Genomic DNA, 57,671 nt, shown 5'->3' with positions numbered 1-57,671 from the left:
GCATGCCGGTGAGGGCCAGGCCCCCGGCGACGCCGATCATCGCCTGTTCGCGGATGCCGAGGTCGATCACCCGGCCCGGGTGTCGGGCGGCGGCGCGGCGGAACATGCCCGCGGAGATGGCGGCGAGAACCAGCGCGGTCCGGGGGTCGCGGTCGAGTGCCTCGTGGGTGGCGGCGGCGAAGGTGTCACGCATGACCGGGCTCGCTTTCAGTTTCCGTTGCGGACGCGGGCGACGACGGCCAGCGGCCGTCCGGAGGTCGGGCGGGTGAAGGCGTCCTGGAGGGCGTCGTGGTCGCGGCCGCCGACCTCGCGGGGCTCCCAGCCCTCCACCTCGAACCGGCGTCCGACACCGCCGGGCCAGCCGTGGGTGGCGGAGGCGTTGTCGATCACCACGACGGTGAGGTTGTCGGCGCCCAGGCGCGCGGCGGCCGCGATGGCCTCGTGGTTGCTGCCCTCGTCGAGTTCGCCGTCTCCGACCAGCACCACCACGCGGGGTGCGGTGCCGTCCGCGCGGCGTGTCCCCTGGGCCCGCAGCCCGAGGGCGGTGCCCAGACCCAGCGGCAGGCCGTGGCCGAGAGAACCGCTGCCGATCTCCGCTCCGGGCACCAGGACGCGGTCGGGGTGGTGGCCGAGCGGAGAGTCGAAGGCGGTCCAACCGCGCAGGGTGGGCACGTCGAGGAAGCCCTTGGCAGCGAGGACGGCGTAGAAGGCGGCCGGACCGTGGCCCTTGGAGAGGAGGAAGCGGTCCCGCGCCGGGTCCTCGGCGGTCTCCGGGGAGACGGCGAGGACCCGGTCGTAGAGGACCCAGAGAACGTCGAGGGTGGAGTGAGCGGCGGCGTTGTGCTTCTCGTCACCCTCCATGAGCCCGATCAGCGCGGGGAGGTCGGCGTACCTGGAGAAGGTGGCTGGCGTCGTCATGTCACCAGTGTTCTTCCTCAACCATGGTTGAGGTCAACGGCGAGGACGCCCAGAATCCGGACACAAAATGACGTGATATACGTCACACGATGGTGGTTCCCGGGACGTCGCCGTCGGCCGCGATGACCTGCTCGCACAGGCCGGTGGCGCGCAGCGCGGCCACCACTCCGGCCTCCCGCTCCGCGACCGCGCCCGGGTCCTCTGCCCCGCCCCCGACCAGGAACGCGCACGTGGGCCCGGATCCGGACACCAGGGCACCGAGCGCCCCGGCACCGCGGCCCGCGTCCAGGGTGCGCCGCAGCTCGGGCAGCAGCGAGAGCGCCGCTGGCTGGAGGTCGTTGCTGAGGGAGGCGCCCAGGGACACCGCGTCGCCGCTGGCCAGTGCCTTCTCCAGGGCGGTGTCCAGACGCGGTTCCGGGGCGTCGGGGCGCAGCCGGTCGTACTCACCGAACACGTCGGCGGTGGACAGGCCGCGCGGGGAGAGGGCGAACACCCACCGGTACCGCCCGGGGCTGACCATCGGTTCGAGGAGCTCACCGCGACCGGTCCCCACCGCCGTGTCACCCACCAGCCCGAAGGCCACGTCGCTGCCGAGCCGGGCGGCGAGGTCGAGGAGCCGCTCCCGAGACAGGTCACAGCCCCACAGGCGGTCGCAGGCCACCAGCGCGGCGGCGGCGTCCGCGCTGCCCCCGGCCATGCCGCCCGCCACCGGGATGCGCTTGTCGAGGTGGATGTCCACGGGGAAGCCCGCGCCCGTCTCCTCGGCCAGCAGGAGGGCGGCGCGCGCCGCGAGGTTGCCCTCGTCCAGCGGCACCCTGGCCAGGTGGGACTCGGACCGCCCGGTGGCGGTCAAAGCGGTGAGGGCACGCGGCCGACGCGGCGACGCCGCCTTGACGGTAACCTCATCGAACAGCGAGACGGCGTGGAACACGTTCACGAGGGCGTGGAAACCGTCCTCGCGTCTGGGCCCCACCGCCAACTGGAGGTTCACCTTCGCGGGGACCCGCACGGTTACGGTGGTATCAACGGTCACGAGTCCCCAATCGTAAAGGAACCCCCACCTTGCGTGAACACAGACCCCTCCACGGGGCGCGCCGTGTTCACCGCCTCCCACCGGCGCGGACCTCCGCGCCCGGGAGGGCGGGTCCCCTTGATCCAGGGTTCGTCACCACTGTCATGTCAGTTACCGCCCGACCCCCGAACGACCCGATCCGGTCCGTGAGTGGGAATCAGGGCACAAACCCCGCTACCTTGGGGCAAGGCGGGGTTTGGACACCGTCGGGGAGGGTCGCTTGCCGTCGGATGGGCTCCCGAAGAACCTGGAACCGCTGGCCGCCGGAGATCCGGCCACCATCGGTCCCTACGTGCTGTCCGGGAAGCTGGGCAGTGGCGGCATGGGCACCGTCTACCTGGGCAGTACGCCGGAGAAGAACAACCAGGTAGCCATCAAGGTCATCCGTCCGGAGCTCGCCTTCGACGAGCAGACCCGGGCGCGCTTCCGCGACGAGATGGAGAACGCCCGCAAGGTCGCCTCCTTCTGCACCGCCAAGGTGCTCGACCACGGGACGTTCGAGAACCGTCCCTACATGGTGACCGAGTACATCGCGGGCACGGCCCTGGCCGAGCACATCGCCGAGCACGGGCCGCTGGACTCCTCCACGCTGCACGGCTTCGCCCTCGGCGTGGCCGCCGCGCTCGCCGCGATCCACCGCACCGGGCTGGTCCACCGTGACCTCAAGCCCGCCAACGTCCTGCTGTCGCTCTCCGGTCCCCGGGTGATCGACTTCGGCATCGCGCGGGCGATGAACACCGCGACCAACCACACCCAGACCGGCATCGTCATGGGCAGCCCCGGCTGGATGGCGCCCGAGCAGTTGCTGGAGGAGAAGGTCACCACCTCGGCGGACATCTTCGCCTGGGGCTGTCTGGTGGCGTTCGCGGGCAACGGCACGCACCCCTTCGGCAACGGCGACGCCATGACGCTGGGCAAGCGGGTGCTCTTCGCCGAGCCGCAGATCGGCAACCTGGACAGTCCGCTGGACCGCCTGGTGACCCGCGCCCTGGCCAAGGAGCCCGGCCGCCGCCCCACCGCCCAGGACCTGCTTCTGGAGCTCGCGGGCGGCGAGGACACCAGCAACCCCAACGACATGGTCTCGCACGCCCTGCACCAGTCGTGGCGGCCCAACCTGCCCCCGATGCCGCCGGGGATGCCGCACCCCGCGCACCAGACCATGACGGGCATGCGCCATCCTGCGCCCGGCCACTACCAGCAGCCGCCGCCGCAGATGCCGCCGCCCGCGCACCAGACCGGCAACTACACCCGGTCGCAGCACGTCCCGCCGCCGGGCCACCCCGTCGCCGGTCACCCGGCGGGGCCGCACCCGGTCACCCACGGCCAGCAGCAGCGCCCCGCCCCGGCGGGACCGCCCCCGGCGCAGCACCCGGCCGCCACCGGGCCCATCCCGATGGTTCCGCCCCCGGCCGAGCAGCAGCAGCGGGGCCCCCAGCCGTACGTGCCGCCGGTGCCGCCGCCCCCGCACCGGCCCGCCACCCCCAGCAGGAGGGGCGGCCTGTTCTGGGGCCTGCTCGCGGGCGGTATCGCGCTGGCCGTGCTGCTGGTGGTCGTGACCGTCCTCGTCCTCAACCGGCCCGGGTCCGGCGGAAGCGACCAGAGCACCCCGCCCGCCAACCAGGGACGGGAGGACCCCGCCCCGGACCCGAACGTGCCCGACGACGGCCTCGGCAACATGGACCCGGAGATGCCCGAGCCCACCAACACCGACGGGAACGCGGTGTCCGATGACGGCAGGGTCCGGTACAGCGTCGAGGTGCGCTGCCTGGACGCCATCCCGGGACGGTCGAGCATCGAGGGCGGGGTGTACTGCGTGGCCGACCTGGCGTTGGAGAACCTCGGCGGCGACGAGATCGTGTTCAGCTCGGCCGAGCAGCGACTGGTCACCGACAGCAACCGTTGGATCACCGCCGACACCCCCACGTCCGAGGAGAAGAAGGGCACCCTCTGGGAACCGGTCGCCCCGGGCGAGGAGGCCAGCGGTGACCTGGTGTTCAGCGTGAGGTCGGGCGAGGAGCCCTCCATGCTGGTCCTCACCCACTCCGAGGACGCCGACGACACGGCGATCAACGTGTTCGTCACCCAGGACTGACGCGGAGCCCCCGGACCACGGGGCCGCGGAGACGGGTCGGGCCCGGCACACACCGTGTGCCGGGCCCGATCACGTCAGGGGGAGCGCCGCGCGGCTACTCCCACTCGATGGTGCCCGGAGGCTTGCTGGTCACGTCCAGCGTCACCCGGTTGATCTCGCGCACCTCGTTGGTGATGCGGTTGGAGATGCGGGCGAGTACGTCGTAGGGCACGCGCGACCAGTCGGCGGTCATCGCGTCCTCGCTGCTCACCGGGCGCAGGACCACGGGGTGGCCGTAGGTGCGGCCGTCACCCTGGACGCCCACCGAGCGGACGTCGGCCAGCAGCACGACGGGGCACTGCCAGATGTCGCGGTCCAGCCCGGCGCGGGAGAGCTCCTCGCGGGCGATCGCGTCGGCCTCGCGCAGGATCTCCAGGCGCTCGCGGTTCACCTCACCGATGATCCGGATGCCCAGTCCGGGGCCGGGGAAGGGCTGGCGCCACACCATCTCGGGCGGCAGGCCCAGCTCCTCACCGACCTTGCGGACCTCGTCCTTGAACAGCTCGCGCAGCGGCTCCACCAGCGTGAACTGGAGGTCGTCGGGCAGGCCGCCCACGTTGTGGTGCGACTTGATGTTCGCGGTGCCGGTACCGCCGCCGGACTCCACGACGTCCGGGTACAGGGTGCCCTGGACCAGGAACTCGACCTCGGCGCCGTCCTCACCGCTCTCCGCGACGACCTCGCGGGCCGCCTGCTCGAAGACGCGGATGAACTCGCGGCCGATGATCTTGCGCTTCTCCTCGGGGTCGGTCACCCCGGCCAGCTCCGACAGGAACTGCTCCTCGGCGTCGACCACCTTGAGCTTGGCGCCCGTGATCGCGACGAAGTCCTTCTCGACCTGGTCGGCCTCACCCTTGCGGAGGAGGCCGTGGTCCACGAACACGCAGGTGAGCTGGTCGCCCACGGCGCGCTGCACCAGGGCTCCGGCCACGGCGGAGTCGACCCCGCCGCTGAGCGCGCAGATCACGCGCTTGTCGCCGATCTGCTCGCGGATGCGCTCCAGCTGCTCCTCGACGATGTTCACCATCGTCCAGGTGGGGCGGCAGCCCGCACCCTCGTAGAGGAAGCGGCGCATCAGGTCCTGGCCGTGCTCGGTGTGCATGACCTCGGGGTGGAACTGGACGCCGAACAGGCGGCGCTCGGTGTCCTCGAAGGCGGCCACCGGGGCACCGGCGGTGCTGGCGGTGCTCTTGAACCCGGCCGGGGCCTGGACCACGGAGTCGCCGTGCGACATCCACACGCTCAGGTCCTCGGGCAGGCCCTCGAACAGCACGGAGTCGGCGCTGGCGGTCAGCGCGGTGCGGCCGAACTCGCTCAGGTCGGTGCGGTCCACGACCCCGCCCAGGGCGCGGGTCATGGCCTGGAAGCCGTAGCAGATACCGAAGGTCGGGACCCCGGTCTCGAACAGCTCGGCCCCCACGCTCGGGGCGCCCTCGGCGTACACCGAGGAGGGGCCACCCGAGAGGATGATGGCCTTGGGTTTCTTGGCGAGCATCTCCTCGACCGGCATGGTCGAGGGCACGATCTCGCTGTGCACGTGGCATTCCCGGACCCGTCGGGCGATCAGCTGCGCGTACTGCGCACCGAAGTCGACGACGAGGACGGTGTCGAACGTGCTGTCAGCACCAACGGACACGACGGAGGACCTTCCGCAGAAAAATGTGGATGTCCGTCCAGTCTAGGCCGTTCACCACGGTCGGGACGCAACGAAAGGTGTGCCTCCCCGCACGCGGACCGGGTGTCCGGACCAGGTGTCCGGCGCGGCTCAGCCCGCGAACCCTCCGGGGTTGGCGGACTGCCAGCGCCAGGTGTCGCGGCAGGCGTCGTCCACGGTCAGCTCCGCCTTCCAGCCCAGGTCACGGGAGGCGGCCGAGGGGTCGGCGTAGCAGACGGCGATGTCGCCGGGGCGCCGCGCGGTGACCGCGTACGGGACCGGCGACCCGGTGGCGCGCTCGAAGGCGCGCAGGCTCTCCATGACCGAGGTGCCCTGGCCGGTGCCGAGGTTGTAGACGCGGTGGCCCGGTGCGTCGGCGAGGTGGTCCACGGCGGCCAGGTGGCCCCCGGCCAGGTCCACCACGTGCAGGTAGTCGCGCACTCCGGTGCCGTCCGGGGTGTCGTAGTCGTCCCCGTACACGTGGAGCCGCTCGCGGCGACCGGCGGCGACCTGGGCGATGTACGGGAAGAGGTTGTTCGGGACGCCCTGGGGGTCCTCACCGATCAGGCCGCTGGGGTGGGCGCCGATCGGGTTGAAGTAGCGCAGGGAGATGATCCGCCACCGCCGGTCCGCGGTGGCGAGGTCGTCGAGGACGCGCTCCGCGAACAGCTTGGTGTTGCCGTAGGGGTTGGTGGTCGACAGCTCGGCGTCCTCCGGGATGGGTACGCGCCGGGGGTCGCCGTAGACCGTGGCGGAGGAGCTGAGGACGAGGTCGCGCACCCCGGCCTCGTCCATGACCTCGCAGAGGGTCAGCAGGGCGTCGAGGTTGTTGCGGTAGTAGCGCAGGGGCTGCTCGACGGACTCGCCCACCGCCTTGAACCCGGCCAGGTGGATGACGGCGTCGATCTCGTGCTCCGCGAACACCGCGCGCATGGCCCCGGGGTCGGTGCAGTCCACCCGGTGGAAGGCGACCGTGCGGCCCGTGATCCGCTCGACCCGGCGGACGGCCTCCTCGTGGCTGTTCACGAGGGAGTCGACGACCACGACACCGTGCCCGGCTTCGAGGAGTGCGACCGCGGTGTGGGTGCCGATGTACCCGGCGCCACCGGTGAGCAGTACGTTCATCATCGCTTCCCTGGGGTGGGCGGTGCGGACCCTCCCAGGATAGGGGCGCGGTGCGACCGGGCGGGAGGACCCTCGCGACGTGTCGGACCACCCCGGGTGCACGGGGGCGGGCACCGTCTCCGGTGCCCGCCCCGTCGTGTCAGGGGGTGGTCACCTCCGGCCCGGAGAGGTGCTGCGCCGGGTGTCGATCCGCAGGACCTGCGGGTCGTGGTCGCTGACCTGGTCGTGGAACTCGGAGTTGATCCGGGCGATCTCGTAGTCGACCCGTCCGGCCAGGGCACCGTTGACCAGGATGTGGTCGAGGGCCTGGGAGTTGCCGTCGAAGACGTAGTTGTAGCCCTCGCCCTCGCCCAGCAGGTCCACCATGGGGTTGGTGAGCGTGCCGTCGCCGGTGAGGATGTCCAGGGTGGTCGAGAACTGGAAGTCGTTCAGGTCGCCCATCACCACGAGGTTGGCGTCGGGGTCGGCGGCGAGGAGGTCGTCGGCGAACTCGCGGACCAGGGTGGCCTGCCGGTGGCGCTGGGTCTCGCTGGTCCGGCGGGGCGGCTGGTTGACGCCGTGCAGGGATTCGTCGCCGCCCTTGGCGTTGAAGTGGTTGGTGACCACGTACACGTCGCGGTTGAGCGCGCGGAAGTGGCCGACCAGGGGCTTGCGGCTGGAGTTCCAGGCCTCGTCCGTCGGCGCGATCCGGCCCGGGGAGACGGACAGGCCGACGCCGCGCTCGCCCTCCACCACCTCCACGGGGGTGGTGGCGTCGCCGCCCTCGACGTCCACGAACTGGACCCTGGCGGGGTCGAAGAGGAAGGCGTTGCGGATGTTCCCGCCGGGCACTCCGCCGTCCTTCTTGTCCTCGGGGCTGATCTCCCGCCACTCATAGGCGGGGCCGCCCGCCGCCGCGATGGCGTCGACCAGGCGGTCCAGGGTGACGTCGGCGGCCACGACGCCGTCGTCGGTCTCACTGCTGTTGTCCTGGATCTCCTCCAGTCCGACGATGTCCGGCGAGCCCAGGTAGCTCACGAACCCCTCCGCGAGGGCGTCGAAGTCGGCCTGGTCGTCCGCGCCGCCGAGGTTCTCGACGTTGTAGGTGGCCACGCCGATCTCGTGCCGCGCGGTGTCGCGGACCGGGACGCGCTCAAGGTCGCCGGGGACGTGCTCGCCCAGGCTGGTGGCGCGGATCAGGTAGCCACCGAACCGGCTGTAGGAGACGGGACCCTCGGTGACGCCCGCGAGGGTGTCACCGACGTCGGCCTTCGGGAAGGGGCGCACGTCGCGGTCGAGCAGCGACTCGATCTTCACGCGGCCGGTGTTGGGGTCGTCGTAGGAGCCGTAGTGCACACCGCCGTTGGGGGTGGGGTTCCGGTCGGGCCGGGTGGTCACCCACAGGGCGTGGTAGCCGTCGGTGGCCCCGACGACGGGGGCGTCCTCCACCCGGACGGTCATGTGCTCGTGGGCGGCCCAGAAGTCCAGGGCGTACTCGTCGGGCCGGAGTTCGAGCTCGGTGACGTCGCCGCCGTGGTCGGGGGCGAGGGCCTCGGGGATCGTGTCGGCGTCGAGCAGGACCGCCTCGGGCAGGTCGTTGCCCCGGGAGAGCGTGGTCCAGCGGGCCTTCTCCAGCTGGGTCGTGGTCTGTGCGCCCGCCTGGGGGCGGTACTCGCCCACCTGTCCGGCGGCCAGGACCTCGTCACCGACCGCGACGTCGGGGGTGGTGGATCCGGTGAGGACGAAGAGGGCCTCACTGGTGCGCGGGTCGCCGTCGCCCTCGGTGTCCTGGAACCAGAAGCCGCGGGCGCTGCCGAAGGCGTTGACGGCGGTGACCACGCCGGGCAGGCCGGTCACCTGCTCCCCGGCGTACGGGGAGGTGCGGGTGGTGCCCTGGACGTCGTGGATGCGCAGGTCACCCGGCTCGACCGGCTCCTCGGGCTCTCCCCCGCCGGGGCCCTCGACCGTCTCGCCCGCGCTGTTGGTGGGGGTCGGCTCGCCCACGGTGAAGTCGGCGGAGTTGTTCCCGGAGTGGGTGAACGCCCCGTCCCGGGAGGCGGAGGTGGTGTTGCCGGTCCCGGGCGCGGGTGCCCCGGCGTGGACCACGGCGTCGCCGTACCCGACGACGTCGACGATCGTGCCGTCCTCGGCGCAGGTGACGGCGGTGCGGCACTCGACGGGGTCGGTGCCCTCCACCAGGAGCACGGCCCCGGCGGAGGCCGACATGTTGGTGTTGCCGGTGTCGTCGGGGGTGGGGAGGTCGGTGGTGCCGCCCGTGCCCGCCGCCTGGCGGATGAGGTGGTGCTCACCTGCGGCGACGGCGCCGCTGAGCGGGGTCACCTGGACCCGGGTGTTCGGGCCGGGGCGCGCGGGCAGGTACTGCACGCTCCACCCGGTGAGGTCGACGTCGGCGGCGGTGGGGTTGCCCAGCTCGACGAAGTCGTGGCGCAGCTGCGCGCCGCTGTTGCCGCCACCACCGTAGACCTCGCTGATCACGGGGGTGTCGGCGGCGGCGAGGGCGGGCAGCGGGGCCACGAGGCTGGCGCCCAGGGCGGCGGCCGCGAGCGCGGCGGCGGAGGCGAGGGTTCTCCGGCGGACCGGGACCGTGGCTCTGGAGGGGGTTGGGGACACGCCTGCTCCGGTTTCTGCGGGGATCGGGGGATCTGTGCGGCCACATCATCGCCGTCACGGGTGTCCGCTTGAAGGAGTGCGCGTGAAATGAAGGCGTCCCGGTGTCCGATTGTTGTGATCCCACCATGATCGGCGGCCCGGACCCCGGTGTGATCCTCCAAGGTCCGGGCCGCCCTCGCCCCACTGGTCCGGTCCACGGCCGTGGGCGACGCGGTCTACCCGCCGGTCCCGGCGCGGCCCGCGTTGTTCAGGTGCACCAGGTACGCGTCGGGGTCCAGCGGGTTGCCGTCGGTGCGGTTCCGGCGCGGGGGCCGCCCCCGGACCGGCCGGTCACCCGCCGGTCGGCTCACCCAGGCGCCCTCGCCCCGGGTGGCCCCCGCGAGCGCCGCGCCGACGGTGTGGGCCTCGCCCGCCCCGACCTCGCCGGTCACCCGCCAGGTGTCCCCCTCGGCCTCGGTCTCCCGGACCCGGGCCCCGTGCCCGCCGAGCAGGGAGAGCACGGCGCTGAGCTCGGTGGCGGGCACCGACAGCTCGAACGCGTGCACCGGAGCGAACACGCGGCTCCCCGCGCGTTCCAGGGCCCGCAGGGTCACCATCGGCACCAGGTGACGGAAGTGGGCCGCCTCCGTGAGCGGGGCGACGTAGCCGCTCCGCACCAGCGTCACCACGCAGTCGGTCACCGGCCACCCGTGGAGCCCCTGCCCGAGGGCGCCGCGCACGGCGTCCTCCACCGCCCGGTCGTAGGCGGGCAGCAGCGCCCCCAGTTCCGTCTCACGCCGGAACACCACACCGCAGCCGTCCTCGCCCGGTTCCACACGCAGCCCGACGGTGACCGGGCCACCGATCTCCCGGGCGAGGTCGACCGGTTCGACCGCGGTGCCGGAGCCGCACGGGCGTTCGGTGTGCACCACGTCGCTGGGCGCGAAGACCGCCTCGACCCGGAAGTCCTCGGACAGGGTGGCGGCCACGACCTCCTTCTGCACCTCGCCGTGGAGCAGGACGGACAGCCCCTCCCCCGGCACCGTGCGCAGCCGGATCAGGGGGTCCTGGTCCGAGAGCGCGGCCAGGGCCGAGTGGAGTCGGTTCGCGTCCTCCGGACGGACCGGCCGGACCACCGACTCCAGCGCCGGCCGGGCCAGGGGCGGGGCGGGGGTGGGCCGACCGATCCGGTCACCGACCCGCAACCCGGGCAGGCCCCGGATCCGGCCGATTCCACCGGCGGTGAGGGGCCGGTCCCGCTCGCCCTCGGACCCGACCACCTCCAGCCGTGTGAGGCGTCCCTCGTGCGGTGCCCCGTCGGCGGGATCGGCGCGCTCGAACCTCACCCGGTCCCGAGCGCGCAGGGCTCCTTCGTACAGCCGCAGGTAGCCGGTCTTCTCGCCGGTCGGTGAGCGCTCGATCGCGAACACGGTGCCCCTGGGCTCCTCGGCGGCGTCCTCCCGCGCGGTGCCGTGGCAGTCACCGCCGACGAGGTCGGGCCCGGGGTGGGCGGGCAGCAGGTCCGTGAGGGCCGACGTGAGCTCGGGGACCCCCTCCCCGGTGATCGCGGAACCCGACAGCACCGGGTGCGCGAGGCCGCGCAGGACCTGGGAGCGCAGGGTGGCGCGCAGGGCGGCGGGGCCCGGGAGCGGCCGGTCCTCGACCACGGCGGCCAGGAGCGCGTCGTCGTGTTCGGCGAGGAACTCCGCCGTGCGGGCGGCGTGTCCGGGGTCGTCCGGGTCGTGGGCGCGCACCCGCGCGCGGGCGGATCCCGCGTCCGTGACGGAGTCCAGGGCGAGGGCGCGGTCGGTGAGGCGGTGCCGGATCTCCTCGAACACGCGCCCGGGCGCGGCGGCGCCCCGGTCGATCTTGTTGACGAACAGCAGCACCGGCAGGCGCATCTGGCGCAGCACCCGCATGAGCATGCGGGTGTGGGGTTGCACGCCCTCCACGGCGGACAACACCAGGACGGCGCCGTCGAGCACGGCGAGGGCGCGTTCGACCTCCGCGACGAAGTCGGTGTGGCCGGGGGTGTCGATCAGGTTGACCTGGACGGGGCCGGCCCGGAAGGACGCCACGGCGGTGCGCACGGTGATGCCGCGTTCACGTTCGATCCGGCCGGTGTCGGTCTGGGTGTCGCCGGTGTCGACGCCGCCGAGCCGGTCGGTGGCACCGGCGTCGAAGAGCAGGCGCTCGGTGAGGCTGGTCTTACCCGCGTCGACGTGCGCGAGGATGCCGATGTTCAGGGTGGTCACGTGCGGTTCCCAGGAGTGGTTCGATCCGGATGGTGGTCTCGGAGCTTCCGTGGGATCGCCGCATGCCGCCGGCCTCTCTGTCGTCGGTTCTGATCAGGGAAAGCATGCGGACACGGACGCGGGGCGCGCAAGGGGTTTTCCCGCGCGCCCCGCGTCCTCGACCGGCTCGGCCCGGCTGCCGCCCCGGCTAGAGCCGAGGGTCGACCGGCTCGGTCTCCAGGGCCAGCACCGCGAAGACCGGTTGGTGCACCCGCCACAGCGGTTCGCCTGCGGCCAGGCGGGTCAGGGCCTCCAGCCCGAGCTTGTGCTCGCGCATGGCCAGCCCGTTCTTGCGGCCGAGCCCGCGGTCCTTCAGCACCGCGATCCGCCCCGGGTCGGTGTAGTCGGCCCCGTAGACGATCCGCAGGTACTCGGGGCCACGCACCTTCAGGCCCGGCTGAGCGAGCCCCTTGCGGCCCTTCGCGCGGGGGCCGAGCAGGGGCTTGACCACCATGCCCTCGCCACCGTGGTCGACCATCTCGCGCCACCAGGCGGCGGCCGCCGCGCGGGAGGCCGGGTCGGTGGTGTCCACGACCCGGTAGCGGGTGGCCCGGACCATCCCTCCGTCCCCGGCGAGCTGCTCGGCCACGCCCATGTGCCAGAGGTGGTCGGCGTCGCCGTACTCCTTCCCCTCAGTGGCCAGGAGCGCGAAGGGGGCGTAGCGCAGCCCGTCCGCGCCCTCGGTGTCCCAGGTGTGGCGGCGGTAGACCTCGCTGAACGCCTCGGTCTGCTCGGTGCGGCGGTCGATGGTCGCGGCGAGCCCGGCAACGTCCACGCCCCGGGCCGTCGCCGCCGTGAGGGCGGCGGAGGCGGCGGGCAGGGAGGCCCGAGCGGCGGCCCCTACAGATGCGTACTGCTCCCGGATGAGGGTGTGCGCCTTGGCGGACCAGGGCAGCATCTCGCCGTCCAGGGCCAGCCAGTCGGTACCGAGCCGGTCCCAGAGCCCGGCCTCGGTCACCGCCCGACGCAGTCGGTCCACCACCTCGCCCTGGACCTCGGGGTCCCGGAAGAAGGGGCGCCCGGTGCGGGTGTACACGGTACCGAGTTCACCCGGGACGAAGCGGCGCGCGGCTGCGGCCTGGTCGCGGCACAGCACCGCCACCGCCCGCGAGCCCATGTGCTTCTCCTGGCAGACCACCTCACCGATACCGGAGCCCAGATAGGCGGTGAAGGCCTCGTCCGGGTGCTCCAGCAGCTCGGGGTCGGCGGCGGTCGGCACCGGGGCCATGGTCGGCGGCAGGTACACCAGCCAGCGGGGGTCCACCGAGAACCGGCTCATGACCTCCAGTGCGGCCATGGTGCTCTCGGGTGAGGCGCGCACGGTGCCGAACCCGGTCTCGACGGAGAGCCCGGCGTGGGAGTCGCTCGCGCCGACGTCCCCGATGTCGATGACCTGGCCGCTGCCGCGCTCGACGGGCTCGGGCGGGGACTCCACCAGGGGCCGCACGGGTGCGTACCAGGTGCGCTCGGCGTCCACGTCAACGATCTCCCGCTCGGGGTAGCGCAGCGCGGTGAGCCTGCCGCCGAACACGCAGCCGGTGTCCAGGCAGAGGGTGCGGTTGACCCACTCGGCCCTGTGCGTGGGCACGTGACCGTAGACCACGGTGGCCCGGCCCCGGTAGTCGCGGGCCCAGGGCAGGCGGATCGGCAGGCCGAACTCGTCGGTCTCGCCGGTGGTCTCGCCGTACAGCGCGAAGGAGCGCACCCGGCCCGAGGCGCGGTTGTGGTACTCCTCCTTGAGTCCGGCGTGCGCGACCACCAGGTCGCCGCCGTCCAGCACCAGGTGGCTGACCAGGCCGCCGCAGAACTCCAGGACCTCCTTGCGGAACTCCTCGCTCTCGCGGCCCAGCTGCTCCACGGTCTCGGCCAGGCCGTGGGTGAGGCGGCCCTTGCCCGTCCTGAGGTAGCGGACCAGCTTGTTCTCGTGGTTGCCGGGCACGCAGAGGGCGTCGCCGTCGGCGACCATTCCCATGACCAGGCGCAGGACGCCGGGGCTGTCGGGACCCCGGTCCACGAGGTCACCGACGAACACCGCCGTGCGGCCGTCGGGGTGCCGGGCGCCGACCGGTCGGCCCCGGTCGTCGCGGCGCAGCGCGTAGCCGAGCTCCGCCAGCAGACTCTCCAGTTCGGAGCGGCAGCCGTGGACGTCACCGACGATGTCGAAGGGGCCGGTGAGCTCGGTCCGCTCCGGCCAGGGGCGCTCCAGCTCGATCCGGACGGCGTCGATCTCCTCCTGCCCCTTGAGCACGTACGTCCGCCGGATCCCCTCACGGGACATCCGCTTGAGGCCCTCCCTGAGGTCGCGGCGCTGGCGGCGGATCACGTGGTCCCCGAAGTCGCGGTCGGGGCGCGCGCGGTTGCGTTCGCGGGCCACCGACTCCGGCACGTCGAGGACGATCGCCGTGGTGAGGACGTCGTTGTCCTTCGCGATACGGACGAGCTGGTCACGGGCCCGGCGCTGGACGTTGGTGGCGTCCACCACGGTGAGCAGACCGCGCCGCAGCCGGATGCCCACGATCGTGCCCAACAGGGCGAAGGCGTCGGCGGTGGCGCTCTGGTCGTTCTCGTCGTCGCTGACCACGCCCCGGCAGAAGTCGGAGCCGATCACCTGCGTGGGCTCGAAGTGCCGGGCGGCGAAGGTGGACTTGCCCGAGCCGGAGACCCCGACCAGCAGGACGAGCCCCATCCGGGGCACGCCGAGCACGCGGGGCTCGCGGCCCTCGTCGTTCGGCTCGTTCACTTGGTGAAGACTCCCATCTGGGTCGGTGCGCCGGTCTCGGGGTGTTCGGGACCCACCGGGAGGCGGCGGACGGCGTAGCCGTGCGCGGCGGCGACCCGGTCGGTCCAGGCGGCGAACTCGGCGCGGGTCCACTCGAAGCGGTGGTCGGCGTGCCGGAACTCCCCCTCGGCCAGTCCCTCGTAGTGGCGGTTGTACTCGGCGTTGGGCGTGGTGACCACGACGACCCGGGGTGCGGCGTCACCGAAGACGACCTGTTCCATGGCGGGCAGCCGGGAGGGGTCGAGGTGCTCGACGACCTCCATGAGCACCGCCGCGTCGTGGCCCCGGAAGCGCCGGTCCCGGTAGACGACGGAGCCCAGCAGCAGTTCGGGGCGGGCCCCGGGCGCCGAGCGGTCCTCGTGGGCGTCGGCGAGGAGCGGCCGGTGGCGCCCGCCGCCGCCCGGGTGGCAGCCCCCGCAGAGCCTGCGGTGGGCGGCCTCCAGGCTGCCGAGGTGGACGTCCACACCGGTGACGCGCTCCAGGGAGCGGTCGCGGACCAGACGCTCCAGCAGCCTGCCCCCGCCGCAGCCGAGGTCGATGACGCTGGTGGCCCGTTCGGCGCCCAGGGCCGCCGTGACCGCGCCCGCGCGCTGGTCGGCCAGGGAGGGCTCGCGCTCCTCGACGGCCGGGTCGCGCGGGACCGTGGCGGCGCCGGGCGCCTCGGCGGTGGCGTCCTCGTCGTCCGGTCCTGGTTCGAGGTCTCCGGCCTCCTCCAGGCGCGCCAGGGCGGTACGCGCGTACCTCTCCCTGCGGGCGAGGAAGCGACGGGAGATCCAGGCGCGCTCGGGGTGTCCGGCCAGCCAGCCCGGGCCGTCCTCTCCGACGACCCCGTCGACCGGTGCGCCGCCCGCCCGCAGGAGCTTGTCGATCTCGGTGGAGTCGACCCAGTAGTGCTTGTGGCCCCCCTCCATCGCGGGCAGCAGCACGTACAGGTGGCTCAGCGCCTCGGACAGCCGCAGGGTGCCGGTCAGGGTGAGCGACAGGTAGTGCGAGTCTCCCCACCCGGGCAGTCCGGGGTCGAGCGGGACCGGAACGGCCTCCACCGTCCAGCCCAGGGGCTCGAAGAGTGCCCGCGCCCTCTCGGGGCCGGGGCGGCAGGGCACGGCGGGCAGGTGCAGGACCAGCGGGAGGGGTGTGCGGGCCAGTTCGGGGCGCCGCTCGCTCGTCCCCCGGATCGCGGACCGCAGCACCCGGCCCAGCGCCACCGTGAACAGCGAGGAGGAGGCGTAGGGGCGGTCGTTCACGTACTGGGCGAGGGCGAAGTCCGGGGTGCTCACCGACGTCCGCGAGCGCAGCAGCGCCCGCGGGTCCACCTCCAGGAGGAGCGCGGCCGTGCAGCGTTCGTCGGTGGCCTCGGGGTAGAAGACGTGCGCCGTCCCGAAGGACTGCTCGAAGCTCTGCGCCTTGTCGGGGTGCTTGTGCAGCAGGTGTCCGAGGTCCGTCGCCGGCTGGGCCGTGGTGGTGATCGTCAGTAGCACCCGTGCATTGTTTCCGACCGGGCCGGTACCGACCAGTGCTTTTCGGTCCGGTCGGGTACGGGGTCAGACCCCGGCGGTGTCCCGGGTGCCCCGGGAACGGGTGGTCAGCAGCGCGGCGAGGGCGACCGGCAGGGGGAGGGAGACCAGGGTCAGGAGGTACCAGGGCACCCACGGGCTGGTGAGGTCGGCGAGGTCCGGGAACCGGTCCCACAGCCAGGTCTCCAGGACGATGGCCCCGCTGGAGGCGGCCACGCTCAGGACGAGGTAGAGGGGCAGGGAGTACAGGACGACGGCGAGGGGGCGGGGCACGCGCGTCAGTCTCAGCAGGAGCAGGGCCAGGGCGGGGGCGATGAGCAGGGTCACGGCCCCGGCGGCGAGCCCGGCGCCGATGTTGGCCCCGACCACCTCGTCGGACTGGACCGCGACGAGGAGGGTGCTGACCAGGAAGCCGAGGCCCTCGGCCAGGAGTGCCGCGCCCGCGCCCGCGGCGAGGCCGAGGAGTGCGGCGCGGAGCGGGGAGATCGCTTCGGGGGTCGTCTTCGTCATGTCACCAGTCTGTGCCGCCGCCACCCGCACCGCATGAGTACTCCTACTCACCCCGTGCGACGCCCGTTCCGTGCTCCCGTGGGGCGGGACGCCCGACCCGGTCCCGGCCCGCCCGGGTCACCGGGTGACGTCGTCCCCGGGCGTGGGGCGCGGGTCCACCCCGAGCTCGGACATGGCCAGGGCGGCCTCGGTGCGCGGGGAGCCGAAGAAGGCCCAGGGCACATCGCAGACGTACCGGCCGACCATGCCCAGGTGCCAGCGGGCCAGGTCCGCCTCTCCCGCCCGGTGGAAGGCCCAGCCGAACAGGTGGTGGGCCTGGACGTCCCGCACGTGCGGCACGGCCGCCGACGCCCACCCCTGGGCGAGCTCGAACAGCTCGCGGACGGCGTCTCCGTGCAGGCGCCCCATCGCCATGGAGCTGATGTACGCGCTGTTGCCCTCCCGGACGAGGCGGCGCTGCTCGCCCCGCAGGTACTCGGCGTGGGCCAGGGCGAGGACGGACGGCAGCGGGCTGCCCTCGGGCGCGGTGTCCGCGGCCGCCCCCGCGGCGGCGAACATCTCCTCCGCCGACCCTCCTCGGGAGGGGGCCAGCGAGCGGACCCGAGTCACGTGCGCCGGGTACAGGTGCGGCGCCCGGGAGACCGACTCGGTCCAGGCCTCCTCCCGCTCCGGGTGCTCCCCCAGCCCCATCGCGACGGTCTGGAGCGCGGCCCAGGGGGCGGCGTCGTCGGGGTTGAGCCGGGCGGACTCCCGGAGGGGGTCGCGAGCCTCGTGCAGGGCGGCCTCGAAGGCCTTGCGGTCGGCCTGACCGGCACCGGCCCCGCCGGAGGGCAGGGTCACGGCGCGGGCGAGCAGGGCGTGGCCGAGCCAGAGCAGGGCGTCGGCGGGGTCGGCGCCCTCACCGACCAGCCCCGCGATCTCGTCGGGGCGGTCCACGGCGGCCCGGCCCAGGGCCTCCGCCTGGTAGGTACGGGCCTCGGGGTCCTCCCTGGTCTCCACGAGCAGGGTCGCGCCCGCCTCCGCGTCGCCCTCGCGTACCGCCTCACAGGCGGCGCGCACCAGGGGGTCCGTTCCGTAGGAGGCCGACACCAGCACCGCCTCCAGGTCGGTGCCCTGGAGGCCCCGCCCCGGTTTCCATCCGAATCGCCACATGCCAGCGAGGTTAGGACATGCGGAGGGGAACACGGACGGGGCGCGGTGGCGGGTGCCACCGCGCCCCGTCAGGGGAACCGGAGTACGCCGACCGCTAGGCCTTCGTGGACTCCGTGGTCTCCGCGGCCTCGGCGTCCTTCGAGGACTCGACGTCCTTCGAGGACTCCTCGGGCGCGGTCCCGACGGTCTGCCCGGCCTTCGGCTGCTCCTGTCCGAGCGGGGCGACCAGGCCCTTCGCCTTGTCACGGCGGTGGTTGACCACCTGGAGGGTGATGAGCACGATGCCCGCGACGGTACCGGCGCCGATGAACCAGTCCGGCGAGACCTGGACGGACAGCAGCGACTCGGTCCACCCGCTCCACTCGGGGGCGATCAGGACCAGGGCGGCGGAGAGTCCCAGCGCGATGCGCTCACCCAGCAGGGTGCGGCGCAGGAAGAAGCCCTCGATCGCCATGGCACCGGCCGCCAACGCGACCGATCCGGTGGCGATCGCCATCACCAGGTCGATGACCGGACCGTCCACCTCCATGAGCGCCGAGTAGGCCATGAGCAGCGGGATCAGGTACAGACCCTTGGCGAACTTCCACGAGGACACGCCCGAGCGCATCGGACTGGAGTTCGCGATGCCCGCCGCCGCGAAGGCCGCGAAGGCCACCGGCGGGGTGACGTTGGAGTCCTGGCTGAGCCAGTACACGATCATGTGCGCGACGATCAGCGCCAGGCCGAGCTGCTCCAGCGCCGGACCGGCCAGGATCACCAGCACCACGTAGGACGCGGTCACCGGCAGGCCGATGCCCAGGATCAGGGAGGCCAGGGCCACCATCACCAGGGTCATGAAGAGGTTGCCCGCGAAGGCGTTGACCAGGACGTCGGAGAAGACCAGGCCCAGGCCGGTGAGGCCGACCATGCCGACGATGATGCCCGCCACGGCGCACGCCACGGAGACCGGCAGGGTGCTGCGGGCCGCCATCACGAACACCTCCAGGAAGTCCTTGAGGCTGAGGCGGCTGCTCGCGCGCAGCATGGCCACCACGAGCAGGGCGCCGCAGGCGGCCAGGCCGGCCTGCGTCGGCGGCACGTAGTTGAGCAGCAGGACGATCAGCAGGACCAGCGGGGCCATGAAGTGCCAGCCCGCCCGCATCACGATGGCGAAGGTGGGGATCTCGTCCCCCTCCATCGGCCGGATGTTGTTCTTGCGGGCGAGGATGTCCACGAACAGGAACATCAGGGCGAAGTACATGATCGCGGGGATGATCGCGACCTTGACGATGTCGGCGTAGGGGATGCCCAGCCGCTCCGCCATGAGGAACGCGCCCGCGCCCATGATGGGCGGCAGGACCTGGCCGCCGGTGGAGGCGGCGGCCTCCACACCGGCCGCGTCGTGCTTCTTGTAGCCGACCTTCTTCATCAGCGGGATGGTGAAGGGGCCGGTGGTGACCACGTTGGCGATGGCGCTGCCGGAGACCGAACCCATCAGGGCGCTGCCGAGCACCGCGCCCTTGGCCGGGCCGCCCACCATGCGTCCGGTGAGGACGTAGGCCAGGCCGACGAAGAAGTTGCCGCCGCCGGTCTTGGACAGCAGCGCGCCGAAGAGGATGAAGACGAACACGAACGTGACGACGACCCCGAGTGTGAGCCCGTAGATGCCGTCGTTGCCCAGGTAGGCGTGGGTGGAGATGCGCTGGATCGTGACGCCGGAGTGGCCGAAGTCGCCGGGGATCAGCGGGCCGACCCAGGCGTAGTAGATGAACGCCGCCACCAGCAGGACCATGATCAGGCCGACGGAGCGCCGGGTGGCCTCCAACAGGACCACGATGGCGACCAGACCCATGATCCAGTCCAGGTCGGTGTAGGCGCCCGCGCGGCGGGCGAGCTCCGCCTGGTACACGATCGGGTAGAAGCTGACCACGACGGTCGCGACGACCATGACGAGGTCGAGGACGGCCCCCGCCACGTACGCGACCGGGTTTCCCTCCACCGTGGACTTCTTGAACGGCGGCATGATGATGAAGACCATCAGCATGACCAGCATGAGGTGCATGAGCCGCTGCTGACGGGCGTCCAGACCGGAACGCAGGGCGATCCAGAGCTGGAAGGCGGTCAGGGCGATGCCCAGGAGCAGGATGATCCCGCCCATGGCGAGCCCGAACCGGCCCTCACCCCAGCGCTCGGCGGCGATCCGGCGCCAGAACGGCGGGGCGTCGTCCCCGAGCCCGTCGACGTCCGGCAGGGCGTCGGCGGAGGTCCCGGTCCTGCGGCCGCCCTTGCCGAAGCCGACCTCGGACGACTCCTCGGCGGCGGAGGTGGCGGTGTCGTCACGACCGTCCCGCTCGGTTTCCTCCGGCGTCGGGGGCGCGTCACCCCGCACCTGTGGTTTCTCAGCCATGTTCTTCCTCGGGTTCGACGGATGGACCGCGCGGTGCGTGAGAACACGGTGACCACGCGGCGGAGGGTGCTTCAGGCGGGGGGAGGACCTGAGGGACTGCTACTCGTCACAGACCGGCTGCGGTGAGCCGCCGATCAGCAGGACGAGGGTGGAGATCCGGGCGGGCTCGACGGCCACCCTGCGGGAGGTGAGGCACGGGGAGAGCCGTACCTCGGTGTCGGGAGTGCGCAGCCGGTGGTCCACGGAGGCCGTGCCCACACGGATCGCGAGCTCCGGACCGACGTGGCGGTTCATGTCCTCGATGACCCACCACTCGCCGTCGGCGCGGCCGGTTCCCTGACCGGGGATCTGGCCCATGCCCGCGCCGAACTGGCGCAGGCGGGTCGAGTCGGCGACCAGTTCGCCGTCACGGACCTCGATGTTCTCCTCGATCGGCAGGTGGTCGATCGAGTGCACGTAGGAGACGGTGAACTGCTCGCCCTCGGCCAGCGGCAGGTGGCCGAGGCGGTCGCCGTCCACGCTCAGGCGCAGCGCGGGCCACACGGGGAGGAGCGCGCCGACGAGCAGGGCCGCGCCGAGTCCGGCGCCGAGCCACAGGCCGGCGCGGCGGAGCGCGGAGATCCGCGGACGCCGGGGTTCGGCGTCCGCGGATCGTCCCACCGCGGTCGGTTCCATCGGTGTGTGCGACCTACTCTTCGTCGGTGTCCTCGGCGGCGCTGTCGCCCGCCTCGGTGCCCTCGGGGCGCAGGTCCTCGGGGATCTCGACGCCCTGCTCCTCGTAGAAGCGGATGGCGCCCGGGTGGACGGGGACCGGGCTGTTCTCGATCGTCTCCGGGACCAGGTACTCCTCGCCCGGGGCGTACACGCCGATCACCTGGTCGATGTTGTCGAACATCGCCTTGGTGATCTCGTAGGCCTGGTCCTCGTTGAAGGTGCCGGGCACGACCAGCGCGTTCCAGACGGCGATCGTCGACACGTCGTCGTCGATCCCCGGGTAGGTGCCGCCCTTGACGACGTGCTCGGTGTAGCCGCCGTAGCCGCTGACGATGGCGTCGCGCTCGTCGTCGCACATCTCGATGAGCGCGATGTCCTCGGTGGTGCCGAGCTCGGTGATGCCGGAGTGGCCCTCACCGACGACCCAGGAACCGGCGTCGAGCTGGTTGTTGGTCAGGGCGTTCGCGGTCTCCGCGTAGCCCAGCTGCTGGATCTCGACCTCGCTCGGGCCGATCTCCAGCGAGTCGAAGACCTGGTTGGTGGTGGCCTCGTTGCCGCTGCCGATGTCACCGACGGAGTAGCGGTTGCCGATGATGTCGTAGAAGCAGTCGAAGCCCTCGCGCTCCTTGATGCTCTGGAGCGTCACCGCGTGGAAGACGTTCGGGTACAGGACCGCGAGCGAGTACGTCTCGACGGGGTCGCCCTCGAAGTCACCGGTGCCGGTGAAGCCCTGGTCGGCGGCGTCACCCTGGACGATGGCCAGGTGGCTCTCGCCGGAGCCGAGGAGGCGGATGTTCTCGACGGAGGCGCCGGTGGCCTCGACGGAGGCGGACTGGCCCTCGAGGTTGTCACCGATGATGCCGCGCAGGGCGCCGCCGATGGGGTAGTACACACCGGTCGTGCCGCCGGTGACGATGCTGAGGTTGTTCTGGACTTCACCGCCACCGAGCTCGATGTCCTCGGCGGCCTGCTCGGCGGGCTGCGAGCAGGCGGCCAGCATGAGCACGCTGGCGGGGATGGCGACCAAAGACAGTGTGGAGCGTCGCATGGTTGTGGGGGTCCTCTCGAGGTGCTTCGTGCGTCAGGGGGCGCGGGAGAGTCGGGGGATACCCGCCTGCCGTGCCCGGAACCCGGGTCCGGCTCCGGCACGCGGGCCGCGGGACGCAGTCGTGGCCCCCGCCCCGCCGCCGCTGGCAACGTAACCGCCATCACGTCGAAACCCGCAGGACCCGAGAAGGTATTTGAGCCTCTTCTGAGGTTTCACACTCGTTGGTATCGTTCGCCCATGGCGTCGTCCGTCCCCCAGCCCCTCTGGAGCGTCACCCGGTTCACGGCCGCGTGCGCGGTCGTGGCGACGGTGCTCACCTGCGCGTCTCCCCTGCACCCGGCCCCGCTGCGGCTCTCCGTCGGAACCGGCGGCGCGGGCGGGGTCTACCACGTGTACGGCAGCGGACTGGCTGAGGTCACCGCCTCCCGGCAGGACACCTGGATCACCGCGTTGACGACCGCCGCGAGCGTGGAGAACAACCTGCTCGTCGCGGACGGCTCGCTGGACGTGGCGTTCACCCTCTCCGACGTGGCCGCGCTGGCCGTGGACGGCGAGGAGCCCTTCGAGGAGCCGCTGCCGATCTCCGCCATCGCCCGCCTGTATGACAACCACACGCACGTGGTGGTTCGCGCGGATTCCCCGGTGAACGCGATCGCTGATCTGGCCGGGGGGACGGTGTCGGTGGGTTCGGCCGGTTCGGGCACCGAGATGATGGCGGACCGGCTCCTGGACCTGTCCGGTCTGACAGCGGTGGCCGAGGGGAAGCGCCCCGGCGCGGCCGGTGAGGTGGAGCGGCTCCAGCTGTCCATAGGTGACTCGGCGCGGGCGCTGGAGGAGGGCCGGGTGGACGCGTTCTTCTGGTCCGGCGGGATACCGACCCAGGCGGTCGGGGACCTCGCGGAGCGGGTTCCGGTGCGCCTGCTGGACCTGGCCGACCAGGTCCCGGCCCTGACCGAGCGGTACGGGGAGTACTTCACGGAGCTGCCGGTCCCCGCCGGGACCTACGCGGACGTTCCGGCGGTGCGGACGATCGGGGTGCCGAGCCTGCTGGTGGTGAACTCCGCGATGCCCGACCACCAGGCCGAGGAGTTCACGCGGTTGCTCTTCGAGTTCCAGGCGGACCTGGTCGAGATCCACCCGGTGGCGCTGCACCTGCACCCGCGCTCGGCGATCTCGACCCTGCCGGTGCCCCTGCACTCGGGCGCGGTCGACTACTACCGGTCGGTCAAGTACGCCAACGACCGCCCGCCGCCCGAGGCCGCGGTGCCGTCCGAGGCCTCGACCCCGGTCCTCGGCCCCTGAGGCTCCGTCCCGGCCCTCGGACGTCCCACACGGAGACCACGCCGCCACCGCGTGCGCCCGGTCCGGGCGCCGCGGCGGGCCGTCGGGTTCACTTGCTGGTGATGTCCCACGTGCCGTCGCCTTCGGCCGCGTCGTTGAGCGCGGTCCAAGCGGCGTCGTCGAGCCTGAGGGCGTGGTGGAGGTAGGCCGAGACGACGTCGGCGACGAGGGCGACGCGGTCGGGGTCCTCGTCGGTGGTCTCCGCGACCGCCTCACCGGCGAGACCACCCAGGGTGTGCTCGCCCTCGGGGATGTCGAGCAGGCTCTTCGGGGCGGGGCTGAGGTGGTAGGCGTCCGTGAACCACTCCGGCCCCCGGGTGGAGAGCGGGGAATCGTCCCGGCCGCCCGCCACGACCAGGGTCGGAGCGGTCATCGTGGAGTAGTCCGGCCTCATGAACGGAAGGTGTTCGAGGGCGAACGGGGTGAGGGTGTCTCCCGTCCCTGTCGCGGCGATGAGCGCGCCGGCCGAGACTGCGGCATGGGAGAAGTCCTCCCCGGGGGTGCCGTCGACGTCGAGCACCCGCGCGCCGAGGAGCGCACCGGCGCTCTGGGCACCCCAGGAGTGGCCGACGACGGCGACGCGGTCCCGGTCGGCGCGGTCCTCCAGATCACCCGCCTGGCGAAGGAGGTCACCGAGACCGTCGACGACCGCGTGCAGGTCCGCGATCCGCACGCGCCAGATCGTGGGGAAGCGCGGGTCCTCCCAAGTGAGCTCGTTGCGGCGGGAGTCCGGGTGGGTGGGCTGCACGACGACGAATCCGGCGGCCGCCCACCGGTCGACGAGGGGCCCGTATCCGTCCATGGACCACGCGTTGCCGTGGGAGAACACGATGACGGGAAGGTCCCGGCCCGACACGGGAGCGGTGACCTTCACCCGGAGTTCGACGTCGCGGCCGGGCGCGGGGACGACGACGGGCTTGACCGCGACGACGCGCTGGTCGGAGTGGCGAGAGGGCATGGGTCACCTGTGCTTTCTTCCCGGGGCCGCTCTGCCATACTTTGGCGGAGCACCGTTCCGCCAATTTAGCGGAACACTGTTCCGCGAACAAGGGAGGGCCCGTGTCGGAACCCGTCGGAGTACGCCAGGCACAGGCGCGACGCACGCGCGACGCCGTGCTGGACGCCGCGGCGGCGGCCTTCGTGGACCAGGGCGTCCAGGCCCCCATCCGCGACATCGCCGCGCGCGCGGGCGTCGGCGTCGGCACGATCTACCGGAACTTCCCGACCCGGGCGGACCTGGTCACCGCCGTCTACCGGCACCAGATCGACACCTGCGCCGCGCTCGCGCCCCGACTCCTGGCGGAATCCGCCTCTCCGTTCACCGCCCTGACGCACTGGGTGGACGCGTTCGTGGATTTCCTGGTGACCAAGCACGGCCTCGGCGCCGCGCTGGGGTCCGGTGACCCGGGGATGGAGAACCTCCACGCCCTCATGCTCGACACCCTCCTCCCGGCCTGCGCCACGCTGCTCGACGCCTGCGTCGCCCACGACGAACTCGGCCCCGACATCGGCGCCTACACGCTCATGCGCGCCATCGGAAACCTCTGCATCACCGGCCCCGACTACGACCAGGCCGACGCCAAGCGCATGGTCGCGATCCTCCTCCGGGGGTGCCGTCGCGAGGAGTGACGGAGTGCGACGCGCCGATCCCCGGCCACCGCGCCGCCCCGGGTCGTCACCGCCGGAGACCAACGGCGCCGACGGCGCCAGGCGCTCGCCGGCCGGATCCCCCGGCGGACCGCGCCCGTCCGTCGCCCCGGATCCCTCTCGGAACACCGCTCAGGCGCTCTCCGGGGCCCCCACGGACTCGGACTCGGCGTCGGCCCCGTCCTCGGCGTGTGCGGCCAGGCGGAACCGCAGGCGGGCGTCGATCCCGTGCGGCTCCCGGGAGGACAGGGACAGGCTCGCCCCCTGAAGCTCCAGGAGCGTGACCACGATGGACAGCCCCAGCCCGGATCCCCCTCCCCCACCGCCGTCACGCCAGAACGCCCGTGTGGCCTGGTCGAGCTGGTCGTCGGGGAGCCCCGGACCGTCGTCCACCACGTGCACGTCCAGGTGCCCGCCGTCGCCCTCCCCCACCGGCGCGCCCACGTGGACGGTGATCCACACCCCCGCGCCGCCGAACTTGAGCGCGTTGTCGATGAGGGCGTCGAGGGCCTGGTCCAGTGTCCCCTCCACGCACCGCACCAGGGCGGACTCCTCACCCGAGCACGTCAGCACGGCACCCGCGCGGTCGGCGATGGGGCCCCACGCGGCCACCCTCAGCTCCGCCACCTCCCTGGCGTCCTCCCACACCATGGAGTGCTCGGCGTCCTCGGCCTGCGCCAGGGTGAGCAGGCTGTCGCAGATCCGGGTGAGCCGGTCCACCTCGTCCAGTGCCAGCCCGTGCTCCCGCAGCCCCTCGTCGCCCAGGTGCCGGGCCAGTCCCCCCACCCGCAGGCGCAACGCCGCCAAAGGATTGCGCACCTGGTGTCCCGCGTAGGCCACGAAGGTGCGCTGGCTCTCCAGCATGGAGGTGATGGTGTCGGCCATCTGGTTGAAGGACTCCCCCAGCCTGCGGAGCTCCTCGGGCCCGGCCGCCGTCCGCACCCGCGTGTCCAGGCTGCCCCCGCTCACGGCCCGGGTGGCCTGGGCCAGGTCGTCGATGGGCCGCAGGATCCACCGGGTGAGCGGACCGGCCACGGCGATGCCCGCCACCATCAGGGCGGTCACCACCAGCCACGCCACGACCCACTGTCCGAGGGTGGCGCGGCGCAGCGCTCCGGTCGGTGAGGCGGTGACGGCCGCCCCGACCACCTCACCCGAGCTGCCGATGGGCTCCGCGACCACCAGTGGCCCGTCCTGCCACGGCCAGACCACGCTGTCCGCCGCCCTGCGGTTGCCCGCCAGCGCGCCGCGCACCGGCCCCGTCAGCGGCTCCTCGCTGTCGGACCGGCCCTGGGGATCCAGGTCCTCCAGGGTGAGGCCGGGCCGTGAGGCGGCCACCACCCGACCGTCCCGGTCCACCACGACGGCGGTGATCCCGTACACCTGCTCGTAGACCGTGAGCTCGCTGACCAGACCGGACAGGGCCCCCTCCGACCCCGACAGCACCCCGGGCTCGGCCAGTCCGGCGAACCGGGCGGTGTCGTTGATCCGGTCGAGGACCATGTCGGAGGTGCCCCGGGCGGCGATGTTCCCGCACAGGGGGAAGGCCAGCGCCAGGCAGGCGACCACCAGCAGGGAGACGTAGACGGTGACCACACGCCGGTGCATCAACGTGCCCCTCTCGCGCGCGGGACCCCCGTGACGCGAGGCCCCGACCCGCGCCAGAGCCGCCCCCTCACCGGGAGGCCGGGGCCGCGGTGGCCCCGGCGGCCGTGTACTCGCTGGTCACGAGCTGGTAGCCGACCCCGCGCACCGTCCGGATCAACCCGGGCGAACCCAGCTTCGACCGGAGCGTGCCGATGTGCACTTCGAGGGTGCGCAGGGTGCCCGGCCAGGCGGTCTGCCAGACCCGGAGCAGGAGGTGCTCCCGGGAGACCACCCCGCCCGACTCCCTCAACAGGACGACGAGGAGGTCGAACTCCTTCCGGGTCAGCTCCACGGGGCGGCCGGAACACTCGACGGTGCGGGTGGACAGGTCCACCCGCAGCGGCCCGGTCTCCAGGACCGTGCCGACCCGACCGCCGGTACGGCGCAGGACCGCCTCCATCCGGGCGCACAGCTCCTCTATGGCCAACGGCTTCACCACGTAGTCGTCCGCGCCGGAGCGCAGTCCGAGGATCCGTTCGCGCTGCTGTCGGCGGGCGGTGACCATGATGATCGCGGTGTCCCCGAAGTCCGGCCGCTCACGGATGCGCTGGCACAGTTCCACTCCGTCCATGTCGGGCAGGCCGAGGTCGAGCAGGACGATGTCCGCGGGGGGCGCGCTCAGGGCGCCCCCCGCGGTCCTCACCTGGTCGACCTCGTAGCCGTACGTCTCCAGCGCGCCGGCGAGGGCGTCGGCGAGGCGCACGTCGTCCTCTACTAGCAGCACCTTGATCATGGGGCGGGGGTCCTTCGGCGGGTGAACGCGACAGGGGGTGACTCCACGCACCCTAACCCCACGATGTGCCACAAACCACAACGGCCGGATCAGTGATCAGCAACAATACGAACCCGACCGAGGGGCTCCGCACCCCGGGGACACCCCTCAGGAACGCCCTCCGGGCCTGCCCACGTGGATGTCCGGCACGATCTCCGGAGCACCGTGCTGGACCGCGTCGGCCTCCTGGTCCGTGTCCTGTTCCTGTGCGGCGCGCTCGGCCTCGATGCCCTTGCGGTAGTACTCCACCTCGCGCTCGACCTGTTCCCTGGTCCAGCCGAGCGGCTCCGCCATGAGCGCGGCGGCGGACTCGGCGGCAGCGATGCCCCGGTCCCAGGTCTCGAAGGTGATCCGGGTGCGCCGGGACAGGACGTCCTCCAGGTGGCGGGCGCCCTCGGCCTCCACCGCGTAGACGACCTCGGCCCGCAGGTAGTCCTCACCGCCCTTCAGCGGCTCCCGCAGGTCCGGCCGCTCCCGGATCAGGTCGAGGACGTCGTGCACCCCGGAACCGTACCGGCGCAACAGGTGCGAGATCCGGGAGACGTGCAGTCCGGAGTCGCGGGCCAGCCGGTGCCGCTGGTTGTACAGGGCCGCGTAACCGTCCGCGCCCACCAGCGGCAGCTTGTCGGTGACCGAGGCGGGGACCGCGCCACCCAGCCCGTGCGCGACCGCGTCCACCGCGTCCTTGGCCATGACCCGGTAGGTGGTGTACTTGCCGCCCGCGATGAGGACGAGCCCCGGCACGGGGTGCGCGACCGTGTGTTCACGGGAGAGCTTCGAGGTCTCCTCGGACTCCCCCGACAGCAGCGGCCGCAGCCCCGCGTAGACGCCCTCGACGTCGTCGCGGCCCAGGGGCGTGCGCAGCACCTGGTTGACGTGGTCCAGGACGTAGTCGATGTCGGCCCGCGACGCCGCCGGGTTCTCCTTGTCCAGGTCCCAGGGGGTGTCGGTGGTCCCGATGATCCAGTGGCGGCCCCAGGGGATCACGAAGAGCACGCTCTTCTCCGTCTGGAGGATCATCCCGGACGAGGCCTGGATGCGGTCCCGGGGCACCACGAGGTGCACGCCCTTGGACGCGCTCACGTGGATCTGGCCGCGACCGCCCACCATCTCCTGGATGTCGTCGGTCCACACACCGGCGGCGTTCACCACCTGTCGCGCGCGGATCTGCTTCTTCTCGCCGGTCTCCAGGTCGGCGGCGGTCGCACCGACCACGTGCTCGCCCTCGCGCAGGAACTCGACGGCCTGGACCCGCGAGGCGATCCGCGCCCCGAGTCCGGCGGCGGTGCGCAGGACGGTGGTGACGAACCGGGCGTCGTCCACCTGGCAGTCCCAGTACTGGACCGCCCCGGCCAGGGCGCCGCGCTTGAGCGCGGGGAAGACCCGGAGCGCGCCGGACCTGGTCAGGTGCCGGTGCGAGGGCAGCCCCCGGTTGTTGCGCGAGGTCATCGCCAGGGTGTCGTACAGGGTGACGCCCGCGCCGATGTAGAACCGCTCCCAGTGGTGCTGGAACGGGAAGAGGAACGGCACCGGGCGGACCAGGTGCGGTGCGATGGTCGTGAGCAGGAGACCGCGCTCGTGCAGGGCCTCGCGGACCAGCTCGAAGTCGAGTTGTTCCAGGTAGCGGAGGCCGCCGTGGATGAGCTTGCTGGACCTGCTGGACGTCCCGGAGGCGAAGTCCCGCGCCTCGATCAGACCCGTGGAGAGCCCGCGCGAGACCGCGTCCAGCGCGATGCCCGCGCCCACGATCCCGCCGCCCACCACGAGGACGTCGAGCTCCTCGTCGGCCATCGACGCGAGCGCCTCGGTGCGCCCCTTCGGCCCCAACCAGGTGGTCGCCATGGATGGTCCTCCCTTTCGATCGGTGTCCCACCAAGGCGCATACCCGGAGTGGTGGGGCCCCAGGCTAACCGGAGGCCGTCAGGGACGTGGGTTGCCACACCCCATACCGCCGGATTACCTCCGGGACCGGTCCGAACGGTCCGAACGGGACTCAGGCGGCGTCGGCGTAGGCGTGCGCGTAGGCCAGGACGTCGCTGACGTAGGCGGAGGAGCGGTTGTACTCCAGGACCGCCGACTCCCAGTCCTGCGCGGAGGTGAGGTCGCGTCCCTCGTCGCACAGGTAGCGGGCGGAGGCCAGGGCGGCGTCGTCGATGTTGTGCGGGTCGGGGGTACCGCCCTCCAGCGACTCGCCCCACCGGGCCCAGGTGCTGGGGATGAACTGCATGGGGCCGATCGCCCGGTCCCACTCGGTGTCGCCGTCCAGCTCACCGCCGTCGGTGTCGGGGATGGCCTGCGTGTTGTTGGTGCCGTCCAGCGGGATGCCGATGATGTCGACGGTGGTGTTGCCGTCCGGGCCGAGCTCACCGCCCGCGTAGGTGCCGTGGCGGGACTCCACGTAGCCGATGCCCGCCAGCGTGGGCCAGGACAGCTGGCACGAGGACTGGTCGGCGTCGAGCACCAGCTGGGCGCTGGCGTATCCCTCCATGGCCCTGCGCGGGATGCCGGTGTTCGCGGAGACCTCGTCCAGCCACTCGTCGCTGGGACGCAGCACCTCGGCCGGGCCGGACCGCTCGTCCGCGCCGACGGCGGACTCGTCCGGGTCGCCGTTCTCCCGGGCGGTCACCCCGGTCTGGGCGGGTGGCCCGGTGAGCTGGTCGTGCGGAGGGGTCTCGATGGTGCCGATCTCCGGGGTGGCGTCGGCGGCCGGCGCCTCCCAGTCGTTGAGGGCACTGGACACGCGGCCGACCAGGACCACGACGCCCGCCGTCACCAGCAGGCAGACGACCAGTGCGAGGCTGACCGCGACCGCCGGTCCGCGTCGGCGGCGCCGACGGTGGCCCCGGGCGCGGCGCGCCTCGGCGGCGCCGGACTCGCGCCGGGCCTCGGCGGAGCGGGGCTCCTCCTGGGCGCGGGGCACCTCGGAGGGACCGGTCGCCCCGGGGGCACCGGACTCACTGTCACCCATGCGGTCCTCCAAGAGAAAGTCACCATCGGATCACGAGACTCAAAAACACGCACCATAGTGGCACACTGTGGCGGTTCGGACGCACCCCCCTCGGACGACGCGGGGGGCGCCCCGGTTCTCCGGGACGCCCCCTCACACTCGCGTCTGGTCCGACCTGCGGGAGGAACCCCGCCGTCACTCCCTAACGGTGCGGGTTCACCACGACCTCGACCCGCTGGAACTCCTTGAGGTCGGTGTAGCCCGAGGTGGCCATGGTCCGACGCAGCGCGCCCATGAGGTTCATGGAACCGTCGCTGGTGGAGGCCGGGCCGTGCAGGATCGACCTGAGGTCACCGATGGTGCCCACCTCGACCCGCTCGCCGCGCGGCAGTTCGTTGTGGTGCGCCTCGCTGCCCCAGTGGTAGCCGCCGCCGGGCGCCTCGGTGGCGCGGGCCAGCGGGGACCCCACCATGACGGCGTCGGCGCCGCAGGCCAGGGCCTTGGCGATGTCACCGCTGCCGGTCATGCCGCCGTCCGCGATGACGTGCACGTAGCGGCCGCCGGACTCGTCGAGGTAGTCGCGGCGGGCCGCGGCGACGTCACCGATGGCGCTGGCCATGGGGACGGCCACACCCAGCACGGAGCGGGTGGTGTGGCCGGAGCCGCCGCCGAACCCGACCAGCACACCGGCGGCACCGGTACGCATCAGGTGCAGGGCGGCGGTGTAGGTGGCGCAGCCGCCGACCACGACCGGCACGTCGAGGTCGTAGATGAACTGCTTGAGGTTGAGCGGCTCGGCGCGCCCGGAGACGTGCTCGGCCGACACCGTGGTGCCGCGGATCACGAAGATGTCGACCCCGGCGTCCACGACGGCCTTGTGGTACTGGGCGGTGCGCTGCGGCGACAGCCGGGCGGCCGTGACCAGGCCGGCGTCACGGATCTCCTCGATCCGGCGGCCGATCAGCTCCTCCTGGATCGGCGCCGCGTAGATCTCCTGGAGTCGCTTGGTCGCGGCGACGTCGTCGAGTTCGCGGATCTCCTGGAGCAGCGGCTCCGGGTCCTCGTAGCGGGTCCACAGACCCTCGAGGTCGAGGACGCCGAGACCGCCCTGCTCACCCACGGCCACGACGGTCTTGGGCGAGGCCACACTGTCCATGGGGCTGACGACCAGGGGCGTCTCGAACCGGTAGGCGTCGATCTGCCAGGCGATCGACACCTCCTCCGGGTCGCGGGTCCGTCGTGCGGGCACGATCCCGATCTCGTCGAGCTCGTAGGCGCGACGCCCGTTCTTGCCCAGCCCGATCTCCACCTGAGCCAACTGTTCGCTTCCCCTCTGACGTGCGGCGCCGGTCGGTCGACCAGCGCTTGACCGCGGACGCGAGTCTATCCGTCCGTGGTCGGACCGGATCCGGCGCCGTCCCCGCGCCGACTAGCGCGCGTTGTAGTTCGGCGCTTCCACGGTCATCTTGATGTCGTGCGGGTGGCTCTCGCGCAGCCCCGCGCTGGTGATGCGCATCAGCTGGCCGCGCTCGCGCAGCTCCGGCACGGTGCGGCTGCCCGCGTACCACATGGACTGGTGCAGGCCGCCGACCAGCTGGTGGGCCACCGCGGACAGCGGGCCGCGGAACGGCACCTGACCCTCGATGCCCTCGGGAACCAGCTTGTCCTCGGAGGACACGTCGGCCTGGGCGTAGCGGTCCTTGGAGAAGGAGCGGCCGCGCATGGCGCCGAGCGAACCCATGCCCCGGTAGGCCTTGAACTGCTTGCCGTTGATGAAGATGAGCTCGCCCGGGCTCTCCTCGACACCCGCGAGGAGGCTGCCGAGCATGACGGTGCTGGCACCGGCGACGATGGCCTTGGCGATCTCGCCGGAGTACTGGAGGCCGCCGTCCGCGATCAGCGGGACACCGGCGGGGCCGCAGGCCAGCCCGGCCTCCAGGATGGCGGTGAGCTGCGGGGCGCCCACACCGGCGACGACGCGGGTGGTGCAGATGGAGCCGGGGCCCACCCCGACCTTGACGGCGTCGGCCCCGGCGTCGATCAGCAGCTGGGCACCGGCGCGGGTGGCGACGTTGCCCGCGACGATGTCCGCGCGGGAGTTGGCCTTGAGCTTGGCGACCATGTCGGCGAGCCCGGAGGAGTGGCCGTGGGCGGTGTCGACCACGATGAAGTCGACCCCGGCGTCGATGAGCAGCTTGGCGCGCTCCTCGGCCTCGGTGCCCACACCAACCGCGCCACCGACGACCAGACGCCCGTTGGAGTCCTTGGTGGCGTTCGGGAACTGCTCGCTCTTGATGAAGTCCTTGACGGTGATGAGCCCGCGCAGGCGGTTCTGGCCGTCGACCAGGGGAAGCTTCTCGACCTTGTGCTCACGAAGGAGCTCGAAGGCGCGTTCGCGGCTGACGCCGACGGGGGCGGTGACCAGGTTCTCGGTGGTCATGACGTCGCGGACCAGCCGGGAGCGGTCGTCCTCGAAACGCATGTCGCGGTTGGTCACGATGCCCACCAGCGCGCCCTGGGCGTCGGTGACCGGGACACCGGAGATGCGGTAGTGGGCGCAGAGGCGCTCGACCTCCGCGAGGTCGTCCTCGGGGTGACAGGTGACCGGGTCGGTGACCATGCCCGCCTCGGAGCGCTTCACGAGGTCGATCTGGCCGGCCTGGTCCTCGGCGGAGAGGTTGCGGTGCAGCACCCCGGCGCCGCCCTGACGGGCCATCGCCACGGCCATGCGGGCCTCGGTGACGGTGTCCATCGCCGCGGAGAGCAGGGGGATGCTGAGGCTGATGTTGCGGGAGAGCTTCGTCGTGGTGTCCACCTCGCCCGGCTGGAGGTCCGAGTAGGCCGGTACCAGCAGGACGTCGTCGTAGGTCAGCCCCGGCGGAAGCAGCTTCCTCCCGTAGTCGCTGTGGTCCTGGCTCATGACACAACCTCCGCTGTTCCCGGCAACACCTGCGCGGATCGCCCCCGCGTGTCGTCTCATCCTAGGTCGTCGTCCGGCACCGCCCAGGTGGAATGCGGTGTTCGCCCGGTCACCTAGGTCACGAATCGGCCACCGCCCCGGGCCGGGTTCGCTGGTCGAGCCGCAGGCCCGGGGGCCGGTGACGGAGTCAGTGGGGGACGAGTGTGCTGGCCAGCACCACGTGGACGGCCGTGCCGCCCAGGATGCTCAGCAGGGCTTCGCGCCGCCACAGGTGCAGGCCGACGGTGACGGCCAGGGCGCCCAGCGGCACCAGGGACTGCGGTTGCGGCAGGGGCAGGTCGCTCAGGCAGTACACGACCAGGATCACCATGACCCCGGCGGGCATGCGGACGCTGAGGTGACCCATGGTCTCACTGGCGCGCAGCGGTGCCAGGGCGGCGAAGGGCGCCGCGCGCAGACTCCAGGTCACGGCTGCGGTGACCAGGACGGCGGCCACGGCGTAGTGGGTGTCAGACATGAGCGGGCTTCCTTCGGAGTACGAGCCGGTGAGCGAGCAGACCAGCCGTGAACAGGGAGAAGGCGACGAGGAGCATCTGGTCGGGGAAGAGGACCCACGCGGCCAGGGCACTCGCGAGCGCGAGCACCGGGGTGGACACCTCGCCCCTGAGGTCCCGCAGCGCGTCCAGGGCCAGCACCGTGAACAGTGCGGTGAGGGCGAAGTCCAGCCCCTGGACGCCCTCGGGAATGAGGCCGCCGAGCAGGGCTCCGACGGTCGCGCTCCCAGTCCAGTACAGGTGCATGAACAGCTGTGAGTACAGGACGCGCCGCCCCGTCCAGGCGCGGGCGCGCTCGGACGCGGTCAGGGCGTAGGCCTCGTCGGTGAGCGCGAACGTGGCGTAGGCCCTGCCCGCGCGACCCCTGATCCGGTCCAGGGGAAACGACAGGGCGTAGAAGACGTGGCGGAAGTTCACCATCAACGCGGCCGCGGCGATAGCGGTCAGCGGGGCGGCGGCGGTGACCATGCCGATCAGCAGGAACTCGAACGATCCGGCGTAGACGAGCGCGGCCGACACCCCGGCCCACCACCAGTCCAGGCCCGCCTGGACCACGAGCACTCCGAAGGCCAGACCGAGGGGGACGAGCGCCAGGCCCACCGGTGCGGAGTCGACGAAGGTCGACCGCAGGTCAGATTTCCTAGGCATGAGGACATTTTAGAAAAGATCGAGCCTTATATGGTTTCGTTCCTGAGCCCTAGAATGACCGGATGAGCAACGAACATGCACTCGATGGGGTCGACCGTGAAATCCTGTTCCAACTACGCCAGGACGGCCGGTTGTCCAACGTCGAGTTGGCGCGTCGGGTGGGGCTGACCCCGCCTCCCTGCCTGCGCCGGGTCAAGCGGCTGGAGGAGTCGGGGGTCATCACGGGGTACCGGGCCGTGGTGGACTCCGAGCGGCTGGGCCGGGGGCTGGAGGTGCTCCTCGACGTGGAGATCTACGCCCAGGACAGTGCGACCGTCCAGGAGTTCGAGGAGACCGTGGCGGCCTACGAGGAGATCGTGGAGTTCCGCCGGATGTACGGCCGCCCCGACTACTTCCTCCGGGTGAGGATCGCTGACCACGTCGCCTACGAGGCCTTCCTCACCAGCAGGCTGATGGGGCATCCCGCCGTGCTGAGAGTGGAGTCCCACCTGACCATGAAGACCCTCAAGAGCGACGACTGACCGTCTCGGGGGCCGTTCCGCGCGTCGTGGGGAACGGCCCCGGCGATCTCAGCGGGGGTAGCGGCAGTAGCCGCGCTGGCGGAGACGCGAGGGGCACCGGCGCCTTCCGGGGCGGGAGGCGCGGTGCTCAGGGGAGGACGCGGTTCGCCAGGGCCACCTTCCGAAGCCGAGCAATAGCTCGGTGCTGGGCAACCCGTACCGCGCCTGCCGACATGCCAAGGAGATGTCCCGTCTCGTCTGCTGTGAGTCCTGTGATCACCCGCATCACCAGCAGTGTGCGCTGCTGTTCGGGCAGTTCGTCGAGGAGGGCCCTGGCCCGCTGGGCCTCGGACACGCGGACCGCCGACTCCTCGGGGCCGGGACCGTCGTCCGGCTGTTCGGGCACGGTGTCGGTGGGGACCGTCTCCACCCGACCGGCCACGCGGAGGGTGTCCGCGACCTTGTGCGCGGCGATGCCGAACACGAACGAGGCGAAGGGCCTGCCCCGGTCCTGGTAACGGGGGACGGCCGTGAGCAGGGCGATACACACTTCCTGCGCGACGTCGTCCGAGTAGTGTGCCAGGCCCGCGACCCGCGCCAGGCGGGTCCGGCAGTACCGCACCACCATGGGTCTGACCTCGCGCAGGAGCGAGTCCATGGCCCCGTCGTCGCCCCGGACGGCGAGTGAGCCCAGATGGTTCAACCCCGTGTCACTCGGAGCGGGGTCCGCCTCCTCGTGCCCCGGGGGCGTACCTGGCCGCTGCGCGGTAACGCCCTCGCGGGCGCCTGCATCCGTCACGTTAGGAATGATGCCCGCAGTTGAGGACCCAACCACTCCAATCAGCAACTACAGAATGGTCACATTTTGGGAAAATAGCCCGAAAACGGTACGTAGTCGCGGGTGTGAAACGGGTCTCTCGTGGTAGTGGGCGGGGGTGGGACGACGGCGCGCCCCACCCCCGGACCGGGCCCTCACGGACACCGACCGACGTCCCTAGTGGGCGTGGCCGTGACCGTCGTCCGCGTCCTCCTCGGGCTTGTCCGCGACCAGCACCTCGGTGGTCAGCAGCATGCCAGCGATGGAAGCGGCGTTCTGGACGGCCGAGCGGGAGACCTTGACCGGGTCGAGGATGCCCTCGGCGGTCAGGTCGCCGTAGGTGCCGGTGGCGGCGTTGTAGCCGTGACCGACCTCCATCTCGGAGACGCGGTGGGTGACCACGTAGCCCTCGGCGCCCGCGTTCTCCGCGATCCACCGGGCGGGCTCGACCAGCGCGCGGCGGACGATCGCCGCACCCGTGGCCTCGTCGCCGGTCAGGCCGAGGTCGTCCAGAGCGGTGGAGGCGTGCACCAGGGAGGCGCCGCCACCGGCGACGATGCCCTCCTCGATGGCCGCGCGAGTCGCCGAGATGGCGTCCTCGAGACGGTGCTTCTTCTCCTTGAGCTCGACCTCGGTGGCCGCGCCGACGCTCAGCACGGACACGCCGCCCGCGAGCTTGGCCAGGCGCTCCTGGAGCTTCTCGCGGTCCCAGTCGGAGTCGCTCGCCTCGATCTCCTTGCGGATCTGGCGAACGCGGTCCTCCACCTCGGACTGCTCGCCGCCACCGTCGACGACGGTGGTGGTGTCCTTGGTGATGGTGATGCGGCGGGCCGAGCCCAGCACGGACAGGTCCGCGTTCTCCAGGGTCAGGCCGACCTCCTCGGAGATGACCTGGCCGCCGGTGAGCACGGCGATGTCCTGGAGCATGGCCTTGCGGCGCTCGCCGAAGCCGGGCGCCTTGACCGCGGCGACGTTGAGGGTGCCGCGCATGCGGTTGAGCACCAGGGCGCCCAGGGCGTCGCCCTCGACGTCCTCAGCGATGATCAGCAGCGGCTTTTTGCTCTGCACGACCTGCTCCAGCAGCGGGAGCAGCTCGTTCAGGTTGCCGATCTTGCCCTGGCTGATCAGGATCTGCGCGTCCTCGAGGACGGCCTCCTGACGGTCTCCGTCGGTGACGAAGTAGGGCGAGATGTAGCCCTTGTCGAACTGGAGGCCCTCGGTGAAGTCGAGCTCCAGACCGAAGGTCGGGGACTCCTCCACCGTGATGACGCCGTCCTTGCCGACCTTGTCGAAGGCCTCGGCGATGAGGTCGCCGATCTGGGCGTCCTGAGCGGAGTTGGTCGCCACGTAGGCGATGTCGGCGCGCTCCTTGATCGGCACGGCGCGCTCGAGCAGGATCTCGGAGACCCGGACGGCCGCGGCGTCGATGCCCTTCTTGAGGGACATCGGGGAGGCACCGGCGGCGACGCTGCGCAGGCCCTCGCGGACCAGCGCCTGAGCCAGAACGGTGGCGGTCGTGGTGCCGTCACCGGCGGCGTCGTTGGTCTTGGTGGCGACCTCCTTGACCAGCTGGGCGCCCAGGTTCTCGTAGGGCTCGTCCAGCTCGATCTCACGCGCGACGGTCACGCCGTCGTTCGTGATGGTGGGGGCACCGAACTTCTTGTCGATGACGACGTTGCGGCCGCGCGGGCCGAGCGTCACCTTGACGGCGTTGGCGAGGCGGTCCACGCCCCGCTCGAGGGCGCGGCGGGCGTCGTCCTCGAACTCCAGGATCTTCGGCATGTGTGAGTACTTCCTCTAACGGTTCGGGTCGAAAGAGAACATCCCGCCCCGCCCGGCTTCAGGGCCGACCGGTGCGGGATGTTCGAAGGCTCTGCGCCGAGAGCTACTTCTCGACGACCGCGAGGAGGTCGCGGGCGGAGAGAACCAGGTACTCCTGGCCGTCGTACTTGACCTCGGTGCCGCCGTACTTGCTGTAGAGGACGACGTCGCCGACGTTCACGTCGAGGGCGACGCGCTTGCCGTTGTCGTCAAGGCGACCGGGACCCACGGCCAGGATCTCGCCCTCCTGGGGCTTCTCCTTGGCGGTGTCCGGGATGACCAGACCGGAGGCGGTGGTCTGCTCAGCCTCCAGGGTCCTGACCACGACGCGGTCCTCGAGCGGCTTCAGCACGGTCTTGGTGGCGGTCGACACGGTGTGACCTCCCCCTTCAAAGTCTCGGTGTATCTGACGTCGGCCATGCGTGAGCACGAACCGACCACGTAAAAGGGGCGACCGCGGCGGCCTGTCGTCGCGGGTGCCAGACCGGCCTCGTCGCGTTTAGCACTCTACCCCCGAGAGTGCCAGAATGGAAATGTGGCGGGGGCCCGGACCGACGGGCGGGCCCGCCCCACCGTCGTGCCCACAGCAGGAGGTTCCATGCGCGTCCCCGCGTTCTCGGCGCTGCTCACCGACGCGGGACGGGAGGTCCTCGCCGGGGTGGACCCCGCCGCCACGGCCAGCGACCCCCTGGCCACCGCGTCGCGGCTGCGCGCCGACCCACGGGTCGCCGCGCTCGCCCCCGACCTCCCGGTTTCCGAACTGGTCAACGCCGTGATGACCCAGGTGGGCCTGCGGGAGCGCGGCCGGGCCAAGTTCGGGCAGAACGCCGCGCGCATGTTCTTCACCCCGAACGGCCTGGAGCAGTCCACCCGCCGGAGCGTGGCCGAGTACCGCGCCGAGCGCACCGCCGGGCACCTGCCCGCCTCGGTGGCCGGGGGCGCCGTCGCGGGCGACCTGTGCTGCGGGATCGGCGCCGACCTCCTGGCCCTGGCCGGGCGCGGCGTGCCGGTGGAGGGCGTGGACGCCGACCCCCTGACCGTGGCGGTGGCCCGGGCCAACATCGAGGCGTTGGGGCTGTCCGCGCACGCCCGGGTCCGGGAGGGTGACGTGAACGGGGTCGCGGTGGGTGACCACCCCCTGCTGTTCTGCGACCCGGCCCGGCGCGGAGGGCGGGGCCGGGTGTTCGACCCGGCCGCCTACTCGCCACCGTGGGACGTGGCCACCCGACTCGCGGAGGGTGCGGAGGCCGCGTGCCTGAAGGCCGCCCCGGGGATTCCGCACGAGGTCCTCTCCCCCGCCGCGTCAGCCGAGTGGATCTCGGTGGACGGGGAGCTGAAGGAGACCGCTCTGTGGTTCGGCGGGCTGGGCTTCGGCCCGGACGGGCCACGACGGCGCGCGACGGTGCTGCACGAGCGCGCGGGCCTGTTGGCGAGAGAGGGCGCGGTGGCGCACCTGGACGAGGAGACGGGCCTGGGCCCGGCGCCGGTCGCGCCCGCCCGGCGCTACCTGTACGACCCGGACCCGGCCGTGGTCCGCTCCCACCTCGTGGCGGAGGCGGCGGCACGGGTGGACGGCGCGCTGCTGGACGAGCGGATCGCCTACTTCACCTCGGACCGGCCCGAGCGCTCACCCCTGTGGCGGGTGCTGGAGGTGCTGGAGTTCGCGCCGTTCTCACTGAAACGCGTGCGCTCCTCGGTGCGTGCGCACAAGGCCGGAACGGTAACGATCAAGAAACGCGGTTCGGCGGTGGACACCGAGAAACTCCGACGTGATCTGCGCGCCTCGGGACCGGAATCGGTGACGGTCGTCCTCACGCGAATCGGCGAGAAACCGTTCTACCTGCTGTGCCGTGAAACCGAAGCGGGATAGGACCTCCGGAAGCACCGCCTCGGCCCGCGTTCGAGTGCGACCGGGGCCACATTCGGAACCGGCCGCGCAGACCATATCGTTATCTCCCGCACCCATATCTTTCGCGGACCCCTGGGGTCTCGTGGGACTGTGTCGTTAAACTGGCGCCGCAGATTTCTTTCCCTTCTCATGGGTTCTCCGGAAGGCCGTGCTCGTGTGATCCGTTCAGCGGTTCGGTCGGCACCGGACCCACGCCCCCCTTGTATACACACAGTCACACTTCGGTCACATTGGGGCGCGGTCGGCGCGGTGCATCGACCGCCCGGGGACCATCGAGAACCCGTCCGCGCGACCACCGTGCGGCGAAGTGGGCGGGAGCGCCAGAACCATAAGGAGCACCTCGGTGGAACAGACCAATCACAACTTCCTCAACGCTGGAGGCCAGGCCGGAGTCTCCGACCGGATGCGTGACCTGCTCTCCCAGGCCGCCCAGGAGCACGTCTCCGAGCAGAAGTCCCAGGGTGCCGTCAGCGAGGAGATGCGCCAGCGCCTTGAGGGCATGGAGTGGCTGCTCCGCGAGCTGCGCGAGCGCGAACTGACCGCGCTCGCCGAGGCGATCACCACCGTCGACGGTCGGATCGACGACTTCCTGGCACGTCCGCCCGAGTGGGCCGAGGCCCTGGCCGAGCACATCGAGGTGGTCGGCAGGCAGGTCAAGCCGCTGTCGGAGATGTCGTCCCTGCGGGCCGACACCCAGCGCGTGGCCGGACACCTGGACACCGCCCTCACTCGGCTCCAGCGCATGGCCGAGACCGGCAACCGCACCTCCGAGCAGGTCACCGAGATCAGCGAGCGCGTCACCGAGCTGGGCGAGACCGTCGGCACCCGCCTGGACGCCCTGGACCGGGCCCTGGCCGACCTCGGCACCCGCGCCGAGGCGATCGAGGCCTCGCTGTCCGCCCTGGACACCACCCTGGGCGAGCGCCACGAGGAGCTGAGCGCCACGGTCCGCACCACCCTGGCCGAGGGCAGGGAGCAGCTGGCCGAGGCGATCTCCGAGAGCCGCTCGACCGTCGAGACCGCCGTGAAGGAGAGCCGCGAGGCCCTCGAAACGGCCGGTCAGGAGCACCGCGAGGCCCTGGAGACCGCCACCGCCGAACTCGGTGAGCGCGTCACCACCGGCCTCACCTCCTCCCTGGAGGAGCGCACGACCGCACTGCGCGGCTTCGTCGAGGAGCGCACCGCCGAGCAGCACGAGACTCTGCTCTCCCGCCTCCAGGAGAACACCGGCGAGCTGGGTGAGCGCACCACCGCCCTCGCCGAGGAGCTGGGCGCCCTCGCCACGGCCTCCGGCGAGCGCCACGACACCCTCTCCCAGGAGCTGAGGGACCACGCGGCCGCTTCCCAGAAGCGCCACGAGGAGATCACCGGCAAGGTCACCGAGAGCGTCGGCCACCTGAACACCCAGGCCGAGGAGAACCACGCCGAGGCCACCGCGGCCGTCGCGGACGTCACCGGTTCGCTCGCCAAGCTGCGGGAGAACCACGAGAAGTCCCTGAACGACCTGCGTTCGCACGTGCGCCAGCGCCTGGCCGAGCTCGACGAGCAGATCGAACTGGGTCGCACCGAGACCCGCGAGCACGCCGAGAGCACCGCCGAGGGGCTGCGCGAGTCGCTGACCAAGCGCACCGACTCCCTCTCCACCCGGATCGCGGAGGACGCCGCGAAGGTCGCCGCCGACCTGGCCGAGCTGCGGGCGTTCGTCCAGGAGGACAACGCCAAGCTGGCCTCGGAGGCCGAGGACCGGCACCAGACGCTGACCGAGGCGCTGACCGACCAGGCCGACGCCCACCGCACCGCGCTCGACGAGCGGCTGGAGCGCCACCGCGAGAGCCTCAACGGCAAGGTGGACAACCACCTGTCGCAGATCACCGGCAAGGTCGACCACGAGCTGGGCCGCCTCACCGACCGGTTCGACACCTTCGAGGGCCACTTCGAGGGCAGCTTCGAGGGCGTCGAGGGCAAGATCGACCGCGTCGACGGCCGGATCGACGGCCTCAACGGCCGCCTGGACGGCATCGACGGCCGGGTCAACGGCGTCGAGGGCCAGTTCGAGGGCGTCAGCGGTCACTTCGAGGGCGTCGACGGCCGCATGGAGGCCATCGACGACCGTCTGGAGGCGCTCAACCAGCGCCTCAACCAGCTGCCGCAGACCCTGGAGGTCAGTGAGCTGCACCGCCGCCTGACCGAACTGGTGGACCGTCCACTGCTGGACCACTCCGGCAGGCTCGACGAGATCGACTCCCACGTCACCACGGCGGTGGACCCGGTCATCCGTGAGCTCAAGCAGCGCCCGGACCGCCACGAGCTGGAGGAGACCGTCACCGAGGCGGTCGAGAACTCGCACGACGACATCACCAAGCGGTTCTCCTCGCTGGAGGAGACCGTGCTCGCCCTGGCCGAGGCGCTGCTGCGCCCGGGCCGCGACGGCAAGAAGAAGCGCCGCCGCGACGAGGACGACGACGAGTAACCCCACGTCAGCGTGAGGGGCCCGGGGCGGTGACCGCCCCGGGCCCCTCGCGTGTGCCCGTCCCAAACCAACGGCGAGGTCGAGCGGTCCCGCCGTTGGTCCGCGCCGGGGAACGGACCTACGCCCCACCCTTCGTTCGTGGGGTGGTCGCCTCACCACGAAGACCGGTTCCACACCGCGGTGAGCGGCCCTCCCCTACGGCTAGGGCACGAGGACGATCTTGCCGAACTGCTCACCGGCCGCCAGCGCCCTGAAGGCCTCGCGGGCGTCCCCGAGCGGCAGCACCCGGTCGATCACGGGACGCAGCCCGGTGCGTACGCACATCTCGGTGAGGGCGACCAGTTCCTCCTTGGTGCCCATGGTCGAGCCGAGCACCCGCAGCTGGAGGAAGAAGACCCGGGCGAGCTCGGCGGAGGGGGCGTCGCCGCTGGTGGCCCCGCAGGTGACGACGGCGCCGCCGGGCTTGAGCGAGTGGAGGGAGTGCCGCCAGGTGGCCTGTCCGACCGAGTCGAAGACCACGTCCACCTTCTCCGGGAGTCGCTCCCCTGAGGGCAGCGCGGCGTGGGCGCCCAGCCCGAGGGCGCGGGCGCGCTTCTCCTCGCTCCTGCTGGTGACGTACACGCGGTGCCCGACCCGCGCGGCCATCGCGACGAGGGCGGCGGAGACCCCTCCACCGGCGCCCTGCACGAGGACCGTGGAACCGGGCCTCAGGTCGGCCTTGCCGAAGAGCATGCTGTAGGCGGTCAGCCAGGCGGTGGGCAGGCAGGCCGCCTCCTCGAAGGACAGCTCCGGGGGTTTGGGGACGAGATTCGCGCGGGGGACCAGCACCTTCTCCGCGAGGGTTCCGTCGTGGATCTCCGAGAGGAGGGAGAAGCGCGGTGAGCGGCCCGGTTCCGACGGTTCCCGGACCACCCCGTGCACGATGACCTCGTTGCCGTCCTCGTCGATCCCAGCGGCGTCCCCGCCGAGGACCATCGGGAGGCGGTCCTCGCTCAGCGCGACCCCGCGCAGGCTCCAGAGGTCGTGGTGGTTGAGCGCGGCGGCCCTGACCCGGACAGTGGTCCACCCCTCGCGGGGCGCGGGGTCGGGCCGCTCACCGGCCTCCAGACCGGACAGGGGGTCGTCGAACGAGATGCGTGCAGCCGAGATCGCGAACATACCGGCACCCAACCACAGCGGCCCGGCGCCGTTCCCCGCAGGGTGCGCCGGGCCGGTGTCGAAGAGACCTCGGCTCCGCCGGTCCGGTGACCGGCGGAGCTCGGTGACTACACGGCCAGCGGGGACTCCACGGGCAGCGAGGTGTCCGTGGCCAGGTCCAGGGTGGACGGCGGCAGGCCCGCCGCGACCACCTCGGCGCCCAGGGCGGCGATCATCGCGCCGTTGTCCGTGCACAGACGGGGCCGTGGGACACGCAGCTCGATCCCGGCCTCCTGGCAGCGCTGTTCGGCCAGGACGCGCAGCGCCGAGTTGGCGGCCACTCCGCCACTGATCACCAGGGTGCTCACGCCGTGCTCCACGCAGGCGTCGACCGCCTTGCGGGTGAGCACGTCCACCACGGACTCCTGGAAGGCGGCGGCGATGTCGGCCACCACCAACGGGGCGCCCCGGCGTTCGGCGTCCTCCACGTGGCGGGCCACGGCGGTCTTCAGCCCGGAGAAGGAGAAGTCGTACGTGCCGTCGCCCCACTTGCCGCGCGGGAAGCGCATCGCCTTCGGGTCGCCCCGCTGGGCCGCCTGGTCGATGGGCGGGCCGCCCGGGTAGGGCAGCTCCAGCAGACGCGCGACCTTGTCGTAGGCCTCCCCGGCGGCGTCGTCGACGGTGTCACCGAGCGAGACCACGTCGGTGGCCAGGTCGTTGACCAGCAGCAGCGACGTGTGCCCGCCGGAGACCAGGAGGGCGATCGAGGGCTTGGGCAGGGGACCGTGCTCCAGCTGGTCCACGGCGACGTGTCCAACGAGGTGGTTGACCCCGTAGAGGGGCTTGCCGAGCGCCATCGCGTAGGCCTTGGCGGCGGAGACGCCGACCAGGAGGGCACCGGCGAGCCCGGGCCCGGCGGTCACCGCGACGGCGTCCACGTCGGACAGCTTCGCCCCGGCGGAGTCCAGGGCGCGGCGCACGGTGGGGGTCATCGCCTCCAGGTGGGCGCGGCTGGCCACCTCGGGCACCACACCGCCGAACCGCACGTGCTGGTCGACGCTGGAGGCCACCGACTCGCCCAGCAGCTCGCACCCCCGGACCAGCGCCACGCCGGTCTCGTCGCAGGACGACTCGATCCCCAGGATCAACGGCTCACTCATGGCTCCCCTTCTCCGCGACACGGCGCATGACGATCGCGTCCGCCCCCTTGTAGTAGCCCCGGCGCACGCCGATCGCCTCGAAGCCGAAACGTGTGTACAGGTCCTGGGCGCGCGGGTTGTCCGAGCGGACCTCCAGGAACATGTGGGTGACACCGCGCGCGGCGGCCTGGTCGAGGAGTTCGGTGAGCAGCGCCCGGCCGATCCCCCTCCCCCACGCGGTCTCCGCGACGGCCATGGTCTGGACGTCGCCCTCGGGCGGGACGAACCGCAGTCCGGCGTAGCCCAGGAGCCCGGTCTCGGACTCGGCCACCACGTAGTGGCGGGTGGCGGCCTCGGCCAGTTCGTCGCGGAGCACGCCCTCGGTCCAGGCGTCGAGCGGGAACAGGGCGCGTTCCAGGTCCATGACGGCCGGAACGTCGGCGGCGGTCATCTGGCGCAGCGCCACCGGCGCGGTCACCTCACCCACTGGCGCACCTTCTTCGGGGCTCCGGGCTCGACCGCGTCGGGACGGCGCAGGTAGAGCGGGGCGGGTTCGGCCAGTTTCTCGCCACGGTGCAGGCGCAGCAGGGCGAGCTCGGCCATGGCGGCGGCGTCCGGGTGGAGGGGTTCCAGGGCGGCGGTGTCCTCCGCGCCCAGCACGTCGGCGTACATGCGGGCGCCGTCCCCGACCAGCGGCAGGCCGCCGGTGTCGATCTCGGCGGGCCGGTCCACCCGCACCTCGCCCACCCGGGTGAGGTGGTCGTCGTAGCGCGCCCAGAACACCTCCTTGCGGCGGGCGTCGGTCATGCCCAGGAACGGCTCGGTCCTCCGGGTGGCGAAGGCCAGGGCGTCCAGGGTGGTGACCCCGTGGCAGGGGACGTCCAGCGCGTCGGCGAGGGCGTGGGCGGTGGCGAGGCCCACGCGCAGGCCGGTGTAGGGGCCGGGGCCCATGCCGACCGCGATGTGGTCGAGGTCGCCCAGCACGAGCCCGGACTCGGTGAGCAGGTTCTGGATGGTGGGCGCGAGGAGCTCGCCGTGGCGGCGGGCGTCCACCGAGCTGGCGCTGGCGCGCAGCAGGAAGGAGCCGTCGGGGGTGGTCTCCCCGATGGCGGCGGTGACCGCCGGGGTGGCGGTGTCGAAGGCCAGGAGCAGCACGGGAGTTCCGCCTATCCGTTCCCGGCGGCGGTGCCGGGCAGGTCGATGTCGGTCCACCGCGCGCCGACGGGGCGCAGGTGGACGGTGCGGGTGTCGTCGGGGTGGCGTTCGATCCGGATCTCCAGGCGGTCGTCGGCCAGGCCCTCGGCCACGCCCTCACCCCACTCGACGACGGTGACGGACTCGCCCAGGGTCATGTCCAGGTCGATGTCGTCGACCTCGTCGGGGCCGCCGAGCCGGTAGGCGTCCACGTGCACCAGGGCGGGCCCGCCGACCAGGGACGGGTGGATTCTGGAGATGACGAAGGTGGGCGAGGTGACCGAGCCCCGTACGCCGAGGCCCTGTCCGAGCCCCTGGGTGAGGGTGGTCTTGCCCGCTCCCAGCGGCCCGGAGAGGATCAGCAGGTCCCCGGGGCGGGAGAGTGCGGCCAGGTCACGGCCCAGAACGCGCATGTCCTCGTCCGTCGCGGCGGTGACCGCGTGGACGTGGGACGCGGTGGTGGCTGTGGTGTCTGTCATCGCTCTCACAGGTTGGTCCGTGTGGTGGTCAGCGTCGGAGCGCGCCGAAGGTCCCTCTTCACCCAGGTTAGGCCGGGTGGGGAAGGTTCGTGACCGATATCGGGGACTCCGTCAGCCGACGTACTCGCGGGGCACCCGGGAACCGATCCGCGTGATGATCTCGTACGGGATGGTCTCCAGGACGTCGGCCCAGTCCTGCGCGGTGGGCACGCCCCGGCTGGGGTCCCCGAACAGGACCGCGAGGTCGCCCGCGCTCACCGGGTCGTCTCCCACATCCACAACGAACTGGTCCATGCAGACTGTTCCCGCGATGGTGCGGCGGGCGCCGCCCAGCTGGACCGGGCCCCGGTTGGTGGCGGCGCGGGGCACCCCGTCCGCGTAGCCGAGCGGGACGAGGGCCAGGGTGGTCTCCTCCTGGGTGACGTACCGGTGGCCATAGGAGACGCCGCTGCCTGCGGGGACGCGTTTGGTGAGCGCGACCTTCGATTCGAGGGTCATCGCGGGCCGCAATTCGGGCACGTCCAAATCGGGGATCGGGCAGAGTCCATAACTCGCGATTCCGGCCCGCACCAGATCGAACCGAGCCTCCGGCAGGGTCAACAGCGCGGCCGAGTTCGCGATGTGCCGGACCTCCGGGGTCAGCCCCGCCTTGTCGGCCACCAGGAGCGCCTCGTGGAAGACGTCCAGCTGCGCCTGGATCGACGGGTGGCCGGGCTCGTCCGCGCAGGCGAAGTGCGACCACACTCCGGTGATCCGGACGGTGCCCTCCCGCTCCGCGAGCGCCGCGGCCTCGACCACGGAGGCCCAGTCGACCCGGTTCACGCCGCCCCGGTTCAGCCCGGTGTCCGCCTTGAGCTGGACCCGCGCGACCCTGCCCAGGCGACGCGCCTCGGAGATCACCGTGTCCAGCACGGCACGGTCGCTGACACCGAGGTCGATGTCGGCCTCGATCGCCTCTCCCACGGGCTCGCCCGGCGGGATGATCCAGGACAGGACGGGCACGGTGATCCCGGCCCGGCGCAGCTCCAGCCCCTCCTTGATGAGCGCGGTCCCCAGCCAGGCGGCGCCGCCAGCGATCAGGGCGCGCGCGGCGGGAAGCATCCCGTGGCCGTAACCGTCGGCCTTGACCACCCCCATGAGGGGCGTCCCCCCGGCCAGTTCACGGAGCAGCCGGGCGTTGGAGGTGATCGCGTCGAGATCGACGCGAGCGTGCGCGAAAGGAGCCATACCCACAGTGTTCCACGCGTGGGTTACCGCTGCGGAGCTGCGGGTATGTGGCCTACGACCGAGTTCGAGCCCTATTTTGGGGATATCGGTATGAACGAAATCGGAAGTGAACGAGCCGTCAACGTGACCCGGCTGTGGTCCGGCGGTCTGGCCACCGCGGTGGTCGCCGCTCTGGTCATCTTCGCCGGAACCCTGGTGGTTCGCGGGGTCTTCGGCGTCCCGGTGCTGGCACCGGAGGAGGCCGGGAACCTGGGTGACGCCGGGACGGTCGGTTACGCGCTCCTGGCGGGGCTGGTCGCGCTGCTCGCGACCGCACTGCTCCACCTGCTGCTGCTGTCCGCGCCCCGGGCGCTCTCGTTCTTCGGCTGGATCGTCGGTCTGGCCACGGCCATCGCGGCCGTCACGCCCTTCACACAGGGCGCCGAGATCTCCAGCCAGGTCGCGACGGGCCTGATCAACCTGGTCTGCGGTATCGCCATCGCCTCGCTGCTGCGCGGCGTCGGCCGGACCGCGGTCGTCAGCCGGGTCCCCCGGCAGGCCAGACGCGAGGCGGGCCCGGCGCTGCGCCACGAGGGCGTCCTGCCCGACGTCGACCAGCGGGAGTACGACCCCACGCGCTACCGCGCGATGGAGGAGGACGCCGAGTACGACGCGGCCCGGGGCCGCGCCGAGGCCCAGCGCGCGGAGGAGGACCGTGCCCGTCACGGCACCCGCGACGACTGACCGCGGACGTGACACCGCCGGGGGCGGGGACCCGAGAGGTCCCCGCCCCCTTCGCGTGCCAGGATTTCCACTGCACGGCAGAACCCGCCGTCGCACCCAACGGTCTCACCGTATGGCCCCAGAACTCAGCCCTCCGCCCCGACGGGAGAGCCCCCCATGTCCCAACCCCCAACCAGCCCCGACTCCGAAGCGCAACAGCGCGAGAAGGACAATAGGGCCACCCAACTGGAGGCGATGCTTCGTTGGGCTGGCTTGAGCGACCGGGGGATCGAGAAGCTCCGGAACGGTCAGGACCGCACCGGACCGGGCTGGCAGCGCCTGGCGAAGGCGGTGGAGAACAAGTACCCAGCCATGGGGAAGAAGTCGGCAGAAGCCGATGCTGTCCGGCCTGCGGTCGTCGAAGGTCTGCGCTTCGCACGTAGGGGGAGCTCCAGCTTGCAAGAGTTCGCGTACCGATACGAGTACTTCAAGGCCCTCTACGACGAACAGAGCCAGGACATCCTGACCAATAGGCGAGATCTGTCCAAGACCGAGAGACACGAACTAGCCTCCAGAAGAATGACCAGAATCGACGCCCAGGGCGTGCTCGATTCAGACACGGAAATAATCCGCAAAGAGCGCAGCCAGGAGCGAGTCGATATTGACCTGAACCAGAGCGAAGAGGAAATCGTCGCAGCAATACGAGAACAGGCTGAAAACATCGGCATGGGCCACGACACATCCACCGCCTACCATGCCCGAAAACACTTCGGTGAACTCCCAAAGGAAGAACAGGTAGGGCACCCCATATCGGCCTATCTCAAGAGCCTGGCCTCAACAATTCAAAACGGGGAGGCCAGCAACTTCACCAGGATGGACGAGGGACAATCAGCCAGCCTTGTCATCGACCGAATACTTCCACGAAAAAGAGACGGCTCCCCCAAGAGACAGGAATCCGAAGCAAAGGAAGCGGGGGAAGTTTCCGTACTCCGAGCCCGACTGTTCGTCCGACCGCACACAGGAGTCGTGGCACCCACCCACATGAGAGACAAGGCAGAGAGGCCAGCTGACCATGAACGAGGCTAGGACCGAGGAGAACGCGATCCTCGCCCTGCTCGAAAGCACCGCGAGTGAATCAAGCGGAGCTGCCGTAGCGAGTATCTATGATGAGGCCGTGGACCGACTCGTGACCCTGTGGGTGCACAACAGGAACAACGAACAAGAGTGGCCTTCGGACTTCGTTGACGCAGTCCGTGAACTCCTTAAATCCGATGCCAATCGCCATGGATTTCAGGCATACGTAGGCAAGTGTGAGAGCCTAGCACTGAGAAGCATGCAGGATGGCTTCCGACGCTCCTGCTACTATCGAAGTCACATTCAGGTTGTGATCGAAGAGTTTGTTCCCTTCGCCGCCCTCGTCCATCCGGCGGATGTTGAGTCACTGGCCGATATTGACGAGATCTACGTCGATGACGCCAATCAGATCCCGCCCATCCCCCCGCAGGACATCCCCTCCTGGGTGCCCGAATCCCACTGGTGGTGGCGGGCTCCCACACGCCTGGACATGAGCCAGCAGGAAATCGACGAAAAGCTCAACGACTACCACCCCGAGGACTGGGAAACCCCATGACCAACTCCGACGACCGTCGCTCCCCGGTGGAGAGCCGCCTCCAGCGGGACATCGCTGAGGTGAACGCCCTGGGGCGGGGCGGCGTCCGCGTCGACCTGAGCGCCGGGTCCAAGGCCGTGGTGAAGGCCCTGCGCGAGTCCGCCGACCGGATCGGATTCGACTCCCCGATCAACGCGGCGGTGCACGTCATGCGCCGCCTCGACGAACTCCCCCCGGCGGAGCGCGGGAACCCGATCCCCTCGTACCACGCCTCCGCCTCGGAGTCCGTGCGCACAGGGCGGGCCAGGTCCGGAGGCGTCGACGAGGGTGTGTTGAGCCTGCTCTTCGAGCGGGTCGCCCCCCTGACTCCTCTGGCCACGGTCACACTCACGACCCAGGTGGAGATCATGGGCGACGGCACGGCCTACCTGGCCGAGCACGGCTGGCCCTCTCCCCCGCAGCGTCCCGTCCACGCCTTCACCGGCAGCCCCGGGGAACTACTGGAGCGGGCCCGGGTCGACCTCGCCGACCCGGAGGTCCCCTTGGAGCAGTCGTTGCTGTTGCTGTGGGGAGCCCGCACCGGTTCGGCCGACCTGGTCGGCACGCAGGAGCAGCGCCTCTCGGTCGCGGAGCGTGCCGGGGTACGCGGCGGGGAGATCCGGAGGACGCTCTCCCGAGCCGGGCAGCTGGCCTCCGGCCCCGAGTGGTACGCGGCCTGCCTGTACCGGTCGATGCTGGAGAACCTGTTCGAGGGCTTCCTGGGCGCGGTGGCCTTCGCCGTGGTCAAGCCGGAGGACATCGACGACGTCGACGAGGAGCTGAGGGAGGGGCTGCCCCAGGCCGAGGACGCCGTCCCCTCGGCGGTCCCGGCCGGTGTGCCCGAGGGGCACTGGTGGTGGCGGGCCCCGTTCGCCCGTTCCTGATCCACCGCCGAGGCGTGGGCCCGACCACGGGCCCCGCTCCGGTCAGGCGCCCATGACGAGGGACTCGGCGTGCTCGGGGCTCAGGCAGTGCTCGATGACCATGACGGCCGCGCCGATCACGCCCGCGCTCTCTCCCGCCTTGGACGAGGCGATGCTCAGGTTCTCCGTGGCCAGCGGCAGCGAGCGCTGGTAGATGACCTCCCGGACCCCGGCGAGCAGGTGGTCCCCGGCCATGGCCAGCGCACCCCCGACGACGATCACCGACGGGTTGAACATGTTCACCGAGGCGGCCAGGACCTCACCGACGTCGCGTCCCGCCTGACGCAGGGCGCGCAGCGCCGGGACCGACCCGTTGCGGGACAGCTCCACCACGTCGCGGGCGCCCGAGGCGGGGACCCCCTCGGCGGTGAGGGCCTCCGCGAGCGCGTGTCCGCTGGCCACCGCCTCCAGGCAGCCGGTGTTGCCGCAGCGGCAGGGCCGGTCGGCTCCGCTGGGCACGTGGATGTGCCCCATGTCCCCCGCGGCCCCCTGGGCGCCCCGGTAGACGCTGCCCTCGCTGACGATCCCGCAGCCGATGCCCGTGGCGACCTTCACGAAGAGCAGGTGGCTCGCGGTGGGCCAGGCGACGTGGTGTTCGCCGACGGCCATGATGTTGACGTCGTTGTCCACCAGCACGGGCCGGTCGATGCGGCCGCGCACGTGGCCGGACACGTCGAAGCCGTCCCAGCCGGGCATGATCGGCGGGTTGACCGCGCGCCCGGTGGAGTGCTGGACGGGTCCGGGCAGGCCCACGCCGACGCCGAGCAGGTCCCCGGTCCCGCGTCCGGCCGAGGCGAGCAGGGCGAGGCCGTGGTCCACCACCCAGTCCAGGACGTGTTCGGGGCCCAACGCGATGTCGATGTCGGCCCGGTCCTCCGCGAGCACCGTCCCCGACATGTCGGTGAGGGCGAGCCGGGCGTGGGTGGCGCCCAGGTCGGCGGCGAGCACCACGCGCGCGTCCGGGCGGAACGAGAAGGTCGTGGGCGGGCGCCCGCCGGTGGAGACGGCCTCACCGGCCGGGCCGATGAGCCCGCTGGCCAGGAGCGCGTCCACGCGCTGGGTGACGGTGGAGCGGGCCAGACCGGTGACGGAGGCCAGTTCGGAGCGGGTGCGTGGGCGCCCGTCGCGCAGCAGCCGGAGAAGGGTCCCGGCACCCGGCACGGCCGCGGCGGCCGGGGATCGCAGTGAGGCTGTCAGCGCGTCTTCCGTCATGGGACCAGTGAAGCACAGGATCTATTGAGTGGCCGTCATCCATCTATTTTGTCCACATCCGGCAACTTATGCTTGACCTTCGACATAAGTCGGACGTAACGTCTCGGTCATGTCAGTGAAACAGGTCACAGGTCTGGGTGGTTCGCCGGGACACTCCGCCCCCTCGGCCTACCGCGCCGCGGTGATCGGCACCGGCTTCATGGGCCGGGTCCACACCCACGCCGTCCGCGCCTCCGGCGGCGAGGTCGTCGGCGTGTCCGGGTCCTCCCCCGCCAGGGCCGAGGAGTTCCGCGCCGCCCACGGCCTCGCCTCAGCCCACGCCGACCCCCTCGAACTGATCCACCGACCCGACGTCGACGTGGTGCACGTGTGCACCCCCAACCATCTGCACGCCCCCCTGAGCCTGGCCGCCCTCGCGGCGGGCAAGCACGTGGTCTGCGAGAAGCCCCTGGCCACCGACGCCGAGACGGCCCGTGGTCTCACCCGCGCCGCGCACGAGGCCGACCGTGTCGCCGTGGTCCCCTTCGTCTACCGCTTCCACCCCATGGCCCGCGAGGCCCGCGCCCGGGTCGCCTCGGGCGCCGTCGGCCGGATCGGCCTCGCCCACGGCGGCTACCTCCAGGACTGGCTCCTCCACCCCGAGGAGGACAACTGGCGCGTCGATCCGAAGATCGGCGGTCCCACGCGGGCCTTCGGAGACATCGGCTCGCACTGGTGCGACATGCTGGAGTTCGTCACCGGCGACCGGATCAACGCGGTGAGCGCCCAGACCTCACGGTTCAACGAGCACCGGGGCGAGGCGGGCCGCGCGGTCACCACGGAGGACCTCGTCGCCCTCCAGTTCTCCACCGAGGGCGGGGCCGTGGGGACCGCCGTGATCAGCCAGGTCTCCCCCGGCCGCAAGAACCAGCTGGTGCTGGAGGTCTCCGGCACCGAGGGCTCGCTCCGCTTCGACCAGGAACGCCCCGAGACCCTCTGGGCGGGCGGGCGCGACCACACGACGATCATCTCCCGCGACGACCCCGGCCTCGGTCCGGACGCCGCCCGCATGGTCACCCTCCCGGTCGGCCATCCGCAGGGCTACCAGGACTGCTTCAACGCCCTGGTAGCGGACACCGGAGCCGCCGTGGCGGGCGGGGAACCCGAGGGCCTCCCCGTCTTCGCGGACGGCCTGCGGGCCGCCGTGCTCGCGGAGGCCGTGCTGGAATCGGCCCGCGAGCGCCGCTGGGTCGACCTGCCCCGAACGGACCCCTAGGGTGCGCGCGCCAGAGATCCGATCCGCCCAGGTTTGTACGAATGGCCGAGACACCCTCGACCGCGACGACCTGGACCGGTTACGGACCGTGAACCCAGGGGCCTCAACAGGTCACCCAGGGCCCCTGGTCAACGCGACCGCCACCAAGCACAATGCCAGCGAGTCGTCTCGCCCAGGTTCCTCCCTGCCCCCGACGAAAGGAGCCGCCGTGGACTGATCACACCGATGAGGCGGCCACCCCCCGCTTCCGAACGCGATAGCAGGTACTCCCCGACGGTTCGCCGTACGCGGCCCACCGTCCCTGCCGTCGGCGCCGGCACGCCGCACGGACTCATCGACCCCCCACCCCCAGGTGAGGTTTCCCGTGATCAAGAGACCCCTACGAACGCTGGGCGCGCTGACGGCGAGCATCGCGTTGGCCCTCGGGCTGACGTCGGTCCCGGCCCAGGCCGACGCCGTGGAGGAGGAGCCGTTCACCGCGCTCATCTTCTCCAAGACCACCGGCTTCCGACACGACTCCATCCCGTACGGCGTCGCCCTCTACGAGGCGCTGGCCGAGGAGCACGGCTTCGAGACCGAGCACTCCGAGGACGCCGACATCTTCAACCCGGAGGACCTGGCCCGCTTCGACGCGGTCATCTGGCTCTCCACCACAGGTGACGTCCTGGACGAGGGCCAGCAGGCCGCGTTCGAGGAGTACGTCCAGGCCGGCGGCGGCTACGTCGGCGTCCACTCCGCCTCCGACACCCACTACGACTGGGAGTGGTACGGCGACCTGGTCGGCGCCTACTTCGCCAGCCACCCGCCCGGCACCCAGGACGCCGAGGTGATGGTCAACGACCGCGCCCACCCCTCCACGTCCATGCTTCCGGCGAGCTGGGACCGGCACGACGAGTGGTACGACTACGACGTCAGCCCGCGCGGCGACGTCCACGTCCTGGCGGGCCTGAACGAGGCCTCCTACGAGGACGTCGTCGACCCGGCCGGGCAGATGGGCTTCGACCACCCGATCGCCTGGTGCCAGGTGTACGACGGCGGCAGGTCCTGGTACACCGGCGGCGGCCACACCGTCGAGTCGTACTCGGAGCCGGAGTTCACCGCCCACCTGCTCGGAGGACTCCAGTGGGCCGCCGGACAGGTCGAGGGCGACTGCGGCGCCACCCAGTGGGACAACTTCGAGAAGGTCACGCTCGCCCAGGGCGAGGAGAACGTCGGCGAGCCGATGGGCATGGCCGTGCTCCCCGACGGCCGGATCATGCACACCTCCCGCAACGGCCAGGTGTCCATGTGGTCCCCCGAGACCTACAGCACCAACGCGCTCGCGGACGTCCCGGTCTACGACCACGACGAGGACGGGCTCCAGGGCATCGCGCTCGACCCGGACTTCGAGGAGAACGGGTGGGTGTACCTCTACTACGCGCCCGTGATCGACGGCGTCCCCTCGGGCGCCGCACCGGAGAACGGCTCCGCGGAGGACTTCGAGCCCTTCGAGGCGCACAACAACCTCTCGCGCTTCCAGTTCGTGGACGGTGACGAACCCTCGCTGGACCTGGAGAGCGAGCAGGTGATCCTGGAGGTCGAGGCCACCCGGGGCATGTGCTGCCACGTCGGCGGCGACATCGACTTCGACCCCGACGGCAACCTCCTGCTCTCCACCGGCGACGACACCAGCGCCTTCGGTTCGGACGGGTTCAGCCCGCACGACGAGCGCGAGAGCCGCAACCCGGCCTTCGACGCCCAGCGCAGCTCCGGCAACACGAACGACCTGCGCGGCAAGCTGATCCGCATCGCGGTCGACGAGGACGGCGGATACGACATCCCCGAGGGCAACCTGTTCCCGCCCGAGACCTCCGACGCGGACCTGACCCGTCCCGAGATCCTGGCGATGGGTCTGCGCAACCCGTTCCGGTTCTCCGTCGACCAGAACGACGGCAGCGTCTACCTGGCCGACTACGGCCCGGACTCCCCCGTGGCCGACCCCGAACGCGGCCCGGAGAACACGGTCACCTGGCACCACATCACCGAGCCGGTCAACATCGGTTGGCCGTACTGCATCGGGAACAACTCCGCCTACAACAAGTACGACTTCGGGTCCGGCACCTCCGGGGAGGCGTTCGACTGCGACGCCCCGGTCAACGAGTCGCCGCGCAACACCGGTCTGACGGAGCTGCCCCCGGTCACCCCGGCGGCGATCTGGTACGGCTACGACGAGTCCGAGGAGTTCCCGCACCTGGGCACCGGCGGCGGCGCCCCGATGGGCGGCCCGGCCTACGACTTCGACCCGGAGCTCGACTCCGAGAACAAGTGGCCCGAGTACTACGACGGCGTCCCGCTGCTGTACGAGTGGAGCCGCCAGTGGATCAAGCAGGTGCACCTGGACGACGAGGGCGGCGTCCTCGACATCACCGAGACCGTCCCGGACATCGACCTGGCCAACCCCATGGACATGGAGTTCGGCCCGGACGGCGCCCTGTACGTGCTGGAGTACGGCTCCGGCTGGTTCGGCGGGTCCGCGGACTCGGCGATCTCCCGCATCGACTACTCCGGTTCCGGAGACAGCCCGGTGGCCCGGATCGGCACCAGTGCCACCTCCGGCCCGGCACCGCTGACCGTCGAGTTCTCCGGTGAGGACTCCTTCCACCCCGGGGGCCTGGCCTTCGACTACGCGTGGAACTTCGGGGACGGCACGACCTCGACCGACCCCGCGCCCACGCACACTTTCGAGGAGGCGGGCCGGTACAACGTCAGCCTCACGGTGACCGACTCCGAGGAGCGCACGGGCACGGCCACGGTGACCATCACCGCGGGCAACACCGCGCCCGAGGTCGCCTTCGACACCCCCCGGGACGGTCAGTTCTTCGACTGGGGCGACGAGATCCCGTTCGACGTGACCGTGGAGGACGCCGAGGACGGGTCCATCGGGGACGGCATCGACTGCGCCGAGGTGGAGGTCACCTCGTCGCTGGGCCACGACACCCACGCACACCCCTGGACCCAGTACGAGGGCTGTGAGGGTGTGAGCGTCACCGGGACCGACGGCGGTCACGGCCACGACATGAACATCTTCTGGGTCCTCCAGGCCGAGTACACCGACCACGGCGGGGACGGCGTCCCGGCGCTCACCGGCAGCGACGGGGTCAAGCTCAACCCGTCGCGGATGCAGGCGCAGTACTTCACCGGCTCCGAGGGCGTGGTCACCGACACCACGGAGGACCCCAACGGGGGCCTGCGCAACCTCGGCGGCATCCACCACGGCAGCTGGGTCTCCTACGACCCGGTCAACCTGCACGGCGTCGAACAGATCGGCTTCCGTGTGGCCTCGGACGGGGCGGGCGGCACCATCGAGGCCCGCGCCGACTCACCCGACGGTGAACTGGTCGGCTCGGTCGACGTCGCCCCCACCGGCGGCTGGCAGGAGTGGACCGACGTCACGATGGACGACGTCACCGACCCCGGCGGCACCATCGACCTCCACCTCGTCTTCGTCAACGACGGGGCCGGGGACGAGGCGCTGTTCAACGTCAACTACTTCGACGTGAACGCGGACCACGACGGCGGACACGAGGACGGGCCCGAGACCGAGCTGACCAGCCCGGCCGACGGCGCGACCTTCGGGTCGGGCGAGGACGTCCCCCTCGCGGCGGACGTCACCGACCACGGTGACGCCGGGATCGAGGAGGTGGAGTTCCTCGTGGACGGGCAGCCGGTCGCCACGGTGGCCGAGGGCCCCTACGAGGCCTCCTGGACCGACGTCCCGGACGGCGAGTACGCGGTCAGCGCCGTGGCCACCGACGGTGAGGGGCGTACCGGCACCTCCGCCACGCACACCATCACGGTCGGGGACGAACCCGCCCCCGTGGAGTGCGCGCCGCCCAACCTCGACGACGGCTACCGCGCCCTGTGGGACGGCGAGTCCCTGGACGGCTGGAACATGGCCGGACCGGGGAGCTTCGAGATCGTCGACGACGGTGACGGGTGCGTCCTCCAGACCGAGGGCGGCATGGGCCTGCTCTGGCACGAGGACGAGCTCGGCTCGTACCGGATGAAGCTGGACTACCTCACCCACGAGGAGTCCGACAACTCCGGTGTCTTCGTCGGCTTCCCCGACCCGGGCGACGACCCGTGGGTCGCGGTCAACGAGGGCTACGAGATCCAGATCGATCCGTACGGCGCCCCCGACGGTGACCCCCTCACCCAAACCGGGGCCGTCTACACGTTCCAGGCCGCCTCCTCCCACCCGGAGGTCGTGGGCGAGTGGAACACGATGGAGATCGAGGTCGACGACCCGATGATCCGCGTGTGGATCAACGGCGAGCTGGTCAACGAGTTCGAGAGCACCGACCCGGCCCGTGACCTCTCGGCCGGACGCGTCGGGCTCCAGAACCACGGCGCGAACGACCTCGTGTGGTTCCGCGACGTCCAGGTCACCGACCTGGAGGACGAGACGGAGGCGTTCACCTTCGCCGAGGTCCACGAACGGGTCGGGGAACTGGCCGAGGCGGGCGGACTGACGTTCTCGGAGGCCACCCGTCTCACCCGTCAGCTGGAGCTGGCCGAGCACCACGTGGACGCGGGCCGGCCCGCGCAGGCCGGACGCTCGCTCGACCGGTTCCGGACGACCGCCGAGACCGTGGCCGACCCCGACACCCGAGAGGAGCTGGGGCGCCTGGCCGACGGCCTCGAACACCTGACCGCACCACCCGAGTAGTCCCGGATCAGCAGTAACGCGACGAACCGTGGCGGGGGCGGGCCCCCGCCCCCCCCCCCCCCCCCCGGGGGGGGGGGGGGGGGCCCCCCCCCCCCGCCCCCCCCCCCGGGCAAACGTAAAGGGGGTTCCCGGGTGCACCGAAACGGGATCAACCCACACGGGGGCGAC

The 57,671-nt window shown here is 71.7% G+C and carries 45 protein-coding genes (1 of these 45 running past the window's edge); 12 read left to right on the top strand and 33 right to left on the bottom strand.

Going from position 1 to position 57,671, the window contains the following annotated elements:
• The 3 genes from ACFW3L_RS18820 to ACFW3L_RS18810 all read right to left on the bottom strand — a co-directional run.
• Nucleotides 1–193 carry the 5' end (the start) of a transketolase family protein gene (locus ACFW3L_RS18820; RefSeq protein ID WP_378742166.1) on the bottom strand. It extends 707 nt beyond the left edge of the window, so 193 of the gene's 900 nt are visible here — the first part of the coding sequence; its start codon is at nt 191–193; the stop codon falls past the left edge of the window.
• Between the two features lie 14 nt (nt 194–207).
• Nucleotides 208–918: a thiamine pyrophosphate-dependent enzyme gene (locus tag ACFW3L_RS18815; RefSeq protein ID WP_378742164.1), complete on the bottom strand. Its 711-nt coding sequence runs from the start codon at nt 916–918 to the stop codon at nt 208–210.
• Nucleotides 919–1,000: 82 nt separating this feature from the next.
• Entirely contained in the window at nt 1,001–1,951 is a 951-nt protein-coding gene (locus ACFW3L_RS18810) for a 4-(cytidine 5'-diphospho)-2-C-methyl-D-erythritol kinase (protein WP_378742162.1), read from the bottom strand.
• A 259-nt stretch (nt 1,952–2,210) separates the two neighbouring features.
• Here ACFW3L_RS18810 and ACFW3L_RS18805 point away from each other — a divergent pair, with 259 nt between their 5' ends.
• A complete protein-coding gene (locus tag ACFW3L_RS18805) occupies nt 2,211–4,082 on the top strand; it encodes a serine/threonine-protein kinase (protein ID WP_378742160.1) in 1,872 nt (623 codons plus the stop codon).
• Between the two features lie 94 nt (nt 4,083–4,176).
• On the opposite strand, the gene guaA is transcribed toward ACFW3L_RS18805, so the two are convergent.
• The 11 genes from guaA to ACFW3L_RS18750 form a co-directional block, all read right to left on the bottom strand.
• Nucleotides 4,177–5,757 (bottom strand): glutamine-hydrolyzing GMP synthase, encoded by a 1,581-nt coding sequence (gene guaA, locus ACFW3L_RS18800; RefSeq protein ID WP_378742157.1) that lies wholly within the window; start codon nt 5,755–5,757, stop codon nt 4,177–4,179.
• 129 nt (nt 5,758–5,886) lie between these two features.
• Entirely contained in the window at nt 5,887–6,900 is a 1,014-nt protein-coding gene (gene galE / locus ACFW3L_RS18795) for a UDP-glucose 4-epimerase GalE (RefSeq protein WP_378742455.1), read from the bottom strand.
• A gap of 150 nt (nt 6,901–7,050) precedes the next feature.
• Nucleotides 7,051–9,510: an endonuclease/exonuclease/phosphatase family protein gene (locus tag ACFW3L_RS18790; protein WP_378742155.1), complete on the bottom strand. Its 2,460-nt coding sequence runs from the start codon at nt 9,508–9,510 to the stop codon at nt 7,051–7,053.
• 215 nt (nt 9,511–9,725) lie between these two features.
• On the bottom strand, nt 9,726–11,744 hold the full coding sequence (locus tag ACFW3L_RS18785) for a GTP-binding protein (protein ID WP_378742153.1): 2,019 nt from the start codon (nt 11,742–11,744) through the stop codon (nt 9,726–9,728).
• A 187-nt stretch (nt 11,745–11,931) separates the two neighbouring features.
• On the bottom strand, nt 11,932–14,469 hold the full coding sequence (locus ACFW3L_RS18780; protein ID WP_378742453.1) for a polynucleotide kinase-phosphatase: 2,538 nt from the start codon (nt 14,467–14,469) through the stop codon (nt 11,932–11,934).
• A gap of 50 nt (nt 14,470–14,519) precedes the next feature.
• A complete protein-coding gene (locus ACFW3L_RS18775; RefSeq protein WP_378742150.1) occupies nt 14,520–16,040 on the bottom strand; it encodes a 3' terminal RNA ribose 2'-O-methyltransferase Hen1 in 1,521 nt (506 codons plus the stop codon).
• Nucleotides 16,041–16,103: 63 nt separating this feature from the next.
• Nucleotides 16,104–16,586 carry a hypothetical protein gene (locus ACFW3L_RS18770; RefSeq protein ID WP_378742148.1) on the bottom strand — a complete coding sequence of 161 codons (483 nt, stop codon included), beginning with the start codon at nt 16,584–16,586 and terminating at the stop codon, nt 16,104–16,106.
• Nucleotides 16,587–16,703: 117 nt separating this feature from the next.
• Nucleotides 16,704–17,738 carry a hypothetical protein gene (locus ACFW3L_RS18765; RefSeq protein ID WP_378742146.1) on the bottom strand — a complete coding sequence of 345 codons (1,035 nt, stop codon included), beginning with the start codon at nt 17,736–17,738 and terminating at the stop codon, nt 16,704–16,706.
• Between the two features lie 94 nt (nt 17,739–17,832).
• Nucleotides 17,833–20,124: a TRAP transporter permease gene (locus ACFW3L_RS18760; RefSeq protein ID WP_378742144.1), complete on the bottom strand. Its 2,292-nt coding sequence runs from the start codon at nt 20,122–20,124 to the stop codon at nt 17,833–17,835.
• Nucleotides 20,125–20,223: 99 nt separating this feature from the next.
• Nucleotides 20,224–20,799, bottom strand: a complete 576-nt coding sequence (locus tag ACFW3L_RS18755; protein ID WP_378742142.1) for a DUF1850 domain-containing protein — start codon at nt 20,797–20,799, stop codon at nt 20,224–20,226.
• A 13-nt stretch (nt 20,800–20,812) separates the two neighbouring features.
• A complete protein-coding gene (locus ACFW3L_RS18750) occupies nt 20,813–21,886 on the bottom strand; it encodes a TAXI family TRAP transporter solute-binding subunit (RefSeq protein ID WP_378742140.1) in 1,074 nt (357 codons plus the stop codon).
• 237 nt (nt 21,887–22,123) lie between these two features.
• Between ACFW3L_RS18750 and ACFW3L_RS18745 the strand changes: the two genes are divergently transcribed.
• Nucleotides 22,124–23,188, top strand: coding sequence for a TAXI family TRAP transporter solute-binding subunit (locus ACFW3L_RS18745; RefSeq protein ID WP_378742137.1), 1,065 nt, complete (start codon nt 22,124–22,126; stop codon nt 23,186–23,188).
• An 88-nt stretch (nt 23,189–23,276) separates the two neighbouring features.
• On the opposite strand, the gene ACFW3L_RS18740 is transcribed toward ACFW3L_RS18745, so the two are convergent.
• The gene (locus ACFW3L_RS18740; RefSeq protein ID WP_378742135.1) at nt 23,277–24,185 is read right to left on the bottom strand and encodes an alpha/beta hydrolase family protein; all 909 of its coding nucleotides are present in this window, start codon (nt 24,183–24,185) and stop codon (nt 23,277–23,279) included.
• A gap of 101 nt (nt 24,186–24,286) precedes the next feature.
• Between ACFW3L_RS18740 and ACFW3L_RS18735 the strand changes: the two genes are divergently transcribed.
• Complete coding sequence (locus tag ACFW3L_RS18735; RefSeq protein WP_378742133.1) at nt 24,287–24,856, top strand: TetR/AcrR family transcriptional regulator; 570 nt, start codon at nt 24,287–24,289, stop codon at nt 24,854–24,856.
• 150 nt (nt 24,857–25,006) lie between these two features.
• Here ACFW3L_RS18735 and ACFW3L_RS18730 read toward each other — a convergent pair whose 3' ends face one another.
• The 8 genes from ACFW3L_RS18730 to ACFW3L_RS18695 form a co-directional block, all read right to left on the bottom strand.
• Nucleotides 25,007–26,482, bottom strand: a complete 1,476-nt coding sequence (locus ACFW3L_RS18730; RefSeq protein ID WP_378742131.1) for a sensor histidine kinase — start codon at nt 26,480–26,482, stop codon at nt 25,007–25,009.
• Between the two features lie 67 nt (nt 26,483–26,549).
• Nucleotides 26,550–27,254, bottom strand: a complete 705-nt coding sequence (locus tag ACFW3L_RS18725; protein ID WP_378742128.1) for a response regulator transcription factor — start codon at nt 27,252–27,254, stop codon at nt 26,550–26,552.
• A 147-nt stretch (nt 27,255–27,401) separates the two neighbouring features.
• The gene (locus ACFW3L_RS18720; RefSeq protein WP_378742126.1) at nt 27,402–29,135 is read right to left on the bottom strand and encodes a glycerol-3-phosphate dehydrogenase/oxidase; all 1,734 of its coding nucleotides are present in this window, start codon (nt 29,133–29,135) and stop codon (nt 27,402–27,404) included.
• A 151-nt stretch (nt 29,136–29,286) separates the two neighbouring features.
• Nucleotides 29,287–30,261, bottom strand: a complete 975-nt coding sequence (locus tag ACFW3L_RS18715) for a lytic transglycosylase domain-containing protein (protein WP_378742124.1) — start codon at nt 30,259–30,261, stop codon at nt 29,287–29,289.
• Between the two features lie 181 nt (nt 30,262–30,442).
• On the bottom strand, nt 30,443–31,549 hold the full coding sequence (locus tag ACFW3L_RS18710; protein WP_378742451.1) for a GuaB3 family IMP dehydrogenase-related protein: 1,107 nt from the start codon (nt 31,547–31,549) through the stop codon (nt 30,443–30,445).
• A 120-nt stretch (nt 31,550–31,669) separates the two neighbouring features.
• Nucleotides 31,670–33,160 (bottom strand): IMP dehydrogenase, encoded by a 1,491-nt coding sequence (guaB, locus tag ACFW3L_RS18705; RefSeq protein ID WP_378742122.1) that lies wholly within the window; start codon nt 33,158–33,160, stop codon nt 31,670–31,672.
• Between the two features lie 187 nt (nt 33,161–33,347).
• Complete coding sequence (locus ACFW3L_RS18700; RefSeq protein ID WP_378742120.1) at nt 33,348–33,677, bottom strand: branched-chain amino acid transporter permease; 330 nt, start codon at nt 33,675–33,677, stop codon at nt 33,348–33,350.
• On the bottom strand, nt 33,670–34,362 hold the full coding sequence (locus tag ACFW3L_RS18695; RefSeq protein ID WP_378742118.1) for an AzlC family ABC transporter permease: 693 nt from the start codon (nt 34,360–34,362) through the stop codon (nt 33,670–33,672). Before ACFW3L_RS18695 ends, ACFW3L_RS18700 begins: the two co-directional genes overlap by 8 nt.
• Before the next feature lie 62 nt (nt 34,363–34,424).
• Between ACFW3L_RS18695 and ACFW3L_RS18690 the strand changes: the two genes are divergently transcribed.
• Complete coding sequence (locus ACFW3L_RS18690) at nt 34,425–34,883, top strand: Lrp/AsnC family transcriptional regulator (protein WP_378742116.1); 459 nt, start codon at nt 34,425–34,427, stop codon at nt 34,881–34,883.
• 127 nt (nt 34,884–35,010) lie between these two features.
• Here the strand turns inward: ACFW3L_RS18690 and ACFW3L_RS18685 are convergent, their stop codons facing one another.
• From ACFW3L_RS18685 to groES, 3 genes are all read right to left on the bottom strand, one after another.
• Nucleotides 35,011–35,661, bottom strand: coding sequence for a sigma-70 family RNA polymerase sigma factor (locus ACFW3L_RS18685; RefSeq protein WP_378742114.1), 651 nt, complete (start codon nt 35,659–35,661; stop codon nt 35,011–35,013).
• A gap of 195 nt (nt 35,662–35,856) precedes the next feature.
• Nucleotides 35,857–37,461, bottom strand: a complete 1,605-nt coding sequence (gene groL / locus ACFW3L_RS18680; protein ID WP_378742112.1) for a chaperonin GroEL — start codon at nt 37,459–37,461, stop codon at nt 35,857–35,859.
• A gap of 103 nt (nt 37,462–37,564) precedes the next feature.
• Complete coding sequence (gene groES, locus ACFW3L_RS18675) at nt 37,565–37,873, bottom strand: co-chaperone GroES (RefSeq protein ID WP_017543880.1); 309 nt, start codon at nt 37,871–37,873, stop codon at nt 37,565–37,567.
• A 225-nt stretch (nt 37,874–38,098) separates the two neighbouring features.
• Between groES and ACFW3L_RS18670 the strand changes: the two genes are divergently transcribed.
• Together ACFW3L_RS18670 and ACFW3L_RS18665 are read left to right on the top strand one after the other, a co-directional pair.
• Complete coding sequence (locus ACFW3L_RS18670; protein WP_378742110.1) at nt 38,099–39,370, top strand: SAM-dependent methyltransferase; 1,272 nt, start codon at nt 38,099–38,101, stop codon at nt 39,368–39,370.
• Nucleotides 39,371–39,752: 382 nt separating this feature from the next.
• Nucleotides 39,753–41,879, top strand: coding sequence for a hypothetical protein (locus ACFW3L_RS18665; RefSeq protein ID WP_378742108.1), 2,127 nt, complete (start codon nt 39,753–39,755; stop codon nt 41,877–41,879).
• A gap of 201 nt (nt 41,880–42,080) precedes the next feature.
• On the opposite strand, the gene ACFW3L_RS18660 is transcribed toward ACFW3L_RS18665, so the two are convergent.
• From ACFW3L_RS18660 to alr, 6 genes are all read right to left on the bottom strand, one after another.
• Nucleotides 42,081–43,037, bottom strand: coding sequence for a zinc-binding dehydrogenase (locus ACFW3L_RS18660; protein ID WP_378742106.1), 957 nt, complete (start codon nt 43,035–43,037; stop codon nt 42,081–42,083).
• A 107-nt stretch (nt 43,038–43,144) separates the two neighbouring features.
• Entirely contained in the window at nt 43,145–44,176 is a 1,032-nt protein-coding gene (tsaD, locus tag ACFW3L_RS18655) for a tRNA (adenosine(37)-N6)-threonylcarbamoyltransferase complex transferase subunit TsaD (protein ID WP_378742104.1), read from the bottom strand.
• On the bottom strand, nt 44,169–44,606 hold the full coding sequence (rimI, locus tag ACFW3L_RS18650) for a ribosomal protein S18-alanine N-acetyltransferase (RefSeq protein WP_378742449.1): 438 nt from the start codon (nt 44,604–44,606) through the stop codon (nt 44,169–44,171). Before rimI ends, tsaD begins: the two co-directional genes overlap by 8 nt.
• A 23-nt stretch (nt 44,607–44,629) precedes the next feature.
• Entirely contained in the window at nt 44,630–45,310 is a 681-nt protein-coding gene (gene tsaB, locus ACFW3L_RS18645) for a tRNA (adenosine(37)-N6)-threonylcarbamoyltransferase complex dimerization subunit type 1 TsaB (protein ID WP_378742102.1), read from the bottom strand.
• An 11-nt stretch (nt 45,311–45,321) separates the two neighbouring features.
• The gene (tsaE, locus tag ACFW3L_RS18640) at nt 45,322–45,828 is read right to left on the bottom strand and encodes a tRNA (adenosine(37)-N6)-threonylcarbamoyltransferase complex ATPase subunit type 1 TsaE (protein WP_378742099.1); all 507 of its coding nucleotides are present in this window, start codon (nt 45,826–45,828) and stop codon (nt 45,322–45,324) included.
• Nucleotides 45,829–45,939: 111 nt separating this feature from the next.
• On the bottom strand, nt 45,940–47,055 hold the full coding sequence (gene alr / locus ACFW3L_RS18635; RefSeq protein ID WP_378742097.1) for an alanine racemase: 1,116 nt from the start codon (nt 47,053–47,055) through the stop codon (nt 45,940–45,942).
• A gap of 90 nt (nt 47,056–47,145) precedes the next feature.
• Here alr and ACFW3L_RS18630 point away from each other — a divergent pair, with 90 nt between their 5' ends.
• The 4 genes from ACFW3L_RS18630 (at nt 47,146) to ACFW3L_RS18615 (ending at nt 50,289) form a co-directional block, all read left to right on the top strand.
• A complete protein-coding gene (locus ACFW3L_RS18630; RefSeq protein WP_378742094.1) occupies nt 47,146–47,778 on the top strand; it encodes a DUF6069 family protein in 633 nt (210 codons plus the stop codon).
• A 156-nt stretch (nt 47,779–47,934) separates the two neighbouring features.
• On the top strand, nt 47,935–48,843 hold the full coding sequence (locus tag ACFW3L_RS18625) for a hypothetical protein (RefSeq protein WP_378742092.1): 909 nt from the start codon (nt 47,935–47,937) through the stop codon (nt 48,841–48,843).
• Complete coding sequence (locus tag ACFW3L_RS18620) at nt 48,830–49,387, top strand: hypothetical protein (RefSeq protein WP_378742090.1); 558 nt, start codon at nt 48,830–48,832, stop codon at nt 49,385–49,387. Before ACFW3L_RS18625 ends, ACFW3L_RS18620 begins: the two co-directional genes overlap by 14 nt.
• Nucleotides 49,384–50,289: a hypothetical protein gene (locus ACFW3L_RS18615; protein WP_378742088.1), complete on the top strand. Its 906-nt coding sequence runs from the start codon at nt 49,384–49,386 to the stop codon at nt 50,287–50,289. Before ACFW3L_RS18620 ends, ACFW3L_RS18615 begins: the two co-directional genes overlap by 4 nt.
• A gap of 42 nt (nt 50,290–50,331) precedes the next feature.
• Here ACFW3L_RS18615 and ACFW3L_RS18610 read toward each other — a convergent pair whose 3' ends face one another.
• Nucleotides 50,332–51,540, bottom strand: coding sequence for an ROK family protein (locus tag ACFW3L_RS18610; protein ID WP_378742086.1), 1,209 nt, complete (start codon nt 51,538–51,540; stop codon nt 50,332–50,334).
• Between the two features lie 115 nt (nt 51,541–51,655).
• On the opposite strand from ACFW3L_RS18610, the gene ACFW3L_RS18605 reads away from it, so the two are divergent.
• Both ACFW3L_RS18605 and ACFW3L_RS18600 read left to right on the top strand, forming a co-directional pair.
• On the top strand, nt 51,656–52,795 hold the full coding sequence (locus ACFW3L_RS18605; protein WP_378742447.1) for a Gfo/Idh/MocA family protein: 1,140 nt from the start codon (nt 51,656–51,658) through the stop codon (nt 52,793–52,795).
• 364 nt (nt 52,796–53,159) lie between these two features.
• Nucleotides 53,160–57,503 carry a ThuA domain-containing protein gene (locus tag ACFW3L_RS18600; RefSeq protein WP_378742084.1) on the top strand — a complete coding sequence of 1,448 codons (4,344 nt, stop codon included), beginning with the start codon at nt 53,160–53,162 and terminating at the stop codon, nt 57,501–57,503.
• The last annotated feature ends 168 nt before the right edge of the window (nt 57,504–57,671 follow it).

Source organism: Nocardiopsis sp. NPDC058789 (assembly GCF_042745575.1).
Taxonomy (GTDB): Bacteria; Actinomycetota; Actinomycetes; order Streptosporangiales; family Streptosporangiaceae; genus Nocardiopsis; species Nocardiopsis eucommiae.
Note: the sequence above shows the minus strand (reverse complement) of the source record. Positions and strands in the feature narration are given on the sequence as shown.

What these genes read in the sequence shown, in the direction of transcription:
- ACFW3L_RS18755 (WP_378742142.1), bottom strand. Translation starts at nt 20,799, where the DNA reads ATGGAACCGACCGCGGTGGGACGATCCGCGGACGCCGAACCCCGGCGT.
- ACFW3L_RS18615 (WP_378742088.1), top strand. Translation starts at nt 49,384, where the DNA reads ATGACCAACTCCGACGACCGTCGCTCCCCGGTGGAGAGCCGCCTCCAG.
- tsaD (WP_378742104.1), bottom strand. Translation starts at nt 44,176, where the DNA reads ATGAGTGAGCCGTTGATCCTGGGGATCGAGTCGTCCTGCGACGAGACC.
- galE (WP_378742455.1), bottom strand. Translation starts at nt 6,900, where the DNA reads ATGAACGTACTGCTCACCGGTGGCGCCGGGTACATCGGCACCCACACC.
- ACFW3L_RS18765 (WP_378742146.1), bottom strand. Translation starts at nt 17,738, where the DNA reads ATGTGGCGATTCGGATGGAAACCGGGGCGGGGCCTCCAGGGCACCGAC.
- ACFW3L_RS18760 (WP_378742144.1), bottom strand. Translation starts at nt 20,124, where the DNA reads ATGGCTGAGAAACCACAGGTGCGGGGTGACGCGCCCCCGACGCCGGAG.
- ACFW3L_RS18620 (WP_378742090.1), top strand. Translation starts at nt 48,830, where the DNA reads ATGAACGAGGCTAGGACCGAGGAGAACGCGATCCTCGCCCTGCTCGAA.
- alr (WP_378742097.1), bottom strand. Translation starts at nt 47,055, where the DNA reads ATGGCTCCTTTCGCGCACGCTCGCGTCGATCTCGACGCGATCACCTCC.
- ACFW3L_RS18670 (WP_378742110.1), top strand. Translation starts at nt 38,099, where the DNA reads ATGCGCGTCCCCGCGTTCTCGGCGCTGCTCACCGACGCGGGACGGGAG.
- ACFW3L_RS18745 (WP_378742137.1), top strand. Translation starts at nt 22,124, where the DNA reads ATGGCGTCGTCCGTCCCCCAGCCCCTCTGGAGCGTCACCCGGTTCACG.
- ACFW3L_RS18780 (WP_378742453.1), bottom strand. Translation starts at nt 14,469, where the DNA reads ATGGGGCTCGTCCTGCTGGTCGGGGTCTCCGGCTCGGGCAAGTCCACC.
- rimI (WP_378742449.1), bottom strand. Translation starts at nt 44,606, where the DNA reads ATGACCGCCGCCGACGTTCCGGCCGTCATGGACCTGGAACGCGCCCTG.
- ACFW3L_RS18630 (WP_378742094.1), top strand. Translation starts at nt 47,146, where the DNA reads ATGAACGAAATCGGAAGTGAACGAGCCGTCAACGTGACCCGGCTGTGG.
- ACFW3L_RS18770 (WP_378742148.1), bottom strand. Translation starts at nt 16,586, where the DNA reads ATGACGAAGACGACCCCCGAAGCGATCTCCCCGCTCCGCGCCGCACTC.
- ACFW3L_RS18695 (WP_378742118.1), bottom strand. Translation starts at nt 34,362, where the DNA reads ATGCCTAGGAAATCTGACCTGCGGTCGACCTTCGTCGACTCCGCACCG.
- ACFW3L_RS18610 (WP_378742086.1), bottom strand. Translation starts at nt 51,540, where the DNA reads ATGACGGAAGACGCGCTGACAGCCTCACTGCGATCCCCGGCCGCCGCG.
- ACFW3L_RS18730 (WP_378742131.1), bottom strand. Translation starts at nt 26,482, where the DNA reads ATGCACCGGCGTGTGGTCACCGTCTACGTCTCCCTGCTGGTGGTCGCC.
- ACFW3L_RS18725 (WP_378742128.1), bottom strand. Translation starts at nt 27,254, where the DNA reads ATGATCAAGGTGCTGCTAGTAGAGGACGACGTGCGCCTCGCCGACGCC.
- groL (WP_378742112.1), bottom strand. Translation starts at nt 37,461, where the DNA reads ATGCCGAAGATCCTGGAGTTCGAGGACGACGCCCGCCGCGCCCTCGAG.
- ACFW3L_RS18700 (WP_378742120.1), bottom strand. Translation starts at nt 33,677, where the DNA reads ATGTCTGACACCCACTACGCCGTGGCCGCCGTCCTGGTCACCGCAGCC.
- ACFW3L_RS18750 (WP_378742140.1), bottom strand. Translation starts at nt 21,886, where the DNA reads ATGCGACGCTCCACACTGTCTTTGGTCGCCATCCCCGCCAGCGTGCTC.
- ACFW3L_RS18740 (WP_378742135.1), bottom strand. Translation starts at nt 24,185, where the DNA reads ATGCCCTCTCGCCACTCCGACCAGCGCGTCGTCGCGGTCAAGCCCGTC.
- ACFW3L_RS18690 (WP_378742116.1), top strand. Translation starts at nt 34,425, where the DNA reads ATGAGCAACGAACATGCACTCGATGGGGTCGACCGTGAAATCCTGTTC.
- ACFW3L_RS18715 (WP_378742124.1), bottom strand. Translation starts at nt 30,261, where the DNA reads ATGGGTGACAGTGAGTCCGGTGCCCCCGGGGCGACCGGTCCCTCCGAG.
- guaB (WP_378742122.1), bottom strand. Translation starts at nt 33,160, where the DNA reads ATGAGCCAGGACCACAGCGACTACGGGAGGAAGCTGCTTCCGCCGGGG.
- tsaE (WP_378742099.1), bottom strand. Translation starts at nt 45,828, where the DNA reads ATGACAGACACCACAGCCACCACCGCGTCCCACGTCCACGCGGTCACC.
- ACFW3L_RS18660 (WP_378742106.1), bottom strand. Translation starts at nt 43,037, where the DNA reads ATGTTCGCGATCTCGGCTGCACGCATCTCGTTCGACGACCCCCTGTCC.
- ACFW3L_RS18625 (WP_378742092.1), top strand. Translation starts at nt 47,935, where the DNA reads ATGTCCCAACCCCCAACCAGCCCCGACTCCGAAGCGCAACAGCGCGAG.
- ACFW3L_RS18720 (WP_378742126.1), bottom strand. Translation starts at nt 29,135, where the DNA reads ATGGCGACCACCTGGTTGGGGCCGAAGGGGCGCACCGAGGCGCTCGCG.
- ACFW3L_RS18815 (WP_378742164.1), bottom strand. Translation starts at nt 918, where the DNA reads ATGACGACGCCAGCCACCTTCTCCAGGTACGCCGACCTCCCCGCGCTG.